Source organism: Bernardetia sp., assembly GCF_020630935.1.
Classification (GTDB): Bacteria; Bacteroidota; Bacteroidia; order Cytophagales; family Bernardetiaceae; genus Bernardetia.
This window is the reverse complement of sequence record NZ_JAHDIG010000014.1, coordinates 6,012-48,010: the sequence shown is the minus strand read 5'-3', so window position 1 is coordinate 48,010 and position 41,999 is coordinate 6,012. Positions and strand designations below refer to the sequence as shown.

The window sequence follows — 41,999 nt, the reverse complement described above, 5'->3', positions numbered from 1 at the left end:
TGGGTTTCATCGTTTAAAAGTATATGTGGTTTCTAATTTTAGAACTAAATCGCTATCAGCACCTCCTTCAATAATATCAGTATAAAGCACTTGGAAATTATTTTTGTTTAATAAAAGAATTTCCCAATCTTCTGTGCCTTCTACTCTACCATCCAAACGAATAGTGTTTGTTTGTTCATTAAATTGCCAGTTTCCTGTACTAAAAATTGGTATAGAGTTTTGCAATAGCAATTCTGAAGTGTAGGTATTATTCTCTCTAAACTCTATAAAAGAACTAGGTTGCACAGGAAGAGTGAACTCTGAAACTAAAGTGTCATTTTGATATGTGACTACATCTAACCAAGTGTAGTTCCATTTTCCTATAAATGAATCACTCTCTACTTCGTCTTCTACTTTTTCGCAGCTGCTCAGAGAGAAAATAAAAAATATTAGGAAAAAATTATACAGAATAAGATAAGATAACTTCATTATTTTTAGGATAGTGTCATTTTTAGATTTCAATTTCATTTTTTTAGAGATGCAAATTACTAATTATTGTTTAAAGCCTATTACAACTTTAAAAATTCTTAATCTATCTCTATTTTTTTATCCTTTTGTAAGGAATTGAGTTGTTTTGTAACTCCTTAGAAAACACCATTGTTTCTACTATTTTACAAGTTATTGATTTCTTATTTTTATGAAAAATATTTTTCCTTCTCTTTGGCTATATTTTGCCTTTATTCTTGTACCTCTATTTTTCACTACTTCATTTGCTCAAAATCAAGTATTCAAGACTACTAACGATGCACTTTCCTTAGAAGAAGCGATAGCTAAAAGTCTAAAAAATAATTATGGAATTTTGATAGAAAGAGAGCGCATCAATCAAGCTACTCTAAACAACAGCTGGGGAGAAACAGGGCGTTACCCAACTATAAGCCTCTTATTACAACAAAACAATACGATAAATAATATCGATAACCCTGCTTCCTTTTTGGCTGGAAATGTCATTAATAATAGCGTTCAGCCTGCTATAAATGTAGATTGGGTTATTTTTAATGGTTTTAGAACCAAAATTTCAAAACATCGCCTAGAAAAACTTCAAGAAGAATCGGAAGGCAATGCAGAAATAGTAATTCAAAACACTATTCAAGCCGTTATTTTAGGATATTATAGGGTTGTTTTGGAGAAAGAACGTATTGATGTTTTGAAGAAAGTATTAAACTACTCAAGAGATAGAAATAAATATTCAGAAGTGCAGATAGAACTCGGAACTGCCACTACTGCCGAAACACTCCTTACAAAAACCAATTTTCTGACAGATTCTATAAATTTGATAAATCAAGAACTCGTTTATAGAAATGCTGTACGTGATTTGAATGTTTTGATGGGAGAAAAGGAAGTAGAAAAAGTCTATGAAATCAATGCAAAACTAGAAGCTCCGTCTGAGAGTTATCAGTTTGAAGATTTGGAAAAACAAATGTTGGAAGCTAACCCAGATTTGAATCGCCTTCTTATTTCTCAAGCCATTTTAAAGGATGCTACTCTTCTCAATCAAGCTGCTATGACGCCACGCTTTTCCGTCTCGGCAGGAAACTCTTATAATTTTAATAGACAGGATTTGAGCCAAGCTATTTTTTCTGGCGACCGTGCAGCTCCAACAGAACCCATAAATGCCACTACAACAAACTACTTTTTAAATTTTAATCTTTCCTTTACACTTTTCAATGGAGGACAACTAAAACGAGCCGTACAGAGAGCCAAAATTTCTGAAAATATAGGTAATCTTTCTATCGGACAAACGCAATTAACACTTTCCAGAGATTTGGCAAGAGCTTTTGATTTGTACAATGTTCGAAAGCAGCTTTTAGAACTCTCTACCGAAAGTAAGAAAGTAGCCGAACAGAATTTAGAAATCTTGGAAGAGCGTTACAACTCTGGACTTATCAATTCTTTTGATTATCGCCAAATCCAAAATACGTTTCAAAATGCAGCCTTCAACGAATTACAAGCTACTTATAATCTAATTGATGCTAATACGACACTCATTCGCCTTACAGGTGGTCTGACAGAATAAAAATTGGTAGCCCTTTTGTTGAAGCGACCAACAACAAACCTAGATTATTTGTGCAATGAGAGCAACTATTTAGTTTTTTAGAAAAAAAATATAAAAATACTGATTAGATAAACCTCTTAAAATAAGTAACTTAGGAATGAAATGCAAATTTTTGAAGGATTTTTATCGATAAAATTTATCCAAGCTATTGTATTTCTAAGAAAGATTCGTACCTTTGTGTCGTAATCAACGTGACTAGCTCCTGTTGAACTCCCCCAGGGTCGGAAGGCAGCAAGGGTAGATGGTTGAGCGGTCAGCGTTGGTTATATTTTTTATAAAGACATTTTAAAAGCACTCTTAATCTTTTTAAGAGTGCTTTTTTTATGTTATGCTAAAATCGGAATGAGTTAATTTTTTATTTAAAAAATAAAATAAATGTAACTCAATGATTTTTAAGTACTTATTGTGAAATATGAAAATGAAGTGCAAAAAGATGAAGTTTTTGCTTGCAACTCCAAAAAAAAATAGTACCTTTGCATCGTAGTCAGCGTGACTAGCTCCTGTTGAACTCCCCCAGGGTCGGAAGGCAGCAAGGGTAGATGGTTGAGCGGTCAGCGTTGGCTACATTTTTTAAGACATTACAGGAATTGATATTAGTTTTATACATACGAAAATTAAACAATTCTATCCTATTTAAAAGCATTTCTAAAAAAAGTTTCTGACTGATTTTGGAAATGCTTTTTTCGTATTAATCTATATTAGCGTCTTCTGTTGTCCATAAATCTATCATAATAATTGTTGTACTCTTCTGTAGATTCGTTTCTAGTGGTTATGATTTCATTAGGAGTGCTATTTTGATGAGCTTCTACAGCATTACGAAACTCCTCGTAGAAGCTATTGGGTAGATAGTTTGTAGGTTGTCTTTCACTTCTTTCATTGATGTTTTCTAATCCTGTAACTTGTATATTACCTTCTGTTTGAGCCTGAATATTCTGCATAGTACGCAGTTCGCCTCTATTTCCACTAGCGAAACTTATCTTTACCATTTTTGAAATTTTGGCTAACCCTGTTAGTAGTTTGTCAGTTTGTTCTCCTTCCACAATAGGCAAACCGTGAACAATCAAACCTCCACTCTGAAAGTAAAGTAGCAGACTGGGTAAATTAGTGCTTATATCTCTTTGGTATTTTATTTCTCTAATAGAGCTTAAAAGATAATCACTTTCTCCTAATTCTATATGTGTTGTAAATAGACGAACATCTTTTTTATCTTCTCCCACAAAATGCTTAAACTTTTGAGAAGAGGAAAAATGAGAAACAATCGGAACAACTATAAAACCAGCTAATAACCCAAATAACATAGCATTTTCTACTGCAAAAATTAATTGTAAGGGCAAGCCAATAGTGAAAGTTGTAAAAATGAAAGAGAGTAATTTGAAAATACCACTAGAATTATTGTTCCTTATTTCTACAATAAATTTGGGTTTCTTTTTAGCAATTATGGTAGATTGTAAAAGGGGAATGCTTGCAAGTGTACTGCTCTGCTCACAATGTACTTCATTCATATATTCCCAACTCTCTTTCAAAAAACAAGATTTACAAGCAGCACAAAATACCACTCTATCATTTTCTTTTACTGTGTCTCCTGTAATTGGGTCAGTTCTGCCGATGATATGAGAATGGTTTGAGTTTAATATGTGTGAGTGGTATGTCATTATTTTTAAAATTGATGGGGGTAGAGTGTATCATCTAATAGTTGGACAGGCTGCCTTACAGTTATATTGCTCTTAGAATTTTCTGCAATCTGTTTCATAACTATATACTCTTGTGATTGCTCACTATAAAAAGATATTCTGATAGTATTAGATACTTGGACTAATCCTTTTAAGAATAAATCAACAGTTTTATAGTCTTTAGTCGGAAAACTAATATCTTTTCTCATTCCATTTTTAAGATAAATAAATAATGTTGGTGTCCTTGATGTGGTATTATATTGACCATTTGATGAGATAAAGCTTTCCATCTCTCGTTGGAATTTAATTTGTTCTACATCATCAAAAAAGAAAGATTGTCTTTTTATCTCTATTCGGTTTTTAAATAGACATACTGATTTTACAGTCAGTAATTTTAATTTTTTAATAATCAATGAGGTAATAGTACCTAACATAACTCCAAAAGCAGTTGCAGCTAAAAACATAAGTGAACGATTAGAATTATTTATAGTAACCCCATAAATAACTAGAAAGTAAAAAACAGGAGAAAAAATAGTTGTGTAGATGGAGTGTGTTTTTAACTGATATATTGGACTATACTTTTCTTTTTTAACAACAAAGTTTGAATAAGCAACAGGAATATCCTCAAGTGTACTGCCCTGCTCACAATGTACTTCTTTCATATACTCCCAACTCTCTTTCAAAAAACAAGATTTACAAGTAGTACAAAACACTACTCTATCATTTTCTTTAACTCTGTCGCCTGTAATTGGGTCAGTTCTTCCAATGATATGAGAGTGGTTTGAAGTTAGTATGTGTGAGTGGTAGTTGGGCATTTTTTGTTAATAGTAAAAATAAATCTAGTCAAAGACAAAATAATCAGGTATGACTATATCTCCATTGCTGCTTTTCTGAATATTCTGTATCATTTCATACTCGTCTTTATTATCGCTATGTAACGATAGTCTAGTAATATGAGATACTTTCTCTAGCTCTAGTAGGTCATAGCTGTGAGTAAAAAGGTCATATTCTATATATTGTCCATTTGCAAAATGAAACGATAAACTAGGATTAGCACGTCCTAAATATTCAATTTGTTTTATATCTACTAAAGAGTAGCGTTTCTTTCCAACTTTAATATGTGTTTTAAAAATACGTATATCATTCATGTCTCGTTTTGTAATCTGTTTAAACCTTCTGCTAGAAGTCAAAATACTACTTATAGATGCTGCAATTAAACCTGCAATTGAACTTATAACTAAGAGCAATATCTCAAATACTTGTGATTTAATAAGAAAGAATTTGATGAGTAATGCACCACAAGCTAAGAAACCAAAAGCGAAAGAAAACGAATTTATAATTTTACTAATTACATTTGGACTTATATCTCTCAGTTCTACAACTAGTTCCTCCTTTTTTCCTCCAGCAACAAGTTTTGTCTCAACAACAGGAATATCCTTAAGTGTTTCAGATTGCTCACAATGCCGTCCACCCATGTAAATCCAACTCTCTTCTAAAAAACAAGACTTACACACAGCACAAAACACTACTTTATCATTTTCTTTGACTGTGTCGCCAGTGATAGGGTCAGTTCTTCCAATGATATGAGAGTGGTTTGAAGTTAGTATGTGTGAGTGGTAATTTGGCATTTTGTTATATTTCTACTGAATCAAGCATAAAATTTCCTTTTCTATCATACAATCTGTTAGGGTATCCTATTTCTATATTCTCATTTCTTCGCTGACGAATATTTTGCATTAGTCTTAATTCTCTTAAATCTTCCGTATAGAAAAATACTTCTGTTAGATGAGCGATTTTTCCCATCCCAATAATGAGGTTTTTATTAAGGTCGTAATTTTTAGTAGGTGAAAGAAACCTTGTAAACTTTCCATTTTTAAAATAAACTAATATGTATGGAGCAGATGGGTAAACTTGTACCCTGTTTCCATCATATACAACAATATCTACTTCTCTTTGATATTTTATCTGCTCTATATCATTCCAAGAAAAACTGTCTTTGCCAATTTCTATTCGATTCATAAATAAGCGTATGTCATTAAGTTCGTCTCCCAAAAAACTTCTTACTTTATCTTGTGAGATTATAATTGGAGAAAGTAAAGCCACAAAAAAAGTTATGAACAAAGAAACTAGAAGAACTACCATCATATTTTGAGCAATTATCATTTCCGATGTTCCTAGAAGAAGTATAGAAAATATAAAAGAAAAGAGTGTAATTCCCACAACATATAGGTTCAGCATACTATCTTTTACCTCTGCAATAATCTCATTACTTCGGTTTTTGATGTTGAGCCTTGAAGAAAGTTTTGGGAGTTCTTTTAGATTTTCGGCTTGCTCACAATGCTGTCCACCCATATAAATCCAACTCTCCTTCAAAAAACAAGACTTACACACAGCACAAAACACTACTCTATCATTTTCTTTTACTGTGTCTCCTGTAATTGGGTCAGTTCTGCCGATGATATGAGAGTGGTTTGAGTTTAATGTATGAGCTTTATATGACATTTTTATTGAGTTAGAGTAGAAAAAAACTAATTACTATTGACTAAATATGCTGGTTCTTCGACTACAATATCTCCATTGCTGTTTTGCTTAATATGTTTTATAGTCTCATACTCATTTTTGTTATCGCTATACAATGAGAGTTTGGTAAAGTAGGATACCTTCCCTAATTTGATAAGAAATCTACTAATTGTTTTGTAATCACTTGTAGGAAGACTATGTTCTACATATCGTCCGTTTGTAAAGTGAACTGACAAATAAGGTTTTGAATCATCATTATATGTGAGAGTTGTATTAGTCGTGTTGGTTGTTCGTTTATATTTAATTTGTGTTATTCCTAAAAAAACGTAGAGTTCTTTCCCTAATTCAATATGAGTTTTTAGAATACGTATATCATCTGGATGATTTCCAGTTAGAAATCTCAACTGAGGAAGAGTTGAAATAATACTTGAAAATATAATAGCTCCAAAAACGATAAAAAACACATAAATGAAAGATATTTTTTGGTTTTCAGGATATGTAGCGTAATAGTTTTCGTTTATGAGTGTAATGATAATAATAGACACAAAAAAAAGCACACTGGTAAAGCGCATTACAAATTCACCTTCAATACCTGTATTCAAAAGTTCTGCAATGAGTTGATTTTTACTAGCAACCAGCTTAGTTTCTAATACAGGAACATTCTCAAGTGTTTCAGCTTGCTCACAATGCTGCTTATTCATATACACCCAACTCTCTTCCAAAAAAACAAGACTTACAAGCAGCACAAAACACTACTCTATCATTTTCTTTGACTGTATCGCCTGTAATAGGGTCAGTTCTGCCGATGATATGAGAGTGGCTTGAAGTTAATGTATGAGCTTTATATGACATTTTTATTGAGTTAGAGTAGAAAAAATTAAAAGGTATGAAGCAAACGAGCAGGTTCGCCTACCACAATATGTCCATTACTATTTGCTTGAATGCGTTGTATGGTTTCGTACTCATATTTGTTTTCACTATACAGGAAAAGCTCTTTCAGATAAGATACTTTTTCTAGTTCTTTTAAAAACTTAGCCACAGTTTTGTATTGACTTGTGGGCAGTTTGTGCATCATGAAGTCTCCACTATGAAAATAAATCAAAAGGCAAGGCTCAAGTGGAATATAATATTCACGTATGCCATCCACTATTTCTATTTGAATTTCTCTCTGATATTTTATTTGCTTCACATACTCAAGAGAAAATTGTTGTCTGCCTAACTGAATGTAGGTTTTCATGATGCGTACATCGCTTGGGTGATTTCCAAACAAGAATCTCATTTTGGGAATAGAAGAAAGAATACTAGACACCACCAACCCAACTCCAGCTATGAGAAAGGCAATACTAAAAGGAAGTTCTTTGCCATAGTTGCCATTAATAAAACTAATAGCAAAAAATGAAATAAAGAAAAGAACCGTAGTAAAACTCAAAACCACTTCAAGATGAATACCTGTATTGAACATCTGAGCAATCAGTTGAGAAGTATTTTTCTTTGCTACCAATCGCATAGGCATACTGGGAACGGCATCAAGTGTTTCTGTTTGGTCGCAGTGCTGTTCATTCATATAGAGCCAACTATCTTCCAAAAAACAAGATTTACACCTTGCACAGAAAACAACCTTATCATTTTCCTCTACAGAATCTCCAGTAATAGGGTCTTGGCGTGCTATGATGTGGGCGTGTGAGTCAGAATTTAAAATATGAGCGTAGTAGGGCATAGAAGTAAATGAACAATGTAAAATGAATAATTAAAAGCCCTGTAAGGGCTGTCTATTGGTAGTTAGGAAAATACAATTAGTATCAGCTTCGTAGCAGCGAACCAAAATCTACATCTTAGTAGTAATATTCTGTTTCAAAATATTTGATAAAAGCAATAAAGCCTTTCAAGATTTGCAAAATCAAGACGTGAGACGTATTTTTGTCGCCACGAATCAAGCTATTTAAAATTAGTCTAAACAAAAATAATGAATGAAATATTCTTATTTTGAAATGAGGCTAATTCTATAATGTACGGAAAAACCTCTTTCTAAGTTGTTTTTATTTTAATGATTTTTAAACCTTATACTGTTTTATATACAACTACATCTATGAAAAATATTTTTTTTAAATGTTACTTTGTTTTTTTTACAACTCTCTCTGTTTTAGGGCTTTCTTCCTGTGGGACAGATACAGAAACAGAAAAAACAGAGTTTGATAGAAAAGAATTATTAGAAAATATTGCTACGAACTTGATTGTTCCTTCTTATCAAAATCTGAATACAAATACAGCATCTTTTGCAGAAGCGATACAAAGTTTTGTTCAGAACCCTTCTATTACGACTTTAGAAAATGCTCAAAATACGTGGAAAACAGCTTATTTGTCTTTTCAAGATGCCAATGCCTACAACTTTGGACCTGCACAGGGAACGCTCGGTTCACTTACAGAAAATGTTGGGACTTTTCCAGCAAGCCAAACGAAAATTGAAAACTATATTGCTGCTGGCGATGCTTCACTAAGCAATTTTGATAGAGATGCTAGAGGGTTTTTAGGTGCAGAATATTTACTTTTTGGAAAAGAAACAAATGAAAATATCCTAGAAAAATATACAGACCAAAACAGAAAAGAGTATTTGCTTGCCGTAGTACAAAACATTAAAAGTGAAGTAGAAAAAGTCAATACAGCTTGGCAAAATGGCTATACGCAAGAATTTATAAACAATACAGGAACAGATGCAGGAGGTGGAGTTTCTATTCTGTTCAATGAGTGGAACAAAAGTTTTGAGAGTATCAAAAATTTCAAACTAGGTTTGCCTTTGGGCAGACGTGCAGGACAAACACAATCTGACGCAACTTTAGTAGAAGCCTATTATAGTGAAGAATCTGTTACTTTTTTGAAAGCTCATTTTGCAAATATTGAAAGAATATGGTACGGAAAATCACTAAACGGACAAGACGGAGTTGGCTTTGAGGAATATCTTGAAAGCGTAGAAGGTGGAGAAACCTTAGTAGCTGAAACCAAAACGCAATTAGAAGCCGTAAATCAAGTAATGAACTCTTTGCCAAACGAATCATTACAAACACAGATTCAGTCTAACCCAACACCAGCCAACGATTTGCTAACCGAAATGCAAAAACTTACTCGTTTCTTTAAAAGTGAAATGACATCACTTCTAGGAATTACAATTACGTACGATAGTGGAGATGGAGACTAATCTCACATCTCAACGACGCTTATAAGCTCGTTGATGGTTTAGTGTAAGTGCAAAATGCTACTTCAATCATTTTGAAGTAGCGTTTTTTGTTTGTCTAAAAATTAACCAAATTTGCACCGAAAAAATTACCAAAAAAACACTCACTTTAAAAATACGTTAGATGAACTCCTTTCAAAAAATTCTTTCTTGGATAGTTACACCTATCTTCGTTGTCGCTTTTTTTAGTACGCTTTGTATTTTTCACGTCGCACAAGTTATAGGTCTTAAACTTTTTGGATATAAAGGGCATAAAAAAAGTGTAGATTATATGATTTTTTGGCTGATGCAAGCCCTTTATACATTAGGCGCAAAGCTTCCTTCTTCAAAACAGCCCAATCTTCCTACCGACCGACCTATTTTGATTGTTGCCAATCACCAAAGTATGTACGACATTCCAGCTATTATGAGAGTGTTCAAAAAATATCATCCTAAGTTTGTCAGCAAAAAAGAGATTGAGTATGGAATACCTGCCATTTCGTATAATCTTCGCCACGGAGGTTCAGTGCTTATAGATAGAAAAGATAGGAAACAAGCTCTGACAGAAATGACAAAGTTTTCTAAATACATAGCAGAAAATAACTATGCAGGCTGTATTTTTCCAGAGGGAACACGTTCAAAAGATGGTAAAATGCTAGATTTTAAGCCAGCAGGACTCTTGACGATGTTTAAGGCAATGGCAGAAACTCCTCCTATTGTTGTGCCTGTGGTGGTAGATAACTTTTGGAGAATGCAACGCTATAACTTCAAGCCTATTCCTTATGGAATACATTATTATTTAAAGGTTTTAGAGCCTATTGACATGAAAGTATGGCTAGAAGAGGGAAAAAGCTCAACATCTTTGATTGCAGAAACAGAAAAAAGAATCAAAGAAGCCTTAGAGGAAAGCAGAAAATAAGGAATGGAAGGATAGAGCCAATGCGTACATTGGCTTTGAAATTCATGTATTTGCGTAGCGATTAAGGCTTACCTTATCTGAAAAAGTAATATTTAAAGTAGTCCAAATTGCATATAATGATGTTTGAAGTGTTTGTGATGCATTACTATAGTTTCTTTTCTATGTAAATCTCCAAAAAATAGATTAAAATTATAATCCTCCTCTTTGCCCTCATAAATCTCAAAGAAACGGTTTAGAGAAGAAAGCAGCTTTGTTTTGGCTTCTTCAAGTGATGGGTTTTTATAATCTGGTAAACCAAAACGAAAGGCGGGGTTATCTAAATTCCTAGGCATATCGGCTGGAGAATAAATTAGAAATTGTTTGGCTTCTTTTTGACTTGTATTAGGAGGAAGTGGAGGTGTTTTTTTGATTATAGTAGAGGCAATAACGCTTGTATGAAGATGTTCAATCATGTGTTGAGGCGTCATTTTGCCCCAATGAGGTTTTGCCACAGACGATAGCTTGGGAGTAACCGAAGGAATAGTTTTTTGTAGAAAATAGATGGCTTCTTCTACTCTTTCATCTTCTAAAGTAAGTACGATAGTATTATCCATTTTATGTAGTTTTATAATTGTGGAATGATTAGTCCAAAATTATACGAAATCAATGGATAAAAAGTTTTTTTTGTAGGCTTATTTTTATGAAATTGTTTTGATTACAAAATATTCGTAAATTAGAAAATTAATCACATCAAGAAATAAATTTACTTTTTATATAACTATTTTACCAGTATAAGATTTTATACTGTGAAGTTGTCTTAAGACTTGAGAGTCGGCGAAGCCAATAGAGAAAAAGCAAATTATTTGTGGTCTGCTCTAGCGAGAATGACCTAATAGACTAAGGTCAGACCGAGATAGGTCAGTACCGACAATTATACAACTATATTTTTAAACAACTTTTGTAAATTAGTTGCCCTGTTAAAAACTAAAACAATATCAGACTATGGACTTTAATGCCCTTAATCAAGACCTTGAAAAAATTATTCAACAGCGTAGCATGCTTTCAGATATGGATTATAATGATGAGAGTTATGATGATGCAGAGGAAATTTTACACGATTTTGAAGACGACTTTTTGTCGAATTATGGTGAATATTTAGAAGATATTTTAGAAGATTTGTATGAAGAACATAGCCCAGGGTTAGATGTTCTTTCTCCTATCGCCTATATTGCTCGCAACTATTCGCCATTAGAAGAAACTGAATACGGACAGCAGTATAGCTTTAAGCCACAAGATGCCGTTCAGTTTGAAATTGCAAAAGCTCCTAAAATGGATGCTCGTTTGGTTTTTGTGCCTAACCCTGTTCGTTTATTACTTGTTGTAGATAAAAAAGAAGTAAGCGAACTTTGGAGACAGCCAGAAGAAAAATCAGTATAAATATAAATTAATTAAGAATTAAAAATTACGAATTACGAATTAAATTTAGATGAAGACTTTTTTACTTAACAAGCATCTTTTTACTTATTTTTATTAAACAGAAAAAGTAGGTAGCATCACATCATCTAATAAGTTCTCACATCGTAGTTTATGTATTCGTAATTCGTAATTGAACAATTCATAATTGAGTTAGCTATGGACGATAAAAATAATCCTAAAAAAGAGCCTAAAGACAAGCAAAGTGAAGATAATTTTGATGAGAATGATAAATTTCCCAATCAAAATCTAAATCAGATTCCCAAAAATCTTGTGCCAAAACGTTATACTTCTGCACCTAAAAAAACAGAACATGAGGAAAGCGACTTATTGAAAGTTGCTGAAGGCTTTAGAGAAGAAATACAGGAAACTCGTTCATATTTGCGTCGTTTTGATAAAGAATATGAAGAATTTGTAAAGAAAGACCCTATTTATCATCATCTTAGCCAGATGAGTGATTTGACTATTGAAGATGATGAACTTGCCCAACGCATTTATAAAAATAAAATAAAAGAATATAAGGGAATGCGAGAGGGCGCACGCAAGACAGGTGATATGGTTGGGCGAGGCAGAAGAGTATATTTAAAAGTTTTTGGAGAAGATGAACAAGAAGCACAAGAAAGAAGGGCAGAACCTGATGCCCGTTATCAGCCAAAAAAGGCTACACTACAACAACAAACTCGTACATTAGAAAATATTTATAGTCAGAGTAAAAAAGGTTTAGAAGAATATTTAGGAGAAAACTTGCTCAATAAAGTAGGGATTATTATGCTCGTCGTGGGTATAATTATGCTTATCAATTTTGGTATTGATGCTGGCTTTATTGGAAATATAGGACAGTTATTTATAGGCTTTACAGTAGGAGGAATTTTAGTCGGACTTTCACACCATCAACGAAACAGTAGCAAAACACTTAGTGCGACGTATCTAGTGGGTGGTATGATAATTCTTTATTATTCAGCCACGCTACTTTTTGAGTATTATTCTGTGGGTAGTCAGATTTGGGCGTATGCTATTAATCTACTTATTACTCTTGTGGCTGTTGTTTTGGCGATAGCACACGATAGGAAAACGCTTGCTTTAGTTTCGATTATAGGAGGATATGTTACAGCTTTTGTGGTGGTAGGCTTTGAGACAACAAACTATTTTGCCCTTTTTACCTACCTTTTACTACTCAATATTATTGCTCTAGGCATAGCTTACAAGAAGGAATGGAATATCATTAATATTTTTACATTTTTCACTTCCCTTCTTTTATTTGATATTTGGGTATTTTTGGCTGACTTTAATGTAGAAAATAATGTCAGTACAGCACTGATTTTCTCTACGCTTTACTATGTTACATTTTTCTTAATGAACATAGTGTACAGTATGGGAACTAGACAACGCTTAAAGGGATTCAATTACACCATGTTATTGGCAAATGTAATTTCTTATGTTGTCATTATTTTTTATGTCTTGTATCAGATTGATAGCTTAGGATATTTGGGAGCGTTTATTTTTGGCTTGGCAGTTTTCAACTCTATTTATTCTTACTTACTCTACAAGTCTGATAGTGCAGATGTCAAACTTTTTTATACTGTCGTGGGCTATACCATAGCATTTTTTACGATTGCTATTCCACTTCTAGTAGATAAAGAATATATCAATGTTTGTTTTGTTTTTGAAGGAGTAATCTTGATTTGGGTGGGAGTTCGTTCACAGATGAGTGTTTTCAAAACAGCTTCTATGTTCTTGATTGGAGCATCTATTTTTGTATGGTTTTTAGATTTATATTGGTCGTATGAAAATGATTTGACACGAAGGTTTTTACTCAATGGTGCCGTTTTGAGCAGTCTCTTAACGATGGTAGGACTTGCTTTTTCTATTTATCTATTAAAAGATGAAGACGAAGAAGAGGATATTGGATTTATTAATATAGGAATGTACACCAATTTTCTAGGTGGTTTTATGCTAATGATTTTATTCTTCATTGGCAACCTAGAGCTCATTATTCATAAGGCTAATAACTTTGGAAGCGATGATTTTAGATTGATTCTGATAGGTCTCTTCAATATTGTATATGCCGTAGGTGTTTGGCAGTTTGCCAAGACAGTAAAGTGGAATGGTGTAATGCAGATTATGGGAGGAATGGTTTTTCTCATGACTTTTGTTTATTTAATACTGGTACAGCCTCAAGCAATGGACTTGCTCTTAGAACATATCCGTACAAAATCGGCTGAATCACACTGGCTTACTAATAGCAATGCACTTTCTCAATATTTAGGACATTATATCAATCTTTTTGTAACCATATTTGGTTTAGTCTTGCTTGCTCGTGATGTGTACTACAATGATGGAGATAAGTCTGTGGTCTATGCTACTACAATTTATATTCTCTGTTTTGCTGTGGTGGCATATTCATCTTTAGAACTGCGAAATACTGTTGTTTGGCTTTTCTATGATATGAGTGATGGTGTGGAAGCTAAAGAAGCCATTTTAGAAACAAATAATCAATTTGGGTATCCTATTTTATGGGCTTTGTTATCGATAGCTGCTATTTCTTTAGGGTTGAGGTACAAAATAAAAGAAGTGCGTTTGTTTGCTCTGATTTTGTTTGTTGTCTTATTAATTAAGTTTTTCTTGTGGGATTTTTGGCACATGGGAAGAGTAGAAGGCATTATTACTTTTGTGATTATTGGCGCAATACTGCTCAGAATTGGTTACAAATATAATCGTCTTAGAAAACTAATTATGGAAGATGAGCTGCAAGAAGTGTATCAAAACACGCCAGAAGTAGATGAACCTAGAGAAGCTCCAACAGGGCGTATTTCTTCTGAAAGACGACCTTCACATGAAACCAAAAACAGAAAAAGCCCTAATCCTAACCGAAACATAGGTACACCAATGAGCAGAGAGGATAAACAAAAAGAGCGAGATGAACTATCAGATTTGCCACCACCTCCACCTCCTCGCAAGGAAGACCGAATTGATGATGATGAATAGTTGCTTTAGGTGTATGTTGGTAGGTCAAAGGCTTGCCAGTAGTATCACGAAAAAATAAAAATAATTTATGCTTTTTGAAGAGATTGTAAAAATTGTAGCAGAAAAATTTGATGATGCTATTTCTATTCAAAATATGGAAACTCTACAACCTCGTCTTTTGATAGAAAATAAAGAAGTATTGCTAAAACTAGCTACTTTTTTATTTTCTGATGAGAGACTATATTTTGATAATCTAGTTTGTATTACAGCATTGGATAATGAAGATTCTTTTGAAGTGGTGTATCAACTTTATTCTTACCCACACGAACATGCTCTGACATTAGCAGTTGTATTAGAAAGGGAAAACCCTACCGTTTTTTCGCTTACCTCAATTTGGAAAGCTGCCGACTGGCATGAAAGAGAAGCCTACGATATGATAGGAATACAATTTGAAAACCATCCAGACCTCAGAAGACTTCTAATGCCAGCCGACTGGGAAGGTTTTCCACTTCGAAAAGATTATGAAACACAAGAAAATTATCATGGAATAAAAGTAGATTATTAAAGAAATCTATCTTTATTACTCGTCTTACTTTTTCTTATATTTTTCTAAAATATTAGCATCTACCCAATAAATATCTTCATTGCTAGTGTAGAAAAAATACTTTCCATCTTTACTGACAAATGGACAAAGTTCGTGGTTTTCAGAGTTTATGGTGTCGCCCATATTGACAGCCTCAGACCATTTTCCACTTTCATTTTTAAAACTGATATACAAATCACCACGCCCCAAACCATCTCTATGAATAGCACAAAAAATTAAATACGATTCGTCTGGAGCTACAAAAACATCAGCTTCATATCTATTAGTATTGATAGTGGAGGGCAATTTTTTGGGAGTTGTATATTGTCCATTTTTTAGCTCTGAGCTATAAATATCATACGCATATTGGGGCGCATTTTCTGTGCTATCTTTTGAAGCAAAATATATTGTTCCCTCATTTGTAAAAGATACAAAATATTCATTCCTTGAGCTATTGATAGGCATTCCTATATTTTTTGGTTCAGACCAGCCTTTTTTTGTTCTTTCAACAAACCAAATATCTATATCTTTTTTAGCTTCGGAGGTAGAAATAGGCTTATTCGAAATAAAAAACAGCTTCTTATCATCTGGCGAAAGCATTGGGTCATTATAACTGATGGTATCATTTCCAAAAAGTTTTTCTTGTGCTGTCCAACTCCCGTTCTCCAAATGAGTAGAATAAATTTCCATAGTTCCATTATTATCTACTCCAAAAAACATTGCCTTTCCATCTCTTGAAAATGTACAGCCAAACTCATATCTATCTAATTTTGAAATAAGATTTGGAGCAAATATTTCTGGCATTTCAGAAGGAGGTTTTTGTCCTAAATAAGACAGAGAATCGCTTACTTTGCTTTGAGAAAAACAGGCAGAGCAGATAAAAAATAGAATAAGTATTGAAAATAATTTTTGCATAGTTTGATATTTCAAATCTTTCTTGTTTTAAAGGAATGTGCAAAATCTATAATTTTCTTTTCTTGGGCAAATGTTCTATCTAATTTAAAGCCTAATCCACAGTTTGAATTATGAGTTAGGTAAGAAGAATTTTATTTTTTGAGGTTTTTCTATTTTATCTATCATTTCAGTTGCATTATTATTTGCTGAGTTTAGCTCTAAAGATTTGAGCTAATTTTGTTTAGCTAACTCTAACTGATTAGCTCATCATTACTACTCCTCAAAACTTCGTTTTTTTACAAACGAAAAATACTTACAACCCTACCCATTTTTTTCAATTGCTTCAAAGTTAATTTATCCAAAACTTCAAAACTAAGCCTCTATCTTGTCTGTTCATACACTAAATTATATACTCTGATAGAGTACTGGACATTCATAGATATTTGCTGTTCTGCGATTCAACAAAACACTGTTCGTTGGTGTTTTAGCGTAGCGACACCAACAACTTTTTATATCACGTCCAGCACTTAATATAATGATATTTTTATTTTTTACACTTTAATTTTTACTTTATGTTTAGTTTGAAAGAAAAATCGATTATTATTACTGGTGCAGCTATGGGACTTGGTTATGCGACTGCCGAAATTTTTGCAGAGCAAGGAGCGTATCTCACTTTAGTTGATTATAATGAGGAAAAGCTTAAAGAAGCTGAAAAAACATTATCAGAAAAATACTCAGATGCTAAATTTTTATCTGTTGTAGCTGACGTTTCTGATGAAAAGCAAGTCAAAAATTATATAGATAAAACCGTAGAAAAGTTCTCTCGCATAGACGGACTCTACAATAATGCAGGAATAGAAGGCGAAACTTCTCTTTTAGCAGAATATAATGTGGAATCCTTCAAAAAAGTGATTGACATTAATCTAATGGGCGTTTATTATGCTATGCGTCATGCGATTCCGATTATGAAAAAGCAAAATTATGGAAGGATTGTAAATGTAGCTTCAGTAGCTGGTATTCGTGGCGTGAAAAATGAAACGCCTTATACGGCAAGTAAGCACGCCGTTGCTGGAATGACAAAAAATGCAGCCTTAGAGTACGGACAAGATGGAATCATGACAAATGCCATAGCACCAGGGGCAATTCTAACGCCTATGGTAGAAGAAGCTTTTAAAAAAATCAATCCAGATGACCCTAAATCAGCAGAAAAAGAATATGCAAAAGCAAATCCAACACTGCGATTAGGCGACCCGAAAGATGTAGCCTATTTAGTAGGTTTTCTTTTGAGTGAAGAGTGTAGTTATGTAAACGGACAAACGATTGCCGTTGATGGAGGACAGTCTAATATCTATGGAGCAGTATAACCAAAACTAAAATTTTAAAAATCAAAAAATCCATTCCTAAACTTAATTAGCAATGGATTTTTTAGGTGGAATAAACAAAAGTCAAACTACCTATTCAAATAGACCATCAAAACCGAAATATCGGAAGGACTAATTCCACTAATTCTTGATGCCTGTCCTAGTGTGCGAGGCTGAATTTGAGTAAGTTTTTTTCGTGCTTCCATAGAAAGCGATGGCATAGAATGGTAATCCAACCCTTCAAAAATATGCAGATTTTCTAAGCGTTGCATTTTCTCTACCAGTTGCTTTTCCTTTTCTACATATTCAGAATACTTGATTTGAATTTCGGCTTGCTCCAAAATCTCCTCTTTGTTTCTGCCTGTTTCCTCTGTGTCTGTATAGCTTTCAAGAAGATTGGCAATTTCACTATCCATTTTACCTAAATCTTGTAATTGAACTTGTGGACGTTTCAAAACGTCTATTGCTTTTACTTTTTGTTTAAGTTCTGATGTTCCTAGTTTGTTCAAAACAGGATTTGCTGTTTCTGTATCAAGACTTTGTTTAGACAAAACTTTGATAACTTCTCTTACTTCTTCTTCTTTTTGCTTTACTTTTTTGAGACGTTCTTCTGAAGCCAATCCCAAATCATAACCTTTTTGTGTAAGACGAACATCAGCATTATCTTGGCGAAGCAAAATACGATATTCTGCTCTTGAAGTAAACATTCTGTACGGCTCTTCTGTGCCTTTATGAATCAAATCATCAATCAAAACACCGATATAGGCATCCGAACGAGAAAGTGTAAAGGCTTCTTTTTCGTGTGCTTTTTGGTGGGCGTTTATTCCAGCCATAAGACCTTGACAAGCAGCTTCTTCGTAGCCAGTAGTTCCATTGATTTGACCTGCAAAATAGAGATTTTCTATTCTCTTGGTTTCTAGCGTTTCTTTTAGTTGCGTTGGTTGGAAGAAATCATATTCAATCGCATAGCCTGGACGAAACATTTTAGCATTTTCAAAACCTACAATTTGGTTCAATGCTTTTTGTTGTACTTCATAAGGAAGTGAAGTAGAGAATCCATTCACATAAACTTCTACCGTATCCCAACCTTCTGGCTCTACAAAAATTTGGTGTCTATCACGCTCCGAAAAACGAACAATTTTATCCTCAATAGAAGGACAGTATCTTGGCCCTAGTCCTTTTATACGTCCTGCAAACATAGGCGATTTCTCAAAACCAGTTTGCAAAATCTCATGAACTTTTGGATTTGTATAAGTGATATAACAACTTCTTTGGTGCTTCAACGACTGTGTTTCATCAGAAAATGAAAATTTTGATGGGTTTTCATCTCCTTTTTGTTCTTCAATGGCTTCATAATTAATTGTTCTGCCATCTACTCGTGGAGGCGTTCCTGTTTTCATTCTGCCAGCTTCAAAACCAAGTTCCACAAGCTGCCCTGTGATTCCAGTAGCTGCCCGCTCGCCTGCACGTCCTCCACCAAATTGTTTTTCTCCAATATGAATAAGTCCGTTTAAGAATGTTCCGTTGGTAAGAACGACTGTTTTTCCTTCAAACTCAATTCCTAATTGCGTTCTTACACCACACACACGTCCATCACGAACTACCAACCCTTCAACCATTTCTTGCCAAAGGTCGATATTTTTATTGTTTTCTAAAGCTGTGCGCCACTCTTCTGCAAAACGCATTCTATCGCTCTGACAACGTGGACTCCACATCGCAGCACCTTTCGAACGGTTGAGCATTCGGAATTGTATCATCGTTTTGTCTGTGATAATTCCAGACATTCCTCCTAGCGCATCTATTTCTCTTACGATTTGCCCCTTTGCAACGCCTCCCATGGCAGGGTTACAACTCATTTGAGCAATCGTTTGCATATTCATGGTTACGAGCAAAACTTTTGAGCCTAAAGTGGCTGCTGTATGGGCTGCCTCACAGCCTGCGTGTCCTGCTCCTACTATTATTACGTCGTACATATTTTTTCAGTTATCAGTAAACAGTTACCAGTAATCAGTTAATTACAAATCATAACTAACCTAACTCGTAATTGATTGTGCAAAATTACAATACTATATCGTTTTTTGCTAATTTTTAGTTCCTTGATTTTTAGGGGATTATGAATTCAATAGATTCCAAGTTGTCAGCTTTTTCCACTCTCATCAATAATAAACTGCAAAACACTCAACAGTTTTGGTAGATTAGTAATGAAATAGCGTTCAGTATCTAGTGTAACAACGTTGTTTTCTAATTTTAGGAAACGCCATTCTGTGCCTGTGGTACTGCATCCATAAAGGGTTTTGAAATTGTAGCCTTCTTCCTTGTTGAGTAAGTTGGCTGCGATGAGTTGGGCAGCACATTGAATTGTACCACTTTCAATATCCTGTTTTTTGGCTTCTGTAATGGCAAAAATAGGCGCAACTACAAAATCTTGAATTTTGCTAAAGGAAAGCATAAAATCACATTCGCCATTTAACCCAGTTGTTTCATCTACGTTTAGATTCATTCCAGAATAAATTGTAAAACGTTCATCATTCATCAAACTAAGTTCCATCAAAATAGGAGAAACAATACGCTCTGAACGAGATTTTTCAGAACTAAAACCTACTTTTATAGCTTTTTCTATTGCTTGACTGAGCCAATCTGTAGCTTGAACCATCGGTGTTTTTCCAGTATCAAAAAGTTGTTCTGCTTTAAACTGGATTCCAAATTTTTTGGAAAGTTCTCTAGCGTTAAACTGTGTATATGGCATAATTTTATATAATTTTTCTGTACAAAATTACGATAATTTTACCAAATTAAAAATGGTTTAAGTCTTTGATTATCAAATGTTTATATTTTGTTTATAAAACCTTCTTCACTCTCCTCAAAAGGCTCATAATGGTAGGATTCAAAAACTTACTGCGTTTGTACACTTGCTGAATTTCTGGGTGTTTTGTTACAAAATCAGATTCATTTTGCACCAAATAAGACGTTATTTTCTTGACTTGCTGCCAACTTTGAAACTGTTCTTTTTTATCTTTTGTTTCGATGGCTTCGTAATAAAAAATGAGTTGGTTGAGGAGGTTGTAACAGAACGATAAATGAAGCTGCTTGGCTGTAAAAGAATTTTTTATCTCAAAAATATCTTTACCTTCTGTATAAAAGCCCAGTTCTCTAAACTTTGAAATCGTTTGCTTTACTATTTCTCTATGATTTGGGGCGTTACTTTGCTCAAACGAACGCAACACTTTACTAAACACCTTGGCATAATCACGAGCAAAACCACTTTGCTGTGTCAGACTTTTGCTTTCCGTGTGGTACAAGTATTTTGAAAAAATATCATCTACATAGATACTTTTCTCATTGAGAAAAACAGGCACAAAAAATTCATAATCCATTCCAAAGTGAAAATCTTGTTTCAAGAAACCATAGTTTTCTATGAGTTCTTTTCTAAAAAATGAAGAAGGTTGAGGAAATGGAAGTCCTGCCAAGGAACGTTCTACAAAATCAGTTTGTGATGCTCCAAATTCCTTGTCTTGCATATTTTCTCCGAAGAGAATCGTCTTGCCATGGACTACAAAAACTTCCTTATTTGTGTCTTTTTCAAACTCTTTTGCAATACTATTTAAAGCATTAGGCATTAGTTGGTCGTCCGAATTGAGCCACGTAATAATGTCGCCAGTAGCTTTTTCAAAGCCTTTATTAATGGCGTGGCTTTGTCCATTATCTTTTTCACTTACCCAAAAAGTAAAATATCCTTCATATTTTTTGATAATCTCTAACGAACCGTCTGTGCTTCCTCCGTCTATCAGAATATACTCCAAATCGTCATAACCTTGTGAAATAACAGACTGAATCGTTTTTTCAAGATAAATCGCTTGATTGTAAGAGGGAGTGATGACGGAAATACGCAAATTAATTATCAGTGATTAATTATTAGTGATTAATTATTAGTTAATCGCCAATATTCTGTTGGAAAAAATAAAGTCAAACGATGTGGAAGGTGTGCCTAACTGTTTATTGATTGTTGGTTTGAGTTTGTTGATAGATATTTTCTGCACGCTCAAAATCCTGTGCTGATGATTCTGCAAAACCATCTGAAATTAGACTTTCAATTATTTTTTCTCTCTGTCCTGTATAGGGAAGGTCTTGTTTTTTTACCAAAACAAAAGGAGCTTGTTCTTCTGAAAGACCATTTTTTAATACGTCTTCTGAAAAATTAAAATTTGCACCAGCTTGTATATTAATGATAATAGCAGCTACTTTTTCAGGCAAACATTTGAAAAAAATAGCACTTTTATCCTTACGAGTTTGTAGATAGCGAATAGAACCGTTCATAGTTTTTTATTTTTATTAAGACAACAAAGAACAACTCAAAAATACGGAAATTATTTTGATAAGAATAAGCTAATTTTCAATTAAAAAATAATAATTGAAAATTTGTTAAAATAACGAGCAATACACTATCAAGATAAAGTAATAACTACTAAAACATAAATTGATGGAAGCAATAATTTTTATTGGCATACAAGGCAGTGGAAAATCAACTTTTTATAAGGAAAAATACTTTAATTCACATCTCAGAATAAGTTTAGACTTACTCAATACAAGAAATAAAGAGGCTAAATTATTAGATTTTTGTTTAGAGTTTCAGCAGCGTTTAGTTATTGACAATACCAATCCAACAAAAAAAGAACGAGCAAAGTACATACAAAAGCTGAAAGAAAGGAAGTTTAAAGTCGTTGCTATATATTTTGATACAAATTTAAAAATAGCTTTAGCACGAAATGAACTAAGAATAGGAAAAGCTAAGGTTGCCAAAGTAGGAATTTTATCTACTCATAAAAAAATGGAACTTCCTTCTTTTGAAGAAGGTTTTGATGAAATATACATTTTTAGTGCAGAAAGTTCAAAACTAACTCAACTGAAGAATGAAATTTGATGACTTAGACAAACAAATGAGAGTTTATGAAACAAACTCAGACGTGTGCATACTTCCTAAAGTGTACATGGTAGCTCGGATAGATGGTAGAAATTTTACAACACTGACGAAACAAAAACACAACTTTGAAGCTCCTTTTGATATTCGTTTTAGGGATATGATGATAGAGACAGTCAAACACTTGATGAATGTAGGTTTTAATGTGGTGTATGGCTATACAGAAAGTGATGAAATCTCTCTTTTATTTAGTCATGATGAAACAGTATTTAATAGGAAAACGAGAAAATATAATTCTATTTTGGCAGGTGAAGCAAGTGCAAAATTTTCTCTTCTACTAAATGACTTAGCTGCTTTCGATTGTAGAATTTCACAATTACCAACAAAAGAAGATGTTGTTGATTATTTTCGTTGGAGAAATGAAGATGCTTTTAGAAATGCACTCAATGCACACTGTTACTGGATGCTCAGAAAAGATGGCTTTTCAGCAAAAGAAGCTACTCAAACTCTTGAAGGGAAATCAGTAGCTGATAAAAACGAACTTCTCTTTAGCTATGGCATTAACTTCAATGATTTGCCAAACTGGCAAAAACGAGGTATAGGAATATATTGGAAAACATATCAAAAAAAAGGCATCAATCCGATTACCAAAGAAATAAAGTTTTCGGAAAGAAGAAAACTACACATTGATATGGAACTAGAAATGAAAGATGCATACAACAATTTTATAAATAGCTTTTTACTCAAACAAAGTATTTAATTCTGCTACAGCAGCTTTTGTGGCATAATGAGTTTCTCCATTACTTTGCATTAGAATATCTACAGCTTTTTGTAGATATTCTTTGCCTTTTTCTTTTTGGTTTAAGGCTACATAACTACTTCCTAAGCGAAAGTTTACCATTCCTCTATAATAATGAATAGTTGGAATAGGTGGAGTGGAAAGAAGTTTGTCAGCTTCTTGAGCATCTGCTAGTGCTTTTTGAGGCTGATTTTTTTCTAACCAAATTTCTACTCTAGCCAAAAGTGGAACTCCCGTAACATAATGGTTTTCTCCAAAAAGTTCTTGGTAGGTTTGGTTAGCTTCATTTATCAAAACTAAGGCAGAATCAAACTGATTTAGTTTTACATAATAGAAGCCTGTGTTGAGTGCTGCTGCTGCTGTTTTATCATTTTTCCTTCCATATTTTTTTGTAAACTCATGATAAGCACGTAGGGCAACTGGTTTTCCCAAATCGTACCTAGACTGCGCTGCATAAACGGCTGCTAGGTTATTAAGTGCTGTCAGAGTGTGTTTGTGTTCTGTGCCTAATTCTCTTTCCATTATTTTCAATGCTTCTTTGTTGAGAGCTTCGGCACGAATAAGATTTTGTTTTTTAAAATAAATAGAAGCAATATTTATCTTGACAAGTGCTAGACCAACCGAATCTTGATTTATTTTTTGCTTAATGAATAATTCTCTTTCATACAAATCAAGTGCTTCATCTACTCTTCCCATTTGGTTGGCAATAAGTCCACGAAAAGACAGATTGTTTCCATAATCGGCTGTTATTGTATCATTTTGAATAAATATCTCTCCAGCAACTTTCAAAACAGAGTCAGCTTTTGCTACATCAGCTCTTGAAATTTGCAAAAATAGTCCGTATTCATTGAGTAACGTTGCATATTTGGGATGCTGTTTGTCATACGTTTTTTCAAAAATATCAAAGGCTTCATTAAAAATAGAATCTGTTTTTTCTACGTCTTTGCTAGTTTCAAAAGACCAAGCTGCTAGTTTTCGTATGCTTTCTGCTGCCTGTGGCGAATTTTCTCCATACTCTTCTATGAATTTTGGTAAGAGTTTTTTCTCTAATTCTGTTCCTTCCTTAGCAAGATTCATGTTATCATACAAATTAGAGAGAATTGTCAAAAGTTCATTTTGAAGAACTGGTTGGTCTTGCAAATTTCTAAATACTTTCTTCTCACTTGCCTTCAAAAAATCACTTACTTTGATGTCTTTTCCTTCTGAGTCTTGCAGACGTGGGTCTGGACTTTTAAACAAGTCGGTAATAAAATCTAGGGTTTGTTCGGCTCTTAGTTTTTCCTGTTCTGCACGTTGCTTTTCTTTTTTTGCAATGTAGGCTTGATAAGTTGTTCCAAAAATTCCTCCAACAAGTGCTAAAAATAGAAGTGTAAAACCGACCCAAGCGAGTTTGTTTCTCTCAAATGCTTTTCTTGTTTTGTAACCCCACGAGTTGGGTTTGGCTATTATTGGACGATTGGTAAGATAACGCTCAATATCTTCTGCTAACTGTTCTGCCGACTGGTAACGCCTTTCGGGTTCGGTTCGAAGTGCCATCAAGACAATCGATTGTAGTTCAGATTTTAATACTTTTTTAAGTTGATTTTTGTCTGTCTTACGCTGTTTGGCTATTTCTTTCGCTTCTTGTTCTGAAAACTGCTCATAAATTTTGGAAGGGGTTGGTGTTTGGGAAGTAGTAAGTTTTTTCTCCCACTCCAAAACCGATTCATTTTTATCAAAGACGAAAGGTCGTCGCCCACTAAGTAGCTCAAAAAGTAAAATACCAAGCTGATAAATATCACTTGACGTACTGATAACTGCGCCCTGTATTTGCTCTGGACTAGCATACTCTGGCGTAAGCAGACGCATTGCCGTTTTGGTTCGGAGGTCATTTTCTTCATCTAAAACCTTTGCAATTCCGAAGTCTAGTAATTTTAAAGAATTACGTAGGTTCTCTTTGCTATTTTCTACAATGATATTAGATGGTTTCAAATCTCTATGAATAACAAGATTCCTATGAGCGTGCTGAATGGTTCTACATACTTGAATAAAAACTTCCAGTCGTTCTTTTATGGAAAGATTATTTTTATTGCAATATTCTACTAAATCATCTCCTTCAATGTATTCCATCACAAAATAAGGCAAACCATTTGGCGCAAGCCCACTATTCAATATTTTTGAAATATTGGGATGATTGAGTGAAGCCAAAATCTGTTTTTCAGCCATGAAACGCCTCAAAACTTCGTCAGAGTCCATTCCACGTTTAATCACTTTAATCGCTACTTTCTGCTCAAATTCTCCATCAATTCGCTTTGCTAAATACACCACAGCCATTCCACCACGCCCCAGTTCTTTTTCAATCTGATAAACTCCTACTTTCTCGCCTTCTTGCAACAGTGTAGTTTCGGCAGCTTTTTGCCACACATCAGATACCTTATCTTCTAAATTTCCAAAAAAACTATCTGCTTTTTCTGCTCCTGCTATGAGCTTTTCAACTTCTTCTTTAAGTTCTGTATCGCCTTCTGTTTTGGATTGAATATAATCTTCTCGCTCCTTTCCTTGTAGTTCTAATGCTTCTGAAAAAATATCTTGAATGAGTTGCCAGCGTTGTGCGTCCATAGCGTTGTTTCTGTGAGTAATGGTCTATTATTTTTCAATTTACAAAATAGGAGTATTCGAAACCCTAGAATTGCTCAAAAAAGTCGTAATTTTAACGTTTAACAACCCTCTACGAAAAAAATGAAAACTAAACTATCAGCTTTTACAGGAATTTCTTTACTGATTCTGATTATTGGTTTTACCATTTTTGTAAATCTACCAAAGCAAGAAAAAGACAAAGAATATAAAGATTTTACAAAAGAAGAACTGGAAGATTTGTGGGAGTTGGAGGGAATGGAAACACAGATAAAAAATTCTGTTATAAAAATATCTAAAGTAGTAAAAGATACTTCTAAAATTGATAGCGTTGATGCTGAAGCGAATTGGAACTACACTTTTTTAGATGACGATATAATATATTATCACGGACACCTAGAATTATTTGATAGTGACGAAGATATAAATCACGAAATTCTTGGATTCAATGTCGGGGTAAGAGATAATAAAAGTGACAGTATATTTTTATCAAAAATAGGACATCTTTTTGTGAAGTATCAAATTAGAGCCATACATTCTGAAACAAATAACTGGAAATACACTACTATTCATCTAAGAGATGGCAGACAATTATTTTTAATTAAAAAAGAAACAGAAGTTATAGACAATTATTACAAAGTTCTCATTGAGAATGCAGAGATTATCAACGATAGCACTAAAATCATTTTTCCAGTAGCTGCAAGAAAAATTCAAGGAAGACATTATGAAGACGTGTTTAAGAAGAAAGAAGAAAAACAACGCATCAACTTATTTGAAGACGGAATTTTTTAATAAATAAAGTCGTAAAAACTAATTTTTTTAGCTAAATTTGAATTATTAAATTCAAAAATCTAAATTTATTAGCATAACAAATGGCTAAAAAGAAAACCAAAACAGCCCATTTTTGTCAAGAATGTGGTTACGAATCTCCGAAATGGATGGGAAAATGTCCTTCTTGTGAGGAATGGAATACTTTCGTAGAAGAAGTAATTGATAAAGGAACAAGCAAAAACGACGTTCAAAAACTTTGGCAAAGCGATAATCAGAGAAGAGCTTCCAACAAACCCAAAAAACTCTCTGAAATTGAAAAAACAGATTTTGCTAGAATCTCTACCCACGATGGAGAACTCAACCGAGTCTTGGGAAGTGGTTTGGTGCAGGGTTCTTTGGTCTTGATAGGAGGAGAACCAGGGATTGGAAAATCTACATTGATGTTGCAAGTGGCTTTAGCTTTGAAAGACCACACCGTTTTGTACGTTTCTGGAGAGGAGAGCGAACAGCAGATAAAACTGCGTGCCGAGCGTCTGGAAGCCTATTCTGAAAATTGCTTGGTTTTGAACGAGACGAATACACAAAATATTTTTATTCAGATAGAACAGTCTAAGCCAGATGTTTTGGTAATAGATTCCATTCAGACCCTCCATACAGCACATATAGAATCCTCGGCTGGAAGCGTTTCGCAGGTGCGTGAGTGTGCTGCCGAACTTTTGCGCTTTGCTAAGGAAACAGGAACACCTGTTTTTCTTATTGGACACATTACAAAAGAAGGCTCACTTGCAGGACCAAAAGTGTTGGAACACATGGTCGATACCGTTTTGCAATTTGAAGGCGACAGGCACATGTCGTACAGAATTTTGCGTACTATCAAAAACCGTTTTGGTTCTACCTCCGAACTGGGAATTTATGAAATGCAATCTACTGGACTTCGTGAAGTCAGTAATCCATCAGAGATTTTGATGTCGCAGCGAGATGAAGTCATTGGAGGAATTACTATCGGCACAACGATGGAAGGAAATCGTCCTTTGCTGATAGAAGTACAATCATTAGTGAGCATTGCAGCCTACGGAACACCTCAACGAAGCAGTACAGGCTTTGATGCCAAGCGTTTGAATATGCTTTTGGCTGTTTTGGAAAAGCGTGGAGGTTTTAGATTTGGAACGCAAGATGTTTTCTTGAATATTGCAGGTGGTTTTAAGGTGGAAGACCCTGCGCTAGATTTGGCTGTCTGTACGTCGCTTATTTCATCGCTAGAAAACTCGCCTATCAGTTCGGATATTTGTTTTGCTGCCGAAGTGGGTTTGGGGGGAGAAATTAGAGCTGTTCAGCGCATAGAACAACGCATTTCAGAAGCTGAAAAGTTAGGTTTTAGGCAGATTGTTATTTCAAAATACAATGTTAAGGGACTAGATTTGAAGAAGTTTAAAATTGAAGTGAAACTCACCAAGACGTTGGAAGATGTGATTAAGTTGGTTTTTTAGAAAATATCAAAAAATATAATTATGAAAATAGATGCAGAACTAAAGGACATTAAAGAAGACCGTTTAGGTAGAGAACCATTTGCTACTCAAATTGCTAATGGAATAGTAAACTCATTTTCTGATAATCATGAAAGTCTTGTGATTGGAATAAATGGACAGTGGGGAGCTGGAAAATCAACACTATTAAACTTTATTGTTCAGAAAATAGAAGATTTGACAGAAAATGATGACTATAAGCCTGTTATAATAAGGTTTAACCCTTGGATGTTTTCTGGACAAAAAGAATTACAAACTATCTTTTTTAAAGAATTATATTTAGTTATTACGAAAGATGTAGGCTTTGTTAAAAAGCATGCTAAAAAATTATCTCCTTTTTTAGATAGCTTAGAGTTATTTGTTAATGCTTATATACTAGCTAGTAATCCTACTTTAGTAGGTGCGTCAAGTCGTGTAACAAGTTCTTTTAAAAATTTTATCAATAGTCTCAACAAAATAGAAGATGTACATGCTCATAAAAAAAATATAGACAAAAGCATAATAGAAACAGGTTTAAAAATATACATCACTATTGATGATATTGACAGACTTACACCAAATGAAATAACAGAAATATTTCAATTAGTAAAGCTGAATGCAAATTTTGCAAATACTGTTTTTATTTTATGTTATGATTATGATGTTGTTGTTAGTGCATTAAAAAGTAAATTCGGAGAAAATGGAGAAAAGTATTTAGAAAAAATTGTACAAGTAGATTACACTCTACCAAAGGTTTCTCAATCTGTAATACAAAAGATATTTGTTGAAGAAGTAGTAACACTTTTTTCTAAGAATGTTGAATTAACAAAAGAGTTGAAAGAGTTTGCAGAGGCTGATACTCTCTTGCAAAATTACTTTCAAACTTTAAGAGATGTTTACAGATTCATAAATGCTGTGAAGTTGAGACTGGAAGGAATACATAATGATGTAAACATAAAGCATTTTATGCTTGTGGAAGCTCTAAGAGTTTTTGATAAATCAGCGTACGAATTTATACCAAACAATAAAGCAAGTTTATTGAAGTCTGAAGTACAACAAGGGGCTTATATGCACTCTTATCAGATTGATTCTTCTAAAACAAAACTAAAGGAAACAGAGAGTTATAAACAGTTGAAAAATAATGCTAGGTTAATAGTTAATCAATTATTCAATCTAGGTACTGAAACAGTAAATTATAGTTTGCCAAAGAATTACTCAATAGAAAAAGGAATATTTAATAAATACTATTTTGATAATTATTTTTCATTATCTATTCCTCAAGATAGTATTTCAGAACAAGAATATCAGCTATTTGTAGGGGCTGATATAGAAAAAAAGATAGAAGTTCTGAAACATATAGAAAAACGAAATAAAACAGCAGAATTATTTACGAAATTTGGACACAGAATAAGAGAAAAAATAATAGAATCAAAAGATTTGAGTTGTTTAGAGGCGATAAATACTTTTATTGATAGGTATTTAATTTATCATTATGAAGAGGTTTTACATGAAACGCCCTATGGATATACTCGTATTTTACTCAAATCATATCTTCATAAAAGAGTTCGACGGTCAAATGCAAATGGAATATGTCGAACAATTACTACTTAACAAATCTAATAAATTATTTATAACACTCTTAGACCTTATAAGTTTTTTAGAGGATTTGGATAAATATGAAGAGAGGTATACTTCAACTTACAGTCATCTCTTTTATCTTATAGAAAAGAAACAGATACAAAATCCTAAAAATAAAGTAAGTAAAAAAATAAATGAGCTAATTTGTTATCTAGTCTCTGAAAAAAATATTGATATTAGTCAACTTACCTGCTTAATAATTGCATCAAATAAAAATTCAAAGAAATGTTTACGAGAGCGAGCCTTTAAAAACGAAGAGTATTTCTTTAAATTTTTAATATCTACTCTAATTATTGATTATCGCTGGACTTCCTTGTATGGTGGAATAACAGGTTATAGAATTATAAAGAAATGGTTTAAGTGGAGTTCTGTTGAAACTATAAAAAAATATATTAACGAAAATATTGATATTGAAAAGTTAGAGGGAGATAATCTTAATGCTATTAAGTTATTTTTACAAGCATATAAAGATGGTTTTGATGAAAAGATATATTATGATTTTTATACTCAAAGAGATATAACAGCAGAATTTATTAGATAAAAAGAAGCTAATACCCAATTTGTGGGACACTGTCCCACAAATTGAATAATAAAAATTAAGGTTTCCCTTTATACGGCGAAGCATTATAATATTTCATCGCTTCTGGCATCCATTTTTTAAGATTATTTATTCGTGTATCAGCATGAGGGTGAGTAGATAAAAACTCTGGTGGAGCTTGTCCTCCTGCTTGTGCGTTCATACGTTGCCAAAACGGTACTGCTTCATTGGGGTTGTAGCCAGCCATTGCCATAAAGATAAGCCCTAAACGGTCGGCTTCCGATTCTTGGTCTCTTGAAAACTTTAAAAGTCCTACCTGTGTGCCTATTCCAGCAGCTTGCAAAATAAGCTGATTCGCAAGGGTTGGCTTTTGGTTCATAAAAGCTGCTCCTAGTGATAAAACGCCCTGTGCTGCCATAGCTTGACTCATTCTTTCATTTCCATGGCTTGCCACAGCGTGAGCAATTTCGTGTCCCATCACGACACCTACACCAGTTGGCGTTTGGCAAATCGGCATGATGCCTGTATGAAAAACAACCTTTCCACCTGGCATACAAGAGGCATTGGCAGAGGCTTCTTCTACCAAATTATATTCCCACTTAAAGCCTTCTATCAAATGAGATAGGTTATTTTGTTTTAAATAGGTCTCAACAGCATACTGGATGCGTTCTCCTACTTGCTGTACAGTTTGAGCTTCGCTAGTTCCTTTCACAACTTTTTGCTGACTTAGCATTTCGTTGTAGGCTTGAAAGCTCATCTGATGAATTTCAGAATCTGGTAAAAGTTTTAACTGTTTTCTGCCTGTGAGTGGGGCAGTAGCACAGGCTGTTACAAAGTAGAGCAGCACAATAAAAGAGAGATAAGATATTTTCTTCATAAAAAAATAGAGTTTAAAAAGTGATTTGAAAACAAATAGAAAAAGTCATAAAAACTTGTTTGTTGCTTTCAAAACACCTTTTTTTGTATAAAGTTTTGAAAAAAAATAAGTGAATAGTAAATTTTAGAAAGACTAATCAAAAAATAATGCCATTAAAGTATGAATCTTTTTTTATTGATTTAAAAAATGAGAGCAATGACATTCTTCATCTAAAACGAATCCATAAACAAGAAATAGATAAGGAAAAATTGCAAAATCTACCTTCTATTCTTCTCATTCATGGAAGTGTAGAAAACGGACGTATTTTTTATTCTGAAAATGAAAAAGGGTTGGGTTCGTATTTGGCTCAAAATGGTTTTGATGTTTTTGTAGCAGACCTTAGAGGCAAAGGAAAAAGCACGCCAAATATAAGTAAATACTCTACTTTTGGGCAGACAGAATATATTTTGGAAGATTTGCCAGCCTTTGCTAACAAAGTCAGAGAAATAAAAGGTAGTTTTCCAATGTATTGGGGAGCGCACTCTTGGGGTGGAGTAATGATTCCTCCGTTTATGATTCGGTTTCCACAAGTCGCCGAAGCAGCAAAGAAAATGGTGTTTTTTGGAAGCAAACGAAGAATCAGAACAAAGGGAAGAGAAAAAATAGTAAAAATAGATTTGGTTTGGAATGTTACTGGAAAAATTTTGAGCAAGACGATGGGATATTTTCCCAATACAAAATTTAAGTTTGGAACAGACAATGAAAGTAGAGAATTTATAAGAGAATCCAACAGATGGATTTATGAAGACAAGTGGCTTTGTAGAGATAGTTTTGATTATCAAAAGGCTTTTCAGCAGCTAAAAAATGAGAAAAAATACTTTCCCAAAACGCTTCATATTGCTGCCATAAATGATACTATTTTAGGCAATCCGAATGATGTCAAACTCCTCAAAGAAGAAATGGACAATGAAAAAGATGAGTTTTGGCTTTTGTCAAAAGAAAACCAAAACCTACACGACTACGACCATAACAACATGCTTACACACAAAGACGCTGCAAACGACCATTTTCCAAAAATAGTAGAATGGCTAAAGTAGCACACTCTTCAGAGTGTGAAAATGTAGAACATACTTTAGTATGTGAGAAAGAAAATTTGTATTTTTAGTTTTAATTCAATGCAGAAAAAAACCAATTCGATGAACTCTCAAACAGAAGAAAATTACTTAAAAGCACTTTTCAAACTTGCCTCTCCAGAAAGTGAAGTGAGCTTGTCGGAGCTTAGTAAAAAACTCTCTGTCAGTACGCCCACAGCAAACAGCATGATAAAGCGTTTGCACGAAAAAGAATTGGTTATTTATGAAAAATATAAACCTATCAAACTGACTGAAAAAGGGAAAACAACGGCTGCCCTTGTTGTTCGCAAACACCGTCTTACAGAAATGTTTTTGGTAGAAAAAATGGGTTTTGGTTGGGAGAAAGTCCACGCCATTGCAGAGCAAATCGAACACATCAAATCGCCTATCTTTTTTGATAAAATGGACGAACTTTTAGGCTATCCGAATATTGACCCACACGGTTCGCCTATTCCCAATAAAGACGGACAGATAGAAAATAAAATGAGTTCTGAATTAAAATTGAGTGAATGCAAAGTAGGAGATAAAGTAAAAATAGTAGCCGTTTCGGAATCTTCGTTGGAGTTTTTACAGTTTTTGAATAGTCGCCAGATAAGTTTGGGATTAGAAATAGAAGTTTTAGACATTGAAAAATATGATGGCACGATGAAAGTATTTTTGTTGGAAGAAAATCAAAAAAAAGAGGAAGTTCTTAGTAAAAAAGTATGTGAAAAATTGTCTGTTAGTTATTAGAAAATTATGATACTTTCTCGTCAGTTTCCAGATATAAAATGGCTCAAATCACAGATTGAGAGAGGATATTTTCAAAATCCAGTTCACGGAACTACACATAAAGGTTTTCCAAGCGTTATTATTTCAGCCAATACAAAACGAGAAGAGCGAACAAATATCAAGGCTTCTCTATCACTTTTTATGAATTTGGAAGGGGAAAGTGAATGCGTGATAGACGGCAAACTGCGTAAAATTCCCTTGAAGTATTTTTGTCTTTCCAATAAAGATCAACCGTATTCTCTCTTGATGGAAAAGCCTGTCAAGACGTTTAATATTCATTTTGGAGATGAGTTTGTAGAACAGCTTTTGCCCTCACTTACCACTTCTTATGAAGATTTGTTAGAAAATTACAGCTTTTCAAATTCAAATGTTGCTTCAAAAACCATAGAATTTCCCAATCAGCTTTACCGAAAAAATCCTCAATTTCTCTCTATTCTATGGCATCTTCAAAAAGCACATCAGGAAAACTATCAGAACTCACTTTTTTGGGAAGAATACATGAGAACACTTTTTTTGCATCTACTTTCTAAGCGAAAAGATATTATTTCTGATATAAAACGTATTCCTGCTCTAAAAAAGACTACCCAAACTGAAATCTATCAGCGTTTGAGTTATGCAATGGATTTTCTGCAAACCTATTTCCATCAAAATATTGATTTAGAAGCCTTGGCAGCTACGGCATGTCTTTCTAAGTTTCATTTTCTACGACTTTTCAAAGCTGCTTTTGGTTTTTCTCCTTATCAGTACGTACAGTATCTACGCATAGAAAGGGCAAAAACATTGCTCCAAAAGACAAATCTTCCCATTTGTCAAATTGCGCTAGAACTTGGTTTTCAAAACGCCACTTCATTTAGCAGACTATTTTTTAAGAAAATAAACTGTTATCCTAATTATTATAGAAGTCAGAGTAGATAATATCTTTGATTATTTAAACTGTGTTACTATCAATGTTATTCAATCAAAACGAATGGCTCTAATAGGTTTTATTCTACTGATAAAAATAGAAGGAATCCAAAGAATAAAGATAACCAATGCAATAATGCCTAGATTGAGCAATAGAATTAGAGGAATATTCCAAGAAATAGGAACGCTTGTCATATAGTAAGTTTCAATGTCTAAAGGAATAATTTTGAATGTATCTTGAATCAAACAAAACAAAATTCCAATACTATTTCCTATCAAAATTCCTTTCCAAAGAATGATTAAACCATTTTGAAAGAATATTTTTAGAATTTGGCTACTTGTTGCACCTAATGCTTTGAGCATTCCAATCATTGTAACACGTTCTGTAATCAAGATTAACAAAACAGATACAACGTTAAAAAGTGCCACAAATAGAATCACACTTAAAAAAATAGTTACATTTTTATTGACCATCGAAAACCATTCAAAAAAATGTGCGAATGTATTGGTTACTTTTTGAAGATACATATCGTAGTCGCTATTCGATTCTACTTCATCGTAGATAGCATCTATTTCATCAAAATCTTTCAAAAAAACTTCATAGCCACCCACAAGTGTATCGCCCCAAGCATTTAGTCGTTGTAGCATTGCTTGGTCGCAATAGACTAAACGCTCATCAAAATCTTCTATTCCTGTCTGATAAACTCCTACTATTTCTAATTTTCTTTGGCGTGGTGGGTTTTGTAGGAAAAAAGCGAGCAAATCATCGCCAACTGAAAGACGCAATTTATTTTTTGTGTCTTGACTTATAATAATTTCTTTAGAATAATTACTTGTATCAAACTGAATAAAACGTCCCTCTATTAGGTTTTTCTTAAAACTTGTAGTATCATATCCTACATCGACCCCTTTTAAGACTAATCCCATCAAGTCTTCATCTGTTCTAAGTAAAACAGGTTTTTGTGTGTAGGGTTGGATATGAGAAATGTATTCTTGTTCTTTCAAATAGTCGTAAAAATCTCTTTGCGTAGAAAGTGGACTGGTTTCGAAAGAGTTATTCATATCAAATTTAAGAATCTGAATATGACCTGTTTGGCTTACTATTTTATCTAAAATAGTTTGTTTGAATCCTTCAAAAATTGCCATAGAAATAATAAGAGCAGCAATTCCAAGCGCAATACTTCCAATCGCAATGCGTGTGATGACTTTTGAAAAACTGCTTCCTTTTTGGCTTCGGATTCTTTTGGCTATAAAAAGCGAAAAATTCACTATCTTTTTGGTTGATTAAGCGAAGGTCAGACCGATGGGTCAGTACCAATAATTTTATAAAATTTATACAAGAACAAAGATACAAGTCTTTATTCAAAAAAAAATGTGCAAGAGTCAAAGGTTTTGACATGCAAATCTCAACTTCAAACTAATTTTCTATGAATACTTCATCACTTATCAAATCTCTACTTTTATTTGCTGTTTTTTTTATTTATAGCAATTCTTATGCTCAAGTGCCACCTAAAAAAGAACAAAACGGAGGAGTCCAAAACGTAAAAACTAAAGTAGTTACGGTAACGACAGTAGAAGGTTTTTTAAATTCTATTGCCTCCAACACCACCATCAAACTCAAAGGACATTCCTTTTTTATTTCAGACCTTGCAAGTGCGAATAAGGTGGGAAAATATTATAGCTTTGTTGAAGTCTATGATGGCTACGAATTGCTGATTTCTGATGTGAAAAACTTAAAAATTGTAGGAACAGGAAATACGCCTGTTCGTATGTATGCACGCCCAGATTATGGAAATGTAATCTCGTTCAATAACTGTGAAAACGTAACGATTGAAAACGTAGATGCAGGACACGGAGCGAGCAAAGGCTCGTGTGTGGGAGGCGTTTTTAAGATAGAAAATAGTAAAGATTTTTATATCAAAAATACGATTATGTATGGAAGTGGTATTGAAGGCATCACAACAAACAACGTTTCTAATTTAGTTTGTGTAAACTCATTTATTAGAAGTTGTACTTATTCTATTATGACACTCAATGGTTCAAATGACATTAGTTTTGAGAATTGTGTCTTTGAAGATAATGGTGTTTATGATTTGGTAAATATTCAGAGTTGCAGCAGAGTAAATTTCAAAAACTGTTCTTTTGAAAAAAATCGTACAGAAAACTCAAATTACTCAGATTATAGCCTTTTCAAAGTCAATCAATCAAATGCTATTACCTTACAACACTGTTTTATTGAAGCTAATGCAACCGATTATTTGTGTAATGATTCAAAAATATTGCAGTTTCAAAAAGTAGAAGTAAATCATAATGAGTTTACGAAAGGGAAGTATAAGGATTAATTTTTGGTTTTGTAGGTATTACTTTGTTGAAATGCCAATGAGAATGAAAGCTTTACCATTACTGATATTATTTTTTGGAATGTTGGTAATGGTAAATAAAAAAGAATGTTAATATAAAGAGAATGAATTTTTCGGAAATAGAAAACTGGATTAGAGAAGAACTAATTTTTAACCAAAACTTATCTCTAAATAGAGTTGCTAAAGGTGTCAAGTTATTTGATATTTCTTTGAATGACAGTGAAACAAATCATAAAGAAAAGCTGAATTCGTTTTTAAGAAAATCTATAAGACTAATTGACAAAAAACAGCAAAACGATGTTAATTGGTTTAAAATCAATATGATTGATAATGCGATAACTCAACTAGTGGGAATCGGTAAAATTGAAAATAGAAATGACTTATCATTGATATTTGAATTACTGACTAATGACACAGCAGACCAAAGTGGAGATACTATTATAGGATTATTTGATAAAAATAAAAACTGGATAATGAAAATCACAAATAATCAAGATGAGAACAGAATTATTGTGAAAATATACGGAACAGAACGAATAACCGAAAAGTTAAAAGAAGTATATTATTGAAAAGGGTAGGAGAAGTATAAGGATTGATTTGTAGGTCAAACGGCTTACCTTTAACACAAGAAGTACTTTTATAGTTTTATAGGAAATTCTTAGTAAAGATTTATGTAAATTCGTTTTTTAGTTTAGAATTATCTTATAAAAAATATTGAAACCCTAAGATTCTTCAAGGTTCTTAGGGTTTGGTTATCGTAAAATATGCAATTTCTCTATCCTTCTATTCTTTGGGTGTTGTTTCTGATGATTATTCCAATCATTATTCACCTTTTCAACTTCCAACGTCCTAAAAAGGTATTATTTACCAATGTTGAGTTTTTAAAGGAAGTTCAGCAAATTTCAAAGTCAAGAAATCGCCTAAAACATATCTTGATAATGTTGGCTCGTATGGCATTTATTGGTTTTTTAGTGTTGGCTTTTGCTCGCCCTGTACTGCCTTCTGAAAATGATAAAGATGGTTCTGCTTTCTCTTCTAGCCAAAGGGTTTCTATTTATTTGGATAATTCATTTAGCCTTCAAAACGAGCAAGACAACAAACGACTTTTAGACTTGGGTGCTACATACGCTCAAACTGTTCCAGATTTGTTTCCAAAATCGGCTACTTTTCAACTTTTAGATAATTCTTTTGAAGGAAATACCAATTTCTTCTATCCCAAAACCAATATTACAGACAAACTTTCTACCATAGATTTTAGTGGAATTTCTCGTGATTTTTCAGAGGTGTATAAAAAACAACTCCGAACCTTTGAAGCCAAACAAAATCAGACCAACGGCGAAGGAGGACATATATTTTGGGTTTCAGATTTTCAGAAAAAAATGCTCCCAAATTTGAATGAAATAGCATTTGATTCAGCTTATAATTATTATGTTTTGCCTATTTCTCCTACAAATGTTTCGACTTTGCTTATAGATTCGGTTTGGTTGGATAATCCGTTTGTACAGCCCAATACACCACAAAATATTACAATTCGTGTCAGAAATTTGGGAACAGAATCTGTTGAGAACAAAAGTTTACAACTTTTTATTGATGGAAAACAAGTTTCGGCAAGCGTAGTAAGCCTAGCAGCACAGAGCGTGCAGGAAATTGAAATGAATTTTTCTGTTACCAAAACCACAGGAACAGTTTCAGCAAAAGTAAGCATAGAAGATTATCCCATTTTGTTTGATAACGACTATTTTTTTACGCTAAGAATAGCTCCAAAAATAAATATTTTAAATATATTTGAAAGACAAAGTGAAGCGCAAGTTTATATTAGAAATGTTTTTACAAACGCAGACTTTTTTAATTTTTCAGCTACCTCTACGCAAAACTTGGATTATAATGTCCTTCAAAATACAGATTTAGTAGTTTTGGAGGGAATCTCATCGCTGGATGAAGCTCTGCAACGAGCTTTAAGAAAGTTTCTTTCTGGTGGGGGAAATGTTTTGGTTTTTCCGTCTCCTAGCTCAAAGCCTAATGATTTTAACTCAGCGTTGGGAATTTCTGTTCGTAGCATGAATGCAGAGGCTGGAGTAGGTTTAGCCCTTTTACCTCCATCAGAAAATGAACCCTTTTTTGATGGTGTTTTTGAGCAAATTTCATCGTCTATGTCTATGCCAGTAGCGACAAGTGTTTGGTCTGGGCTTTCATCTGGACAGTCTATTTTAAAATTTAGAAACGGACAACCTTTCTTGATGCGCCAACAGACAGCCGAAGGAAATGTTTTTGTCTGTGCAGCTCCATTAGAGGAAAACTGGAGTGGCTTTGGAAAACATGCTCTTTTCGTTCCGACAATGTACAAAACAGCATTGAGTAGTCTTTCGCAAGCTGATTTGTTAGCCTACAATTTGGAAGACCAAACAGCTATTTTGTCTTTAGATTCACTTCAAAAAAATACTATTTTTGAACTGGTTGCTATTAATCAGAATATAGAACAGGGAAATACAACTCAAAGTCAAGCTATTATTCCATCACAGCGTATTTCGGGAAATAAACTGATTTTTGAAATTCCTCGTTCATCGTTAAAGGCTGGTTTGTATTATATACGAAACAAACAAACTCAAAAAATAGAAACTCTTTTAGCTTTCAATTATTCAAGAGAGGAATCTTATCTTGATTTTCATTCAGAAGAAGAGATTAAAACAGCATGGGCAGCAAATTCGAATGTACAAGTTTTTTCTCTTGGAAATAGCGATGTAAAAGAGTTTGCAAAAACATTCAAAGAAAAAAATGAAAATATTCCCTTGTGGAGATATTTTATTGTGGCAGCTTTGATAGCAGTTTTAGTGGAAGCAGTTTTGGCTAGAATTTTTAGTAGAGCTTCGGAATAGGCTATTCTTCTTCATCACAAACCAAAAAAGGACGAATTAAGATATAAGGTTTTTCTTTAGGTAATTTTGATAAATCAATATATCGCTGTTCTATGTGTTTGTTTTTGAAGTTTTTTTGCTGAATATATTTTCTGATGTCTTCTAAAATGATATAAGATTTAATAGCTTCTATGTTTGGCGAAAAAATCATTATTTCTACACCATAATTCTCTATATCTCCAGTAGTATTATAAACCATATCAATATCAGACTTCATACTAGAATCTAAAAGCGTATTTTTTTCAAAGTTGTAGATTCCAATAGGTTCATAAATGGGTGTAGTTAGAAAATCCAATATTATTGTTTTGTTTCTGTTTTTTATGATTTCCTCTGCTGATAGAGTATATTTCCAATACATAAAAATACACTTGTTTTCCTCAATTTCAACTTCAACACTGTCTGAAAAATCTTTATTATAAACGAGTAAAATTTGTTCTTTCTCTATTATGGCAGTAACATTATTTGCTAAGTCATTTTTTATTACGATAGGGATTGGAGTTTCTTCAATAGCATCTAATCCTACTAAAGTTGTTGTATAGAATTTTTTTGAACAAGAGGTGAAAATTGATAAGACGATTAAAAATAAGGCGTTTTTTATCAAAGCTTAAAAATTTTAATGAAACAATAGATGAAGCTTCTTTAGAGTTAAATATTTTGAAGATGAGGAAGGCGTGTAATAGATATGAGTTAGGTTATTTACAAATTCAAGATAATCCTATAATTGAGTCTATATTCTTCAAAGGAATGTTCGAAGGCTTGCATTTGGTCAGAAACATCAGCATTAATATCAGCCTTTAGCATAGTATCTACTTCTGTAGCTAAACTAGCCATTCTATCAATACCCAATGTGGCTGCACTGCCTTTAATAGTATGTACGTGAAGTTTTAATGTTTTTCTATCTCCTTTATTGAAAGCCATTATTGCCTCAATTAAGAGTCCAGTAGTTTCTTCTTCAAAAAGTTGATACGACTCATCTACCAATTCTCTTCCTCCCCACTTTTGAAGCTGTTGCGCTGTTTGTGTATTGACAATAGGTAGAGTGTTTAGTGATTCAGTAACTGAATTGGTTTGACTAATAGACTTTGACTTTGGTGTAGGCTTTTGTTTTTCTAATGATTTTGTCTCACTCTTGGTAGCGTAAAAATGGGAATCTATCCACTGTTTCGTTTTGCGAACAAGAGTTTCTGCCTTCACAGGCTTTGCCAAATAATCATCCATTCCAGCATCAATGAAACGTTCTTTTTCTTCAGCTACCGTAAATGCTGTCAGTGCAATGATAGGAGGAACAGAGATTTTAAGACGTTTTATGAAGCGTGTGGCAGTTACACCATCCATTTCAGGCATTTGAATATCCATATATACTAATTCAAACTGATTTTTTTTTATTTTTTGAATGGCTTCCTTACCATTTACTGCCGTAACGACTTTACATCCTGCTTTTGTAAGTATTATCTCTGCCACTAGCAAATTTGTAGCATTATCATCTACTAACAATATGGAAGGATTGCCCACAAAGGAATTTTCCCAATCAGAAGAATTAATCTCATTTTGAGTTGTGTTGTCATCTGTGGTATTTATGTTGTCTTGAACATTATGCCCCATGCTTTTTAGAGCCTCAAACGAAAAACTAAATGTACTTCCCTCATTTTCTTTTGACCAAACTTGTATAGTTCCTCCCATTATTTCTACAAGCTGTTTGGTTATGGTCAGTCCCAAACCTGTTCCACTCACTGTTTTTTGATAGTTGTGTTGCAGTTTGGAGAAAGAATCAAATAAAAACTCTTGGTTTTCTTCTGGAATTCCTATTCCTGTGTCTCTCACCTCTCCCTGTAAGAGTAGTCTTTTGTCTTCTTCTTTGAGTGTCTTGACCGAAACCGTAACACTTCCTCTTGGCTTATTGTACTTAATAGCATTAGAAACAAGGTTGCTGAAAATTTGTAACAAACGGCTTTTATCTGCTATTATATATTGAGAAGTTCCTTTTTCTAACGAGATAGAAAGTGAGATTGATTTTTTTTGCAGTTCTTTTTCAAAAAGTAGAGGTAGTTGGTTTAAAAGAGGTTCTATTTCAAATACTTCTGGTTTCAAAAGCATTTTATTTGCCTCTATTTTAGATAAATCTAATACATTATTTAAGATAGACAACAAATTTTTTGAAGCACCTTCAATAGTATTTATATAATTATTTTGTTCATTATCTAATGGAGTAGTTCGCAACAAATCAATCATTCCTATGATTCCATTCATAGGAGTTCTGATTTCATGACCCATATCTGCCAAAAACTGTTTTTTGCTTTCTAAGATTCGCTCTATGTCTTCTTTTTTCGACTTTATTGTTTCCTTATTTGTTTTTTCAGTTTCATTTACCTCTCTAGCAATTCCTTCTATGCCTACAATGTCTCTAAGCAATTTGTTATTTTGGTAATATTGATTTTCAATCGTTTGAAAATTACAAAGCAGTCTTTTAGTTACTCCTAGCTTTGAAATCACTTTTATTTCATAGTTTTTGATTTTTTTACGCTCTTTTAGTATAAAAAATAGATTTTCTAGATTTTCTTTTGAAAGTAAAAAACTATGAAGGGACTTTCCCACTATTTCGTTGATAGAATACCCTAAAATATCTTTTAC

38 protein-coding genes and 2 other RNA genes are annotated in these 41,999 nt (G+C 33.4%); 21 read left to right on the top strand and 19 right to left on the bottom strand.

Annotation, left to right across the window (positions count from 1 at the left end; genetic code table 11):
• Positions 1-6 precede the first annotated feature (6 nt).
• Positions 7-507 carry a hypothetical protein gene (locus QZ659_RS05970; protein ID WP_291723391.1) on the bottom strand — a complete coding sequence of 167 codons (501 nt, stop codon included), beginning with the start codon at positions 505-507 and terminating at the stop codon, positions 7-9.
• 169 nt (positions 508-676) lie between these two features.
• Here QZ659_RS05970 and QZ659_RS05965 point away from each other — a divergent pair, with 169 nt between their 5' ends.
• From QZ659_RS05965 to ffs (QZ659_RS05955), 3 genes are all read left to right on the top strand, one after another.
• On the top strand, positions 677-2,053 hold the full coding sequence (locus QZ659_RS05965) for a TolC family protein (RefSeq protein ID WP_291723388.1): 1,377 nt from the start codon (positions 677-679) through the stop codon (positions 2,051-2,053).
• Between the two features lie 217 nt (positions 2,054-2,270).
• Positions 2,271-2,366: signal recognition particle sRNA small type (ffs, locus tag QZ659_RS05960), an RNA gene on the top strand.
• Positions 2,367-2,569: 203 nt separating this feature from the next.
• An RNA gene (ffs, locus tag QZ659_RS05955) (signal recognition particle sRNA small type) lies at positions 2,570-2,663 on the top strand.
• A gap of 127 nt (positions 2,664-2,790) precedes the next feature.
• Here ffs (QZ659_RS05955) and QZ659_RS05950 read toward each other — a convergent pair.
• Genes QZ659_RS05950 through QZ659_RS05920 form a run of 7 tightly spaced genes read right to left on the bottom strand, consistent with a single transcriptional unit; the run spans position 2,791 to position 7,999 of the window.
• The gene (locus QZ659_RS05950; RefSeq protein ID WP_291723384.1) at positions 2,791-3,744 is read right to left on the bottom strand and encodes a hypothetical protein; all 954 of its coding nucleotides are present in this window, start codon (positions 3,742-3,744) and stop codon (positions 2,791-2,793) included.
• Positions 3,745-3,749: 5 nt separating this feature from the next.
• The gene (locus tag QZ659_RS05945) at positions 3,750-4,577 is read right to left on the bottom strand and encodes a hypothetical protein (protein ID WP_291723381.1); all 828 of its coding nucleotides are present in this window, start codon (positions 4,575-4,577) and stop codon (positions 3,750-3,752) included.
• Between the two features lie 24 nt (positions 4,578-4,601).
• A complete protein-coding gene (locus tag QZ659_RS05940; protein ID WP_291723378.1) occupies positions 4,602-5,390 on the bottom strand; it encodes a hypothetical protein in 789 nt (262 codons plus the stop codon).
• A 4-nt stretch (positions 5,391-5,394) separates the two neighbouring features.
• On the bottom strand, positions 5,395-6,264 hold the full coding sequence (locus QZ659_RS05935) for a hypothetical protein (RefSeq protein ID WP_291723375.1): 870 nt from the start codon (positions 6,262-6,264) through the stop codon (positions 5,395-5,397).
• Between the two features lie 26 nt (positions 6,265-6,290).
• Positions 6,291-6,983: a hypothetical protein gene (locus QZ659_RS05930; RefSeq protein WP_291723372.1), complete on the bottom strand. Its 693-nt coding sequence runs from the start codon at positions 6,981-6,983 to the stop codon at positions 6,291-6,293.
• Complete coding sequence (locus tag QZ659_RS05925) at positions 6,976-7,134, bottom strand: hypothetical protein (protein WP_291723369.1); 159 nt, start codon at positions 7,132-7,134, stop codon at positions 6,976-6,978. The genes QZ659_RS05930 and QZ659_RS05925 overlap by 8 nt, the downstream gene beginning before the upstream one ends.
• Before the next feature lie 25 nt (positions 7,135-7,159).
• The gene (locus tag QZ659_RS05920) at positions 7,160-7,999 is read right to left on the bottom strand and encodes a hypothetical protein (RefSeq protein WP_291723366.1); all 840 of its coding nucleotides are present in this window, start codon (positions 7,997-7,999) and stop codon (positions 7,160-7,162) included.
• A gap of 369 nt (positions 8,000-8,368) precedes the next feature.
• Here QZ659_RS05920 and QZ659_RS05915 point away from each other — a divergent pair, with 369 nt between their 5' ends.
• Positions 8,369-9,472 carry an imelysin family protein gene (locus QZ659_RS05915; protein WP_291723363.1) on the top strand — a complete coding sequence of 368 codons (1,104 nt, stop codon included), beginning with the start codon at positions 8,369-8,371 and terminating at the stop codon, positions 9,470-9,472.
• 160 nt (positions 9,473-9,632) lie between these two features.
• Positions 9,633-10,406: a lysophospholipid acyltransferase family protein gene (locus tag QZ659_RS05910; RefSeq protein ID WP_291723360.1), complete on the top strand. Its 774-nt coding sequence runs from the start codon at positions 9,633-9,635 to the stop codon at positions 10,404-10,406.
• A 92-nt stretch (positions 10,407-10,498) separates the two neighbouring features.
• Here QZ659_RS05910 and QZ659_RS05905 read toward each other — a convergent pair whose 3' ends face one another.
• A complete protein-coding gene (locus QZ659_RS05905; protein ID WP_291723357.1) occupies positions 10,499-10,999 on the bottom strand; it encodes a hypothetical protein in 501 nt (166 codons plus the stop codon).
• Positions 11,000-11,387: 388 nt separating this feature from the next.
• On the opposite strand from QZ659_RS05905, the gene QZ659_RS05900 reads away from it, so the two are divergent.
• From QZ659_RS05900 to QZ659_RS05890, 3 genes are all read left to right on the top strand, one after another.
• Positions 11,388-11,822, top strand: coding sequence for a hypothetical protein (locus QZ659_RS05900; RefSeq protein ID WP_291723354.1), 435 nt, complete (start codon positions 11,388-11,390; stop codon positions 11,820-11,822).
• Positions 11,823-12,017: 195 nt separating this feature from the next.
• Complete coding sequence (locus QZ659_RS05895) at positions 12,018-14,843, top strand: DUF2339 domain-containing protein (protein ID WP_291723352.1); 2,826 nt, start codon at positions 12,018-12,020, stop codon at positions 14,841-14,843.
• Positions 14,844-14,910: 67 nt separating this feature from the next.
• The gene (locus tag QZ659_RS05890) at positions 14,911-15,387 is read left to right on the top strand and encodes an NADH-quinone oxidoreductase subunit C (RefSeq protein WP_291723348.1); all 477 of its coding nucleotides are present in this window, start codon (positions 14,911-14,913) and stop codon (positions 15,385-15,387) included.
• Between the two features lie 24 nt (positions 15,388-15,411).
• Here QZ659_RS05890 and QZ659_RS05885 read toward each other — a convergent pair whose 3' ends face one another.
• Positions 15,412-16,320 (bottom strand): hypothetical protein, encoded by a 909-nt coding sequence (locus QZ659_RS05885; RefSeq protein WP_291723345.1) that lies wholly within the window; start codon positions 16,318-16,320, stop codon positions 15,412-15,414.
• 551 nt (positions 16,321-16,871) lie between these two features.
• On the opposite strand from QZ659_RS05885, the gene QZ659_RS05880 reads away from it, so the two are divergent.
• The gene (locus QZ659_RS05880) at positions 16,872-17,663 is read left to right on the top strand and encodes a glucose 1-dehydrogenase (protein WP_291723342.1); all 792 of its coding nucleotides are present in this window, start codon (positions 16,872-16,874) and stop codon (positions 17,661-17,663) included.
• Between the two features lie 86 nt (positions 17,664-17,749).
• Here QZ659_RS05880 and mnmG read toward each other — a convergent pair whose 3' ends face one another.
• The 4 genes from mnmG to QZ659_RS05860 form a co-directional block, all read right to left on the bottom strand.
• Positions 17,750-19,633: a tRNA uridine-5-carboxymethylaminomethyl(34) synthesis enzyme MnmG gene (gene mnmG, locus QZ659_RS05875; RefSeq protein WP_291723338.1), complete on the bottom strand. Its 1,884-nt coding sequence runs from the start codon at positions 19,631-19,633 to the stop codon at positions 17,750-17,752.
• 164 nt (positions 19,634-19,797) lie between these two features.
• Positions 19,798-20,406 carry a hypothetical protein gene (locus QZ659_RS05870; protein ID WP_291723335.1) on the bottom strand — a complete coding sequence of 203 codons (609 nt, stop codon included), beginning with the start codon at positions 20,404-20,406 and terminating at the stop codon, positions 19,798-19,800.
• A 91-nt stretch (positions 20,407-20,497) separates the two neighbouring features.
• Positions 20,498-21,550 (bottom strand): glycosyltransferase family 2 protein, encoded by a 1,053-nt coding sequence (locus tag QZ659_RS05865; RefSeq protein WP_291723331.1) that lies wholly within the window; start codon positions 21,548-21,550, stop codon positions 20,498-20,500.
• Between the two features lie 103 nt (positions 21,551-21,653).
• The gene (locus tag QZ659_RS05860) at positions 21,654-21,974 is read right to left on the bottom strand and encodes a hypothetical protein (protein ID WP_291723328.1); all 321 of its coding nucleotides are present in this window, start codon (positions 21,972-21,974) and stop codon (positions 21,654-21,656) included.
• 163 nt (positions 21,975-22,137) lie between these two features.
• On the opposite strand from QZ659_RS05860, the gene QZ659_RS05855 reads away from it, so the two are divergent.
• A complete protein-coding gene (locus tag QZ659_RS05855; protein ID WP_291723325.1) occupies positions 22,138-22,578 on the top strand; it encodes an AAA family ATPase in 441 nt (146 codons plus the stop codon).
• Positions 22,568-23,335 (top strand): tRNA(His) guanylyltransferase Thg1 family protein, encoded by a 768-nt coding sequence (locus tag QZ659_RS05850; protein WP_291723322.1) that lies wholly within the window; start codon positions 22,568-22,570, stop codon positions 23,333-23,335. Before QZ659_RS05855 ends, QZ659_RS05850 begins: the two co-directional genes overlap by 11 nt.
• Here QZ659_RS05850 and QZ659_RS05845 read toward each other — a convergent pair.
• Complete coding sequence (locus QZ659_RS05845) at positions 23,315-25,972, bottom strand: serine/threonine-protein kinase (protein WP_291723319.1); 2,658 nt, start codon at positions 25,970-25,972, stop codon at positions 23,315-23,317. The genes QZ659_RS05850 and QZ659_RS05845 overlap by 21 nt on opposite strands.
• Before the next feature lie 120 nt (positions 25,973-26,092).
• On the opposite strand from QZ659_RS05845, the gene QZ659_RS05840 reads away from it, so the two are divergent.
• From QZ659_RS05840 to QZ659_RS05825, 4 genes are all read left to right on the top strand, one after another.
• Positions 26,093-26,779 (top strand): hypothetical protein, encoded by a 687-nt coding sequence (locus QZ659_RS05840; RefSeq protein ID WP_291723316.1) that lies wholly within the window; start codon positions 26,093-26,095, stop codon positions 26,777-26,779.
• Between the two features lie 80 nt (positions 26,780-26,859).
• Complete coding sequence (gene radA / locus QZ659_RS05835) at positions 26,860-28,245, top strand: DNA repair protein RadA (protein ID WP_291723314.1); 1,386 nt, start codon at positions 26,860-26,862, stop codon at positions 28,243-28,245.
• A gap of 21 nt (positions 28,246-28,266) precedes the next feature.
• Positions 28,267-29,871 carry a P-loop NTPase fold protein gene (locus tag QZ659_RS05830; protein WP_291723312.1) on the top strand — a complete coding sequence of 535 codons (1,605 nt, stop codon included), beginning with the start codon at positions 28,267-28,269 and terminating at the stop codon, positions 29,869-29,871.
• Positions 29,843-30,439, top strand: coding sequence for a hypothetical protein (locus QZ659_RS05825; protein WP_291723310.1), 597 nt, complete (start codon positions 29,843-29,845; stop codon positions 30,437-30,439). Before QZ659_RS05830 ends, QZ659_RS05825 begins: the two co-directional genes overlap by 29 nt.
• A 55-nt stretch (positions 30,440-30,494) precedes the next feature.
• On the opposite strand, the gene QZ659_RS05820 is transcribed toward QZ659_RS05825, so the two are convergent.
• Positions 30,495-31,313, bottom strand: a complete 819-nt coding sequence (locus QZ659_RS05820) for a M48 family metallopeptidase (RefSeq protein WP_291723307.1) — start codon at positions 31,311-31,313, stop codon at positions 30,495-30,497.
• A gap of 146 nt (positions 31,314-31,459) precedes the next feature.
• Here QZ659_RS05820 and QZ659_RS05815 point away from each other — a divergent pair, with 146 nt between their 5' ends.
• From QZ659_RS05815 to QZ659_RS05805, 3 genes are all read left to right on the top strand, one after another.
• Complete coding sequence (locus tag QZ659_RS05815) at positions 31,460-32,389, top strand: alpha/beta fold hydrolase (RefSeq protein ID WP_291723304.1); 930 nt, start codon at positions 31,460-31,462, stop codon at positions 32,387-32,389.
• Positions 32,390-32,488: 99 nt separating this feature from the next.
• Positions 32,489-33,157, top strand: coding sequence for a metal-dependent transcriptional regulator (locus QZ659_RS05810; protein WP_291723301.1), 669 nt, complete (start codon positions 32,489-32,491; stop codon positions 33,155-33,157).
• A 6-nt stretch (positions 33,158-33,163) separates the two neighbouring features.
• Positions 33,164-34,111 (top strand): helix-turn-helix domain-containing protein, encoded by a 948-nt coding sequence (locus QZ659_RS05805; RefSeq protein ID WP_291723298.1) that lies wholly within the window; start codon positions 33,164-33,166, stop codon positions 34,109-34,111.
• Positions 34,112-34,150: 39 nt separating this feature from the next.
• Here the strand turns inward: QZ659_RS05805 and QZ659_RS05800 are convergent, their stop codons facing one another.
• The gene (locus QZ659_RS05800; RefSeq protein ID WP_291723295.1) at positions 34,151-35,368 is read right to left on the bottom strand and encodes an ABC transporter permease; all 1,218 of its coding nucleotides are present in this window, start codon (positions 35,366-35,368) and stop codon (positions 34,151-34,153) included.
• 158 nt (positions 35,369-35,526) lie between these two features.
• On the opposite strand from QZ659_RS05800, the gene QZ659_RS05795 reads away from it, so the two are divergent.
• The 3 genes from QZ659_RS05795 to QZ659_RS05785 all read left to right on the top strand — a co-directional run bounded on the left by QZ659_RS05795 (position 35,527) and on the right by QZ659_RS05785 (position 39,332).
• Positions 35,527-36,441, top strand: coding sequence for a right-handed parallel beta-helix repeat-containing protein (locus QZ659_RS05795; RefSeq protein WP_291723292.1), 915 nt, complete (start codon positions 35,527-35,529; stop codon positions 36,439-36,441).
• Between the two features lie 122 nt (positions 36,442-36,563).
• Positions 36,564-37,028, top strand: a complete 465-nt coding sequence (locus QZ659_RS05790; protein ID WP_291723289.1) for a hypothetical protein — start codon at positions 36,564-36,566, stop codon at positions 37,026-37,028.
• Positions 37,029-37,223: 195 nt separating this feature from the next.
• The gene (locus QZ659_RS05785; protein WP_291723286.1) at positions 37,224-39,332 is read left to right on the top strand and encodes a BatA domain-containing protein; all 2,109 of its coding nucleotides are present in this window, start codon (positions 37,224-37,226) and stop codon (positions 39,330-39,332) included.
• A gap of 1 nt (position 39,333) precedes the next feature.
• Here QZ659_RS05785 and QZ659_RS05780 read toward each other — a convergent pair whose 3' ends face one another.
• The gene (locus tag QZ659_RS05780; RefSeq protein ID WP_291723283.1) at positions 39,334-39,972 is read right to left on the bottom strand and encodes a hypothetical protein; all 639 of its coding nucleotides are present in this window, start codon (positions 39,970-39,972) and stop codon (positions 39,334-39,336) included.
• A gap of 95 nt (positions 39,973-40,067) precedes the next feature.
• The coding region (locus QZ659_RS05775) for an ATP-binding protein (protein ID WP_291723280.1) at positions 40,068-41,999 on the bottom strand (1,932 nt) is incomplete at its 5' end.

Excerpts from the sequence above, each read along its gene's own strand:
- QZ659_RS05970 (WP_291723391.1), bottom strand. The coding sequence starts at position 507 with ATGAAATTGAAATCTAAAAATGACACTATCCTAAAAATAATGAAGTTA.
- QZ659_RS05965 (WP_291723388.1), top strand. The coding sequence starts at position 677 with ATGAAAAATATTTTTCCTTCTCTTTGGCTATATTTTGCCTTTATTCTT.
- QZ659_RS05950 (WP_291723384.1), bottom strand. The coding sequence starts at position 3,744 with ATGACATACCACTCACACATATTAAACTCAAACCATTCTCATATCATC.
- QZ659_RS05945 (WP_291723381.1), bottom strand. The coding sequence starts at position 4,577 with ATGCCCAACTACCACTCACACATACTAACTTCAAACCACTCTCATATC.
- QZ659_RS05940 (WP_291723378.1), bottom strand. The coding sequence starts at position 5,390 with ATGCCAAATTACCACTCACACATACTAACTTCAAACCACTCTCATATC.
- QZ659_RS05935 (WP_291723375.1), bottom strand. The coding sequence starts at position 6,264 with ATGTCATATAAAGCTCATACATTAAACTCAAACCACTCTCATATCATC.
- QZ659_RS05930 (WP_291723372.1), bottom strand. The coding sequence starts at position 6,983 with ATGAATAAGCAGCATTGTGAGCAAGCTGAAACACTTGAGAATGTTCCT.
- QZ659_RS05925 (WP_291723369.1), bottom strand. The coding sequence starts at position 7,134 with ATGTCATATAAAGCTCATACATTAACTTCAAGCCACTCTCATATCATC.
- QZ659_RS05920 (WP_291723366.1), bottom strand. The coding sequence starts at position 7,999 with ATGCCCTACTACGCTCATATTTTAAATTCTGACTCACACGCCCACATC.
- QZ659_RS05915 (WP_291723363.1), top strand. The coding sequence starts at position 8,369 with ATGAAAAATATTTTTTTTAAATGTTACTTTGTTTTTTTTACAACTCTC.
- QZ659_RS05910 (WP_291723360.1), top strand. The coding sequence starts at position 9,633 with ATGAACTCCTTTCAAAAAATTCTTTCTTGGATAGTTACACCTATCTTC.
- QZ659_RS05905 (WP_291723357.1), bottom strand. The coding sequence starts at position 10,999 with ATGGATAATACTATCGTACTTACTTTAGAAGATGAAAGAGTAGAAGAA.
- QZ659_RS05900 (WP_291723354.1), top strand. The coding sequence starts at position 11,388 with ATGGACTTTAATGCCCTTAATCAAGACCTTGAAAAAATTATTCAACAG.
- QZ659_RS05895 (WP_291723352.1), top strand. The coding sequence starts at position 12,018 with ATGGACGATAAAAATAATCCTAAAAAAGAGCCTAAAGACAAGCAAAGT.
- QZ659_RS05890 (WP_291723348.1), top strand. The coding sequence starts at position 14,911 with ATGCTTTTTGAAGAGATTGTAAAAATTGTAGCAGAAAAATTTGATGAT.
- QZ659_RS05885 (WP_291723345.1), bottom strand. The coding sequence starts at position 16,320 with ATGCAAAAATTATTTTCAATACTTATTCTATTTTTTATCTGCTCTGCC.
- QZ659_RS05880 (WP_291723342.1), top strand. The coding sequence starts at position 16,872 with ATGTTTAGTTTGAAAGAAAAATCGATTATTATTACTGGTGCAGCTATG.
- mnmG (WP_291723338.1), bottom strand. The coding sequence starts at position 19,633 with ATGTACGACGTAATAATAGTAGGAGCAGGACACGCAGGCTGTGAGGCA.
- QZ659_RS05870 (WP_291723335.1), bottom strand. The coding sequence starts at position 20,406 with ATGCCATATACACAGTTTAACGCTAGAGAACTTTCCAAAAAATTTGGA.
- QZ659_RS05860 (WP_291723328.1), bottom strand. The coding sequence starts at position 21,974 with ATGAACGGTTCTATTCGCTATCTACAAACTCGTAAGGATAAAAGTGCT.
- QZ659_RS05855 (WP_291723325.1), top strand. The coding sequence starts at position 22,138 with ATGGAAGCAATAATTTTTATTGGCATACAAGGCAGTGGAAAATCAACT.
- QZ659_RS05850 (WP_291723322.1), top strand. The coding sequence starts at position 22,568 with ATGAAATTTGATGACTTAGACAAACAAATGAGAGTTTATGAAACAAAC.
- QZ659_RS05845 (WP_291723319.1), bottom strand. The coding sequence starts at position 25,972 with ATGGACGCACAACGCTGGCAACTCATTCAAGATATTTTTTCAGAAGCA.
- QZ659_RS05840 (WP_291723316.1), top strand. The coding sequence starts at position 26,093 with ATGAAAACTAAACTATCAGCTTTTACAGGAATTTCTTTACTGATTCTG.
- radA (WP_291723314.1), top strand. The coding sequence starts at position 26,860 with ATGGCTAAAAAGAAAACCAAAACAGCCCATTTTTGTCAAGAATGTGGT.
- QZ659_RS05830 (WP_291723312.1), top strand. The coding sequence starts at position 28,267 with ATGAAAATAGATGCAGAACTAAAGGACATTAAAGAAGACCGTTTAGGT.
- QZ659_RS05825 (WP_291723310.1), top strand. The coding sequence starts at position 29,843 with ATGGAATATGTCGAACAATTACTACTTAACAAATCTAATAAATTATTT.
- QZ659_RS05820 (WP_291723307.1), bottom strand. The coding sequence starts at position 31,313 with ATGAAGAAAATATCTTATCTCTCTTTTATTGTGCTGCTCTACTTTGTA.
- QZ659_RS05815 (WP_291723304.1), top strand. The coding sequence starts at position 31,460 with ATGCCATTAAAGTATGAATCTTTTTTTATTGATTTAAAAAATGAGAGC.
- QZ659_RS05810 (WP_291723301.1), top strand. The coding sequence starts at position 32,489 with ATGAACTCTCAAACAGAAGAAAATTACTTAAAAGCACTTTTCAAACTT.
- QZ659_RS05805 (WP_291723298.1), top strand. The coding sequence starts at position 33,164 with ATGATACTTTCTCGTCAGTTTCCAGATATAAAATGGCTCAAATCACAG.
- QZ659_RS05795 (WP_291723292.1), top strand. The coding sequence starts at position 35,527 with ATGAATACTTCATCACTTATCAAATCTCTACTTTTATTTGCTGTTTTT.
- QZ659_RS05790 (WP_291723289.1), top strand. The coding sequence starts at position 36,564 with ATGAATTTTTCGGAAATAGAAAACTGGATTAGAGAAGAACTAATTTTT.
- QZ659_RS05785 (WP_291723286.1), top strand. The coding sequence starts at position 37,224 with ATGCAATTTCTCTATCCTTCTATTCTTTGGGTGTTGTTTCTGATGATT.